57 protein-coding genes and 2 pseudogenes (2 of these 59 running past the window's edge) are annotated in these 54,703 nt (G+C 71.7%); 21 read left to right on the top strand and 38 right to left on the bottom strand.

Annotated features, from left to right (window positions below; all coding sequences use genetic code 11):
* From ACQEV1_RS10960 to ACQEV1_RS10945, 4 genes are all read left to right on the top strand, one after another.
* Positions 1 to 52, top strand: partial view of a Uma2 family endonuclease gene (locus tag ACQEV1_RS10960; protein WP_433405877.1) — the 3' end only. 203 nt of this gene lie to the left of the window's left edge; only the last 52 of its 255 coding nucleotides appear in the window; the start codon falls outside the window, past its left edge; its stop codon occupies positions 50 to 52.
* A 155-nt stretch (positions 53 to 207) separates the two neighbouring features.
* A complete protein-coding gene (gene argS / locus ACQEV1_RS10955; RefSeq protein WP_285620285.1) occupies positions 208 to 1,944 on the top strand; it encodes an arginine--tRNA ligase in 1,737 nt (578 codons plus the stop codon).
* Positions 1,945 to 2,060: 116 nt separating this feature from the next.
* On the top strand, positions 2,061 to 3,638 hold the full coding sequence (locus ACQEV1_RS10950) for a hypothetical protein (protein WP_285620287.1): 1,578 nt from the start codon (positions 2,061 to 2,063) through the stop codon (positions 3,636 to 3,638).
* A 51-nt stretch (positions 3,639 to 3,689) separates the two neighbouring features.
* The gene (locus ACQEV1_RS10945) at positions 3,690 to 5,159 is read left to right on the top strand and encodes a glutamate-cysteine ligase family protein (protein WP_285620288.1); all 1,470 of its coding nucleotides are present in this window, start codon (positions 3,690 to 3,692) and stop codon (positions 5,157 to 5,159) included.
* Between the two features lie 4 nt (positions 5,160 to 5,163).
* On the opposite strand, the gene ACQEV1_RS10940 is transcribed toward ACQEV1_RS10945, so the two are convergent.
* The 10 genes from ACQEV1_RS10940 to ACQEV1_RS10895 all read right to left on the bottom strand — a co-directional run bounded on the left by ACQEV1_RS10940 (position 5,164) and on the right by ACQEV1_RS10895 (position 15,125).
* Entirely contained in the window at positions 5,164 to 5,409 is a 246-nt protein-coding gene (locus ACQEV1_RS10940) for a DUF2630 family protein (protein WP_285620290.1), read from the bottom strand.
* A gap of 167 nt (positions 5,410 to 5,576) precedes the next feature.
* Positions 5,577 to 6,278, bottom strand: a complete 702-nt coding sequence (locus tag ACQEV1_RS10935) for a hypothetical protein (RefSeq protein ID WP_285620292.1) — start codon at positions 6,276 to 6,278, stop codon at positions 5,577 to 5,579.
* Positions 6,279 to 6,352: 74 nt separating this feature from the next.
* Positions 6,353 to 7,207: an aldehyde dehydrogenase family protein gene (locus ACQEV1_RS10930; RefSeq protein WP_433393442.1), complete on the bottom strand. Its 855-nt coding sequence runs from the start codon at positions 7,205 to 7,207 to the stop codon at positions 6,353 to 6,355.
* A gap of 64 nt (positions 7,208 to 7,271) precedes the next feature.
* Positions 7,272 to 8,687: an aldehyde dehydrogenase family protein gene (locus ACQEV1_RS10925; RefSeq protein WP_433393440.1), complete on the bottom strand. Its 1,416-nt coding sequence runs from the start codon at positions 8,685 to 8,687 to the stop codon at positions 7,272 to 7,274.
* Positions 8,688 to 8,690: 3 nt separating this feature from the next.
* Entirely contained in the window at positions 8,691 to 9,650 is a 960-nt protein-coding gene (gene deoC, locus ACQEV1_RS10920) for a deoxyribose-phosphate aldolase (protein WP_285568585.1), read from the bottom strand.
* A gap of 67 nt (positions 9,651 to 9,717) precedes the next feature.
* On the bottom strand, positions 9,718 to 10,812 hold the full coding sequence (locus ACQEV1_RS10915) for a hypothetical protein (RefSeq protein WP_285620297.1): 1,095 nt from the start codon (positions 10,810 to 10,812) through the stop codon (positions 9,718 to 9,720).
* A gap of 12 nt (positions 10,813 to 10,824) precedes the next feature.
* On the bottom strand, positions 10,825 to 11,964 hold the full coding sequence (locus tag ACQEV1_RS10910; RefSeq protein WP_433393437.1) for a WD40/YVTN/BNR-like repeat-containing protein: 1,140 nt from the start codon (positions 11,962 to 11,964) through the stop codon (positions 10,825 to 10,827).
* A gap of 143 nt (positions 11,965 to 12,107) precedes the next feature.
* On the bottom strand, positions 12,108 to 13,838 hold the full coding sequence (locus ACQEV1_RS10905) for an LLM class flavin-dependent oxidoreductase (protein WP_433393435.1): 1,731 nt from the start codon (positions 13,836 to 13,838) through the stop codon (positions 12,108 to 12,110).
* A 91-nt stretch (positions 13,839 to 13,929) separates the two neighbouring features.
* A complete protein-coding gene (locus ACQEV1_RS10900; RefSeq protein ID WP_433393433.1) occupies positions 13,930 to 14,760 on the bottom strand; it encodes a hypothetical protein in 831 nt (276 codons plus the stop codon).
* 26 nt (positions 14,761 to 14,786) lie between these two features.
* Positions 14,787 to 15,125 carry a hypothetical protein gene (locus ACQEV1_RS10895; RefSeq protein ID WP_285620305.1) on the bottom strand — a complete coding sequence of 113 codons (339 nt, stop codon included), beginning with the start codon at positions 15,123 to 15,125 and terminating at the stop codon, positions 14,787 to 14,789.
* 269 nt (positions 15,126 to 15,394) lie between these two features.
* Here ACQEV1_RS10895 and ACQEV1_RS10890 point away from each other — a divergent pair, with 269 nt between their 5' ends.
* On the top strand, positions 15,395 to 15,874 hold the full coding sequence (locus tag ACQEV1_RS10890; RefSeq protein ID WP_433393431.1) for a hypothetical protein: 480 nt from the start codon (positions 15,395 to 15,397) through the stop codon (positions 15,872 to 15,874).
* A gap of 13 nt (positions 15,875 to 15,887) precedes the next feature.
* Here the strand turns inward: ACQEV1_RS10890 and ACQEV1_RS10885 are convergent, their stop codons facing one another.
* From ACQEV1_RS10885 to ACQEV1_RS10875, 3 genes are all read right to left on the bottom strand, one after another.
* A complete protein-coding gene (locus ACQEV1_RS10885) occupies positions 15,888 to 16,307 on the bottom strand; it encodes a hypothetical protein (protein ID WP_285620308.1) in 420 nt (139 codons plus the stop codon).
* 238 nt (positions 16,308 to 16,545) lie between these two features.
* Positions 16,546 to 16,914 (bottom strand): DUF2218 domain-containing protein, encoded by a 369-nt coding sequence (locus tag ACQEV1_RS10880; RefSeq protein WP_433393429.1) that lies wholly within the window; start codon positions 16,912 to 16,914, stop codon positions 16,546 to 16,548.
* Between the two features lie 5 nt (positions 16,915 to 16,919).
* A complete protein-coding gene (locus ACQEV1_RS10875; protein WP_433393427.1) occupies positions 16,920 to 17,546 on the bottom strand; it encodes a class I SAM-dependent methyltransferase in 627 nt (208 codons plus the stop codon).
* Positions 17,547 to 17,649: 103 nt separating this feature from the next.
* On the opposite strand from ACQEV1_RS10875, the gene ACQEV1_RS10870 reads away from it, so the two are divergent.
* Positions 17,650 to 18,264 (top strand): TetR/AcrR family transcriptional regulator, encoded by a 615-nt coding sequence (locus ACQEV1_RS10870; protein WP_433393425.1) that lies wholly within the window; start codon positions 17,650 to 17,652, stop codon positions 18,262 to 18,264.
* Between the two features lie 25 nt (positions 18,265 to 18,289).
* On the opposite strand, the gene ACQEV1_RS10865 is transcribed toward ACQEV1_RS10870, so the two are convergent.
* The 5 genes from ACQEV1_RS10865 to ACQEV1_RS10845 form a co-directional block, all read right to left on the bottom strand.
* Complete coding sequence (locus ACQEV1_RS10865; protein WP_433393423.1) at positions 18,290 to 20,020, bottom strand: ABC transporter permease; 1,731 nt, start codon at positions 20,018 to 20,020, stop codon at positions 18,290 to 18,292.
* A gap of 138 nt (positions 20,021 to 20,158) precedes the next feature.
* Positions 20,159 to 20,887: an ABC transporter ATP-binding protein gene (locus ACQEV1_RS10860; protein WP_433393421.1), complete on the bottom strand. Its 729-nt coding sequence runs from the start codon at positions 20,885 to 20,887 to the stop codon at positions 20,159 to 20,161.
* A complete protein-coding gene (locus tag ACQEV1_RS10855) occupies positions 20,884 to 21,387 on the bottom strand; it encodes a PadR family transcriptional regulator (protein WP_433393419.1) in 504 nt (167 codons plus the stop codon). The genes ACQEV1_RS10860 and ACQEV1_RS10855 overlap by 4 nt, the downstream gene beginning before the upstream one ends.
* Positions 21,388 to 21,444: 57 nt before the next feature.
* Complete coding sequence (locus ACQEV1_RS10850; RefSeq protein WP_433393417.1) at positions 21,445 to 22,125, bottom strand: rhomboid family intramembrane serine protease; 681 nt, start codon at positions 22,123 to 22,125, stop codon at positions 21,445 to 21,447.
* A gap of 78 nt (positions 22,126 to 22,203) precedes the next feature.
* The gene (locus ACQEV1_RS10845; protein WP_433393415.1) at positions 22,204 to 22,641 is read right to left on the bottom strand and encodes a gamma-glutamylcyclotransferase family protein; all 438 of its coding nucleotides are present in this window, start codon (positions 22,639 to 22,641) and stop codon (positions 22,204 to 22,206) included.
* An 81-nt stretch (positions 22,642 to 22,722) separates the two neighbouring features.
* On the opposite strand from ACQEV1_RS10845, the gene ACQEV1_RS10840 reads away from it, so the two are divergent.
* Positions 22,723 to 25,593: an ATP-binding protein gene (locus tag ACQEV1_RS10840; RefSeq protein WP_433393413.1), complete on the top strand. Its 2,871-nt coding sequence runs from the start codon at positions 22,723 to 22,725 to the stop codon at positions 25,591 to 25,593.
* Between the two features lie 555 nt (positions 25,594 to 26,148).
* Positions 26,149 to 29,037: an ATP-binding protein gene (locus tag ACQEV1_RS10835; RefSeq protein WP_285620320.1), complete on the top strand. Its 2,889-nt coding sequence runs from the start codon at positions 26,149 to 26,151 to the stop codon at positions 29,035 to 29,037.
* Here ACQEV1_RS10835 and ACQEV1_RS10830 read toward each other — a convergent pair.
* From ACQEV1_RS10830 to ACQEV1_RS10810, 5 genes and pseudogenes are all read right to left on the bottom strand, one after another.
* Positions 29,034 to 29,321 (bottom strand): annotated as a pseudogene (locus tag ACQEV1_RS10830) (integrase core domain-containing protein); the annotation flags it as partial. The gene ACQEV1_RS10835 and the pseudogene ACQEV1_RS10830 sit on opposite strands and share 4 nt — an antisense overlap.
* A gap of 16 nt (positions 29,322 to 29,337) precedes the next feature.
* Complete coding sequence (locus ACQEV1_RS10825; RefSeq protein ID WP_433393411.1) at positions 29,338 to 29,901, bottom strand: transposase; 564 nt, start codon at positions 29,899 to 29,901, stop codon at positions 29,338 to 29,340.
* A 254-nt stretch (positions 29,902 to 30,155) separates the two neighbouring features.
* Complete coding sequence (locus ACQEV1_RS10820; RefSeq protein ID WP_433393274.1) at positions 30,156 to 31,115, bottom strand: IS481 family transposase; 960 nt, start codon at positions 31,113 to 31,115, stop codon at positions 30,156 to 30,158.
* A 66-nt stretch (positions 31,116 to 31,181) separates the two neighbouring features.
* Positions 31,182 to 31,820 (bottom strand): IS110 family transposase, encoded by a 639-nt coding sequence (locus ACQEV1_RS10815; protein ID WP_433393409.1) that lies wholly within the window; start codon positions 31,818 to 31,820, stop codon positions 31,182 to 31,184.
* Between the two features lie 308 nt (positions 31,821 to 32,128).
* Positions 32,129 to 32,839 (bottom strand): annotated as a pseudogene (locus ACQEV1_RS10810) (helix-turn-helix domain-containing protein); the annotation flags it as partial.
* A 170-nt stretch (positions 32,840 to 33,009) separates the two neighbouring features.
* On the opposite strand from ACQEV1_RS10810, the gene ACQEV1_RS10805 reads away from it, so the two are divergent.
* Positions 33,010 to 33,402 (top strand): nuclear transport factor 2 family protein, encoded by a 393-nt coding sequence (locus ACQEV1_RS10805; protein ID WP_285620322.1) that lies wholly within the window; start codon positions 33,010 to 33,012, stop codon positions 33,400 to 33,402.
* An 8-nt stretch (positions 33,403 to 33,410) separates the two neighbouring features.
* Here the strand turns inward: ACQEV1_RS10805 and ACQEV1_RS10800 are convergent, their stop codons facing one another.
* Positions 33,411 to 34,211 (bottom strand): class I SAM-dependent methyltransferase, encoded by an 801-nt coding sequence (locus ACQEV1_RS10800; RefSeq protein ID WP_285620324.1) that lies wholly within the window; start codon positions 34,209 to 34,211, stop codon positions 33,411 to 33,413.
* A 218-nt stretch (positions 34,212 to 34,429) separates the two neighbouring features.
* Here ACQEV1_RS10800 and ACQEV1_RS10795 point away from each other — a divergent pair, with 218 nt between their 5' ends.
* The 3 genes from ACQEV1_RS10795 to ACQEV1_RS10785 all read left to right on the top strand — a co-directional run bounded on the left by ACQEV1_RS10795 (position 34,430) and on the right by ACQEV1_RS10785 (position 37,075).
* Positions 34,430 to 34,936: a hypothetical protein gene (locus ACQEV1_RS10795; protein ID WP_433393406.1), complete on the top strand. Its 507-nt coding sequence runs from the start codon at positions 34,430 to 34,432 to the stop codon at positions 34,934 to 34,936.
* Between the two features lie 74 nt (positions 34,937 to 35,010).
* Positions 35,011 to 35,685, top strand: a complete 675-nt coding sequence (locus ACQEV1_RS10790; protein WP_285620328.1) for a response regulator transcription factor — start codon at positions 35,011 to 35,013, stop codon at positions 35,683 to 35,685.
* A gap of 7 nt (positions 35,686 to 35,692) precedes the next feature.
* Complete coding sequence (locus ACQEV1_RS10785) at positions 35,693 to 37,075, top strand: sensor histidine kinase (protein ID WP_433393404.1); 1,383 nt, start codon at positions 35,693 to 35,695, stop codon at positions 37,073 to 37,075.
* Here ACQEV1_RS10785 and ACQEV1_RS10780 read toward each other — a convergent pair.
* On the bottom strand, positions 36,965 to 37,597 hold the full coding sequence (locus tag ACQEV1_RS10780) for a TMEM175 family protein (protein ID WP_433393402.1): 633 nt from the start codon (positions 37,595 to 37,597) through the stop codon (positions 36,965 to 36,967). The two genes, ACQEV1_RS10785 and ACQEV1_RS10780, sit on opposite strands and share 111 nt — an antisense overlap.
* Before the next feature lie 72 nt (positions 37,598 to 37,669).
* Between ACQEV1_RS10780 and ACQEV1_RS10775 the strand changes: the two genes are divergently transcribed.
* Entirely contained in the window at positions 37,670 to 39,556 is a 1,887-nt protein-coding gene (locus ACQEV1_RS10775; RefSeq protein ID WP_433393400.1) for an acyl-CoA dehydrogenase family protein, read from the top strand.
* A 54-nt stretch (positions 39,557 to 39,610) separates the two neighbouring features.
* Here the strand turns inward: ACQEV1_RS10775 and ACQEV1_RS10770 are convergent, their stop codons facing one another.
* Positions 39,611 to 40,438, bottom strand: a complete 828-nt coding sequence (locus ACQEV1_RS10770) for an alpha/beta fold hydrolase (protein WP_433393398.1) — start codon at positions 40,436 to 40,438, stop codon at positions 39,611 to 39,613.
* A 51-nt stretch (positions 40,439 to 40,489) separates the two neighbouring features.
* On the opposite strand from ACQEV1_RS10770, the gene ACQEV1_RS10765 reads away from it, so the two are divergent.
* Positions 40,490 to 41,041, top strand: coding sequence for a CGNR zinc finger domain-containing protein (locus ACQEV1_RS10765; RefSeq protein ID WP_433393396.1), 552 nt, complete (start codon positions 40,490 to 40,492; stop codon positions 41,039 to 41,041).
* 13 nt (positions 41,042 to 41,054) lie between these two features.
* Here the strand turns inward: ACQEV1_RS10765 and ACQEV1_RS10760 are convergent, their stop codons facing one another.
* Complete coding sequence (locus ACQEV1_RS10760; RefSeq protein WP_285620338.1) at positions 41,055 to 41,366, bottom strand: ArsR/SmtB family transcription factor; 312 nt, start codon at positions 41,364 to 41,366, stop codon at positions 41,055 to 41,057.
* Between the two features lie 78 nt (positions 41,367 to 41,444).
* On the opposite strand from ACQEV1_RS10760, the gene ACQEV1_RS10755 reads away from it, so the two are divergent.
* Positions 41,445 to 41,726 (top strand): muconolactone Delta-isomerase, encoded by a 282-nt coding sequence (locus tag ACQEV1_RS10755; RefSeq protein ID WP_285568538.1) that lies wholly within the window; start codon positions 41,445 to 41,447, stop codon positions 41,724 to 41,726.
* Between the two features lie 26 nt (positions 41,727 to 41,752).
* On the opposite strand, the gene ACQEV1_RS10750 is transcribed toward ACQEV1_RS10755, so the two are convergent.
* From ACQEV1_RS10750 to ACQEV1_RS10740, 3 genes are all read right to left on the bottom strand, one after another.
* Positions 41,753 to 42,109: a MerR family transcriptional regulator gene (locus ACQEV1_RS10750; RefSeq protein ID WP_285568536.1), complete on the bottom strand. Its 357-nt coding sequence runs from the start codon at positions 42,107 to 42,109 to the stop codon at positions 41,753 to 41,755.
* Positions 42,110 to 42,190: 81 nt separating this feature from the next.
* Positions 42,191 to 42,835 carry a response regulator gene (locus tag ACQEV1_RS10745; RefSeq protein ID WP_285620340.1) on the bottom strand — a complete coding sequence of 215 codons (645 nt, stop codon included), beginning with the start codon at positions 42,833 to 42,835 and terminating at the stop codon, positions 42,191 to 42,193.
* Between the two features lies 1 nt (position 42,836).
* Complete coding sequence (locus tag ACQEV1_RS10740) at positions 42,837 to 44,018, bottom strand: sensor histidine kinase (RefSeq protein WP_433393392.1); 1,182 nt, start codon at positions 44,016 to 44,018, stop codon at positions 42,837 to 42,839.
* 100 nt (positions 44,019 to 44,118) lie between these two features.
* On the opposite strand from ACQEV1_RS10740, the gene ACQEV1_RS10735 reads away from it, so the two are divergent.
* Positions 44,119 to 45,006, top strand: a complete 888-nt coding sequence (locus ACQEV1_RS10735; protein ID WP_285620344.1) for an ABC transporter ATP-binding protein — start codon at positions 44,119 to 44,121, stop codon at positions 45,004 to 45,006.
* The gene (locus tag ACQEV1_RS10730; protein WP_433393389.1) at positions 45,003 to 45,785 is read left to right on the top strand and encodes an ABC transporter permease; all 783 of its coding nucleotides are present in this window, start codon (positions 45,003 to 45,005) and stop codon (positions 45,783 to 45,785) included. The genes ACQEV1_RS10735 and ACQEV1_RS10730 overlap by 4 nt, the downstream gene beginning before the upstream one ends.
* Here ACQEV1_RS10730 and ACQEV1_RS10725 read toward each other — a convergent pair.
* From ACQEV1_RS10725 to ACQEV1_RS10715, 3 genes are all read right to left on the bottom strand, one after another.
* The gene (locus ACQEV1_RS10725) at positions 45,755 to 46,084 is read right to left on the bottom strand and encodes a MerR family transcriptional regulator (RefSeq protein WP_285620346.1); all 330 of its coding nucleotides are present in this window, start codon (positions 46,082 to 46,084) and stop codon (positions 45,755 to 45,757) included. The genes ACQEV1_RS10730 and ACQEV1_RS10725 overlap by 31 nt on opposite strands.
* Before the next feature lie 65 nt (positions 46,085 to 46,149).
* Complete coding sequence (locus ACQEV1_RS10720; protein WP_433393387.1) at positions 46,150 to 46,566, bottom strand: Hsp20/alpha crystallin family protein; 417 nt, start codon at positions 46,564 to 46,566, stop codon at positions 46,150 to 46,152.
* A gap of 191 nt (positions 46,567 to 46,757) precedes the next feature.
* The gene (locus ACQEV1_RS10715) at positions 46,758 to 47,903 is read right to left on the bottom strand and encodes an acetyl-CoA C-acetyltransferase (RefSeq protein ID WP_285568524.1); all 1,146 of its coding nucleotides are present in this window, start codon (positions 47,901 to 47,903) and stop codon (positions 46,758 to 46,760) included.
* Between the two features lie 155 nt (positions 47,904 to 48,058).
* Here ACQEV1_RS10715 and soxR point away from each other — a divergent pair, with 155 nt between their 5' ends.
* A complete protein-coding gene (gene soxR / locus ACQEV1_RS10710) occupies positions 48,059 to 48,529 on the top strand; it encodes a redox-sensitive transcriptional activator SoxR (protein ID WP_433393385.1) in 471 nt (156 codons plus the stop codon).
* On the opposite strand, the gene ACQEV1_RS10705 is transcribed toward soxR, so the two are convergent.
* Positions 48,504 to 49,319: a helix-turn-helix transcriptional regulator gene (locus ACQEV1_RS10705; protein ID WP_433393383.1), complete on the bottom strand. Its 816-nt coding sequence runs from the start codon at positions 49,317 to 49,319 to the stop codon at positions 48,504 to 48,506. The two genes, soxR and ACQEV1_RS10705, sit on opposite strands and share 26 nt — an antisense overlap.
* Positions 49,320 to 49,389: 70 nt before the next feature.
* Here ACQEV1_RS10705 and ACQEV1_RS10700 point away from each other — a divergent pair, with 70 nt between their 5' ends.
* Positions 49,390 to 50,769 (top strand): MFS transporter, encoded by a 1,380-nt coding sequence (locus tag ACQEV1_RS10700; protein WP_285620353.1) that lies wholly within the window; start codon positions 49,390 to 49,392, stop codon positions 50,767 to 50,769.
* 19 nt (positions 50,770 to 50,788) lie between these two features.
* Here the strand turns inward: ACQEV1_RS10700 and ACQEV1_RS10695 are convergent, their stop codons facing one another.
* Complete coding sequence (locus ACQEV1_RS10695) at positions 50,789 to 51,172, bottom strand: DUF1707 SHOCT-like domain-containing protein (RefSeq protein ID WP_285620355.1); 384 nt, start codon at positions 51,170 to 51,172, stop codon at positions 50,789 to 50,791.
* Positions 51,173 to 51,253: 81 nt separating this feature from the next.
* Complete coding sequence (locus ACQEV1_RS10690) at positions 51,254 to 51,802, bottom strand: DUF4142 domain-containing protein (RefSeq protein WP_285620357.1); 549 nt, start codon at positions 51,800 to 51,802, stop codon at positions 51,254 to 51,256.
* Between the two features lie 149 nt (positions 51,803 to 51,951).
* Between ACQEV1_RS10690 and ACQEV1_RS10685 the strand changes: the two genes are divergently transcribed.
* Both ACQEV1_RS10685 and ACQEV1_RS10680 read left to right on the top strand, forming a co-directional pair.
* Entirely contained in the window at positions 51,952 to 52,119 is a 168-nt protein-coding gene (locus ACQEV1_RS10685; protein WP_285620359.1) for a hypothetical protein, read from the top strand.
* 78 nt (positions 52,120 to 52,197) lie between these two features.
* Positions 52,198 to 52,842, top strand: a complete 645-nt coding sequence (locus tag ACQEV1_RS10680) for a class I SAM-dependent methyltransferase (RefSeq protein ID WP_285620362.1) — start codon at positions 52,198 to 52,200, stop codon at positions 52,840 to 52,842.
* Here ACQEV1_RS10680 and ACQEV1_RS10675 read toward each other — a convergent pair.
* Together ACQEV1_RS10675 and ACQEV1_RS10670 are read right to left on the bottom strand one after the other, a co-directional pair.
* Complete coding sequence (locus ACQEV1_RS10675; RefSeq protein WP_433393380.1) at positions 52,766 to 53,803, bottom strand: zinc-dependent alcohol dehydrogenase family protein; 1,038 nt, start codon at positions 53,801 to 53,803, stop codon at positions 52,766 to 52,768. The genes ACQEV1_RS10680 and ACQEV1_RS10675 overlap by 77 nt on opposite strands.
* A 46-nt stretch (positions 53,804 to 53,849) precedes the next feature.
* Positions 53,850 to 54,703 carry the end of a SpoIIE family protein phosphatase gene (locus ACQEV1_RS10670; protein ID WP_433393378.1) on the bottom strand. 1,387 nt of this gene lie beyond the right edge of the window, so only the last 854 of its 2,241 coding nucleotides appear in the window; its start codon lies off the right edge, out of view; it ends in the stop codon at positions 53,850 to 53,852.

Below are 54,703 nucleotides of genomic sequence, written 5' to 3'. Positions count from 1 at the left end.
GCCTTTCGAGATCACCCTCGACACGACGACGATGCCGAGGCGAAAACACTAGGCGTCTCCGGCCATCCGGAACGCAGGCCACGGGCACAGTCCTCCGGGGCGTCCGGCGGGTCGGCGGATATTCGGTCGGGCCGGCGCGGTTCCGCCGATAGGCTTTGAGAAACTTCGCAGCGTGAGCTGCCGTACGCCTGTCTCCTGAGGATCTCCATGTCCGACCCGCAAAAAGTTCTCACCGCTCGCGTCCAGGCCGCCCTCGGGCACGCCTTCGGGGAGCCCGACGCGGATCCGGCGATCCGGCCGTCGCAGTTCGCCGACTTCCAGGCCAACGTCGCTCTCGCGCTGGCCAAGAAGCTGGGCCGCAAACCTCGCGACATCGCGGCCGAGCTGGTCGAACGCCTCGACGTCGCCGACATGTGCGAGAAGGTGGAGATCAGCGGGCCCGGGTTCGTCAACCTGACGCTGCGGAACGAATGGATCGCCGGCCGGGCGCAGCTGATGCACGGCGACGAGCGGCTGTCCGTCGAGCCCACCGCGACGCCCCAGACGACGATCGTGGAGTACTCCTCGCCCAACGTCGCCAAGGAGATGCACGTCGGTCACCTGCGCACCACGATCGTCGGTGACGCGATCGCGCGGGTCCTGGAGTTCCTCGGCCACAACGTCGTCCGGGACAACCACCTCGGTGACTGGGGCACGCAGTACGGCATGCTCATCGAGCACCTGCTCGACGTCGGCGAGGACTCCGACGAGGGCATGCTGCTCGAGACCGACCCGAACGCCTTCTACCAGTCGGCGCGGGCCCGGTACGACACCGAGGAGGAGTTCGCGGTACGGGCGCGGCGGCGGCTGGTGAGGCTGCAGGCCGGCGACCCCGAGACGATGCGGCACTGGCAGCGGCTCGTCGACCTGTCCAAGGTCTACCTCCACACGGTCTACGGGCGGCTCGGCGTCACACTCACCGACGACGACATCCGCGGCGAGAGCTTCTACAACGACATGCTCGCCGACACCGCCGACGAGCTGGCCGCGGACGGCATCGCGACGATCAGCGACGGCGCGCTGTGCGTGTTCCCGCCCGGGTTCACCGGACGGGACGGCGGGCCGCTGCCGGTGATCATCCGCAAGAGCGACGGCGGCTACAACTACTCCACCTCCGACCTGGCGACGATCCGCTACCGCGTGGACAAGCTGACCGTCGACCGGATGATCTACGTGGTCGGGTCCCAGCAGTCCCTGCACTTCCAGATGCTGTTCGCGGTGGCGCGGATGGCGGGCTGGCTGCCCGACGGCGTACGGGCCGAGCATGCCCAGATCGGCAACGTCCTCGGCTCCGACGGCAAGATCTTCCGGACTCGGAGCGGCAAGTCGATCAAGCTGACCGAGCTGCTCGACGAGGCCGTCGAGCGGGCCGGGGCGGCGTTCGACGACGTGCCGCACGAGGAGCCGTTCGACGAGGTCGCCCGGCGCGAGGTGGTCGAGGCGGTCGGCATCGGCGCGGTCAAGTACGCCGACCTGTCCGTGGCGCGCGACAGCGAGTACGTCTTCGACTTCGACCGGATGATCTCCTTCCGGGGCAACACCGGCCCGTACCTGCAGTACGCCACCGCGCGGATCCGGTCGATCTTCCGCAAGGGCGGGCTCGCGCCGGAGGACGCCATCGGCCCGATCGCGATCGGCCATGACGCCGAGCGGGCGCTCGCCCTGCACCTGCTGGGCTTCGGCTCCGCGCTGGAGACGGCCGGGGAGGCCGCCGAGCCGCACCGGCTGTGCGCCTATCTGTTCGACCTCGCCTCGGCCTACACCACCTTCTACGAGAACTGCCCGGTGCTGAAGGCCCCCGACGAGGACACCCGCGCGTCGCGGCTGGCGCTGTGCGCCCTGACCCTGCGCACACTGTCGAAGGGCCTCGAACTCCTGGGCGTTACCACTCCGGAACGCATGTAGCCCCCACTGCGTCGCATAAACCGGGACGATATGCGGCGAGGAGGGCACGTGCGCGAGCGGAGCGGCCAGACCGGCAGCCACAGCGACTCGTTCACCGGCCCGGTGGAGGAGGGGTTGTGAGCGACGACTGGTGGAGCGACGCCGGTTACGACGCCGGTTACTGGGAGAACAGGGCGACCGACCGGCGGCAGGACCGCCAGATCGAGAAGCTTCAGGGCGAGGTCCAGGCCGCCTACAGCTACGCCGCGTCCCGGTCGCGGGCGTTGCAGTCGCGGCTGTCGGAGGTCCAGGGCACGCTCGAACGCCGGCTCGGTCGGCTGGCCAAGTCCTTCGACGCGTTCGTGGAGCTGTCGGACGTCCGGCTGGAGCTGGCGATGTTCGACCGGGAGTCGGCGGTACGGCACCGCACGCGCCGGCTGCTCACCGGCCTGACCCAGGGCGCCGGCGATCCGCCGCCGCTCGACCTGGATGAGTGTCCCGGCTACTGGCTGAGGCCGGCGGCCGACGGCCTGGCCGCCCTCGTGCGCGGCGACGACGAGGCGGCGGAGAAGTTCACCGCCGAGGCGATCGCCCTCGACGAGGACCGCACGACGCTGTTCCTCACGCTCGGCCTGGCGACGGCCGGCCGGTACGTCGACGCGGTGCCCTGGCTGTCGCGGTCACTGCCGTCTCTCGGCACGACGGTGACCGCGGTGCAGCGGCAGCTGTGGATCGCCTGCGCCGACGGCGCGTTCGGCGCGCCGGGCGCCGCCCACATCGAGCGGCGGCTCACCGAGGTGATCGACGAGATGCCCGGTGAGGCCGCCGAGCAGGAGCGGGAGCGCTGGCGTCAGGCGGTCACCGGCAAGCCCGACGGCCGCCGGGGCCGGGCGAAACTGCCGCGTGAGCTGCAGAACGTGCCGGGCCTGACCGAGCCGCCGGTCGTCGCCGAGAGCCTCGCGGGCCTGCGCAGAAAGGTGGAGGAGGCGCTCCAGCCGGTCGACGTGGAGCCGGCCGCCGACTTCGTGGGCCTGCTGATCACCCTGGTGGACGAGGGCGCGCCGGACGAGCGCGAGCTGATGGCCCGTGCCCGCGAGCTGCGTGACATCATCGAGACGGGCGCCGGGCAGCGGCCGCCGGCCTGGGACGCCCCCGCCGGTGAGACGCTCGAACTCCTGCGCGGCGACCTGTTCTCCCGGTCGGCGCCGGGCCCGCGCGCGCTCGCGGTCAGGGTGGGCTCGCGCTGGCTGCGCGCGATCGCCGAGGGTCTGGCCGAGCGCGCGTCCGCGGCGCCGCCGGACGCGGTGGACGTACGCGTGTACGGCCATCCCCTCCGGGTCGGGCTGGACGGCACGCCCGCGCTGCCCGAGGCCCAGGCCACGATCGACGAGGCCGCCACGGTCAGCCCCACGGGTGAGCGGCTCGGCATGGCGGTGGCGATCGCCGGGGTCCTGGTGCTGGCGCTCACGATCGCGGCCGGGATCCCGGCGCTGGCCGTGGTGTCGGCCGCGATGATCCTCGTCGGCGCCGGAATCTGGATCAAGCTGCGAGCCGATCGGTCGCGGGCCCGTAAGGAGGCGGAGCACAACAAGGAAAGGCTCGCCCGGCAGGCCGAAACCATTACCGGCGCGCTGAAGAACTGCCACACCGTTCACAAGAATCTCGCGAAAACCGTGGAGGCGGATCGCCAGGCGATCGTCACCGTCTTGACCTAGGAGATTTACGGGTATTCGTGCCACTGTGAGAGCAACATCCCGGAGGCACGTATGGGCAGGGACGTAGCGGCGATCACGGTCTCCACCGAAGACCGGCGGCGTTATCGCGAAAAAGTGCAGCGCTGCCTGGAGGCGTTCGCGGCGATGCTGAGAGACTCCCGGTTCGCGCCCGAACCACCCAGTATGGGAATGGAGATCGAACTCGCGCTCGTGGATGACGGAGGACGGCCGGCGATGCGGAACGCGGCCGTCCTCGACGCGATCGCCGACGATCAGTGGTCGACCGAGCTCGCCCAGTGCGACATCGAGGTGAACCTCCCGCCGTTCCCGCTGGCCGCCAAGTCGCTGGGCGCGCTGGAGCAGAGCGTGCGCGACACGCTGAACGACGCCGACGTCCGCGCCCGGCAGCAGGGCGCCCGGCTCATGCTGGTCGGCATCCTGCCGACCCTGCGGGAGACCGACCTCACCGAGGAGACCCTGTCCGCCAACCCCCGTTACCGGCTGCTGAACGAGCAGATCATCACCGCTCGCGGCGGCGAGGCCCTGCGCCTGGACATCGACGGCCGCGAACGGCTCCGTACCCTCGCCGACAGCATCTCGCCCGAGGCGGCGTGCACGAGTGTGCAGTACCACCTGCAGGTGACCCCCGAGGACTTCGGGGCGTTCTGGAACGCCTCGCAGATGATCGCCGGGGTCCAGGCCGCCCTCGCCGCGAACTCACCGTTCCTGTTCGGCCGTGAGCTGTGGGCCGAGACCCGGATCCCGCTGTTCGAGCAGGCCACCGACACCCGTGCCAAGGAGCTCAGAGAGCAGGGCGTACGGCCGCGCGTGTGGTTCGGCGAACGCTGGATCACCTCGGTCCTGGACCTGTTCGAGGAGAACAGCCGTTACTTCTCTCCCCTACTGCCCGTCTGCGACGACGGCGACCCCCTGGACGAACTGGCCCGCGGCGACGCCCCGGGCCTGAACGAGCTCACCCTCCACAACGGCACCATCTACCGCTGGAACCGCCCCGTCTACGACATCGCCCAGGGCCGCCCGCACCTGCGGGTGGAGAACCGCGTGCTGCCCGCCGGGCCCACCGTCGCCGACACCATGGCGAACGGCGCCTTCTACTACGGCCTCATCCGGGCCCTGGCCGACGAGGAACGCCCGCCGTGGAACCGCATGCCGTTCGCCGCCGCGGCCGGCAACCTGCGCCGCGGCGCGCGGTACGGAATGGACGCCATGGTGGTGTGGCCCGGCGTCGGCGAGGTGCGGGTGACGGACCTGGTGCTGCGCGTGCTGCTGCCGAAGGCCGCCGCCGGTCTCGAGCGCTGGGGCGTCGACGGAGTCGTACGGGACCGGCTGCTCGGCATCATCGAACAGCGCTGCCTGGCCGGCCGCAACGGCGCGACCTGGCAGGCGGGCACGGTGCGCGCGATCGGCGGGGACCGCCAGGAGGCGCTGCGCCGGATGGTGCGGCTCTACCTCGAGCACATGCACACCAACGCCCCGGTCCACACCTGGCCGATCGGCTGAAGGCCTACTGGAGGTAGCCCTCGACCTCACCCGCCGGCCGGGACGAGGCGTCGTCCGGGTTCTCGCCCGCGTCGCGCCGGGCCCGCCGCTGGCGCAGGAGATCCCAGCACTGGTCGAGGGCCTCCTCCAGGCTTCGCAGCCGCTGGTGCTCCTCCTCGGCGGCCAGGTCGCCCTTCTGCAGGCGTTCGCGGAGCGTGTGCTCCTCGTCCACCAGGCCGTGGATCCGGCCGAGAATCTCGCTGTCCTGCATCTTCAGATCACCTCAAGACGACAGTCTGACAGCTGCCGCGCCCGCGGCGCACACCGCCGGTGGGCATGCGCCACCCGCACCGCGGCCTGACTGCGGCCGCGGCCTCTCTGACCACCGGCCGGACCGGGTCCCGTGCGCAGCGGACCCGGCCGGTCAAGGACCGGGCCTTACAGCGGGCTGCGGCTGCCGACCAGACCGTTGAGGAACCCGCCCGTGCTCTCCGGCTGCGGCCGGGAGGCGGACGCCGGTTCCTCCTTAGGCATGGCCTCCTTCGCCTTGCCGGCCGCCTTCTTGGCGGTCGACCTGGCCTTGGTCGTGGCCTTCTTCGCGGTGGCCTTCACCCCGGACGGCTTCTTCGCCGCCGCCGTGGTCCGCTTCGCCGTCGTCCCCGCCTTGGCGGTGGTCTTCTTCGCCGCGGTGGTGGTCTTGCGGGCCGTGGTGGCCCGCCCACCCGCGGCCGGCTTCGCGGCGCCGGCCGGCGGTTTGACGGCCGAGAAGGTCTTGGCCGCGTTGGTGAGCGCCTCGGCGGCGGTCATGAGCGCCTTGGTCGCGGTGTTCATCGTCTTCATGGCGGTGTTCATCGCCTGCGCCGAGGACGTCGCCTTGCTCGCCGCGTCGGTCATCTTCGTCGCCGCCGACGAGACCTTGGTCGCCGCGGACGACACTCGTGTCGCGGCGGCCGCAGGAGTGACGGACGACTTCGCGGCCGACGTGGACCGCGCCTTCGTCGACTTGGCGGCCGGCTTGGACGCGGTCTTGCGCGCCGTGCTGCCGGTCGTCTTCTTGGCGGCGGCCGTGGTCTTCTTCGCACCGCCGGACTTCGTGCGGCTCGTGCTCGCCGTTGAACGGCGGGCGGACGAACGCGTCATCGTATTAGTGGGCACTGATCCATCCCCCCGTGTCGATCAGCTTCGGGGGGATCTATTCCACAATTGGCGAAGATCTACACGCCTACCGGGTGCCAGACGGTCTTTGTTTCCAGGAATGTGGTCATCCGGACAGTGCCCGGATCCGCCGTCCAGTCGTTTCCGGCGGGCCGCAGGACGCGCTTGAGGTTCTCCGCGGCGGCCTTCTCGCACTCGGCGGCGAGCTCCTCGCCGGCGCCGGTGAGGTCGAGCCCGTTCACGTCCATGTGCGAGGCCAGCCACGGCGCCAGCTCGGCGCGGTGCCCGGTGAGGATGTTGATGACGCCGCCCGGCACGTCGGAGGTGGCGAGCACCTCGCCGAGGGTGACGGCGGGCAGCGGCGCGGGCTCGGCGGCCACGACCACGGCGGTGTTGCCCGCTACGACCACCGGCGCGAGCACCGACACGAGGCCGAGCAGCGGGCCGTCCGGCGCGACGACGCCGACGACGCCGGTCGGCTCGGGCGTGGAGAAGTTGAAGAACGGGCCGGACACCGGGTTGGCCGCGCCGGTGACCTGCGCGATCTTGTCCGCCCACCCGGCGTACCAGACCCAGCGGTCGACGGCCGCGTCCACCTCGGCGCGCGCCGCGTTCTTGGCCAGGCCGGTGGCGCGCAGCTCCTCGGTGAACTGGTCGCGGCGCCCCTCGAGCATCTCGGCGACCCGGTAGAGGATCTGCCCGCGGTTGTACGCGGTGCGGGCCGCCCAGCCCGCCTGGGCCTTGCGGGCGGCCACCACCGCGTCGCGTACGTCCTTGCGGGAGGCGCGTGAGGCGTTGGCGAGGAAGTTGCCCTTGGCGTCGTTCACGGCGTACGACCTACCGGACTCCGATCGGGGAAAGGCTCCGCCCACGTACAGCTTGTACGTCTTGCGCACACTCAGCCTGTCGGTCATGAGCCCTCCTTCGTCGGGTTGGTGACCGGGGGGCCGTGCTTGTCGGTTCGCTCGCTCCGCTCGCTCACTGCAGGTACGCCTCCAGTCCGTGACGTCCGCCCTCACGGCCGAAGCCGGACTCCTTGTATCCCCCGAACGGCGAGGCCGGGTCGAACTTGTTGAAGGTGTTGGCCCACACGACCCCGGCGCGCAGCCGCTCGGCCATCCACAGGATCCGGGACCCCTTCTCGGTCCACACGCCCGCCGACAGCCCGTACGGGGTGTTGTTGGCCTTCTCCACGGCCTCCTGCGGCGTGCGGAAGGTCAGCACCGACAGCACCGGACCGAAGATCTCCTCGCGGGCGATGCGGTGCGACTGGGCGACGCCGGTGAAGACCGTCGGCGCGAACCAGAAGCCGCGGTCGGGCAGCTCGCAGGGCGGCGACCAGCGGGTCGCGCCCTCCTTCTCCCCCACCTCCGACAGCATCCGGATCTTCTCCAGCTGCGCGGCGGAGTTGATCGCGCCGACGTCGGTGTTCTTGTCCAGCGGGTCGCCGACCCGCAGCGTCGCCATGCGGGTCTTGAGCCGGTCGAGGAGCTCCTCGGCCACCGACTCCTGCACCAGGAGCCGCGAACCCGCGCAGCAGACGTGGCCCTGATTGAAGAAGATGCCGTTGACGATGCCCTCGACGGCCTGGTCGAGCGGGGCGTCGTCGAAGATCACGTTGGCGGCCTTGCCGCCGAGCTCCAGCGTGAGCCGCCTGCCGGTGCCGGCGACGGCACGGGCGATCTGGCGGCCCACCTCGGTCGAGCCGGTGAAGGCGACCTTGTCGATGCCGTCGTGCTCGACGAGGGCCCGTCCGGTCTCCCCCGCGCCGGTGACGATGTTCACCACGCCGGGCGGCAGGTCGGCCTGGCGGCAGATCTCGGCGAACGCCAGCGCGGTCAGCGGCGTCGTCTCGGCGGGCTTAAGGACCACGGTGTTGCCGCAGGCCAGTGCGGGCGCGATCTTCCAGGCCAGCATGAGCAGCGGGAAGTTCCAGGGAATGACCTGCCCGGCCACGCCCAGCGGGCGGGGGTCGCGGACGGCGTACTCCAGCTTGTCCGCCCAGCCCGCGTAGTAGAAGAAGTGCGCGGCCACGAGCGGGACGTCGACGTCGCGCGACTCGCGGATCGGCTTGCCGTTGTCGATCGACTCCAGCACGGCCAGCTCGCGGGAGCGTTCTTGGATGATCCGGGCGATGCGGAACAGGTACTTGGCCCGCTCGGCCGCCGGGAGCCGGGACCAGACGCCGTCGTAGGCCCTGCGGGCGGCGGCGACGGCGCGGTCGACGTCGGCGGCGTTCGCCTCGGCGATCTCGGCGAGGACCTCCTCGCTCGCCGGGTTCACCGTCTTGAACGACGTGTCCGCGTCGACGAACTCACCGTCGATGAACAGGCCGTACGAGGGTTTGATGTCGACGATGTCGCGCGACTCGGGCGCGGGCGCGTACTCGAACATCTGCTAGTCCAGGGTGAAGTAGTCGGGACCCGCGTACACGCCGGTCGTGAGCTTGCGGCGCTGCATGAGCAGGTCGTTGAGGAGCGAGGAGGCGCCGATGCGGAACCACTCGGGCGTCAGCCAGTCCGGCCCGGCCGTCTCGTTGACCAGCACCAGGTGCTTGATCGCGTCCTTGGTCGTGCGGATGCCGCCGGCCGGCTTGACCCCGACCTGGCGGCCCGTACGCGCGCGGTAGTCGCGTACGGCCTCGAGCATGACCAGGGTGACCGGCAGCGTGGCCGCCGGGCTCACCTTGCCGGTGGAGGTCTTGATGAAGTCGGCGCCGGCCATCATGGCCAGCCAGGACGCCCGGCGGACGTTGTCGTAGGTGACCAGCTCGCCGGTCTCCAGGATCACCTTCAGGTGCGCCTCGCCGCACTCGGCCTTGATCGCGACGATCTCGTCGTGGACCTTCGCGTAGTCGCCGGCGAGGAACGCGCCCCGGTCGATCACCATGTCGATCTCGCTCGCGCCGTCCTCGACCGCCCGGCGGGTGTCGGCGAGCTTGGCGTCCAGGGGCGCCCGTCCGGAGGGGAAGGCGGTGGCGACGCTCGCCACGCCGATGCCGCTGCCCGCCAGGGCGCGTACGGCCTCGGCCACCAGATCGGAGTAGACGCAGATCGCGGCCACCCTGGGCACGCTCGCGTCGCTCGGATCGGGGTGCATGCCCTTCGCGCACAGCGCGCGGACCTTGCCCGGCGTGTCGGCGCCCTCGAGCGTCGTCAGGTCGACCATGGAGATGGCGAGGTCGATCGCCTCCGCCTTGGCCGACTTCTTGATCGACCGGGTCGCGAGGCGCGCGGCACGCTCCTCGGCGCCCACCTGGTCGACGCCCGGCAGCCCGTGCAGGAACCGGCGCAGCTCGGCAGTGCCGGTGACAAGGCCCGGCAGAGTCTCCGTTGACACGCACACAGCATCGCCCATGGGACCCTCGGGCACAAAACGGGTCCGGCACGAACGCACCGGACCCGTTTTGGCAGGTTGTGTGGAATCAGCCAGTAGCGAGGTAGACGCCGTTACCGGTCGGGTCGTCCGGATCGCCCTCGGGGAAGGCGGCACCGGCCGCCCACACGGTCGAGTCCTTGACGGCCAGCGCGGTGAGGTTGATGTCGTGGCCGGACGGGCGCGGTGCGGTCACGTTGGTCACCGAGCCGCCGACGACGTGCGTCAGCTGCGGATCCCACGCGCCCCGCAGCAGCCACACGCCAGAGCCGCCGTCGCCGGTGACCCGGGTGTAGCCGCCGTACCCCTGCGGGAAGGTCTGCGAGGACCACTTCGCGCCGTCCCAGTGCAGGAGGACCGGCTGGGTGCAGGTGTCGTCGCCGTCCTCGCCGCACGGCCAGTCGATCCCGCCGGACGCCCAGACGTTGCTCGCCGACGGGGCGTAGACGTCACTGATCACACCCACGGCGTCCGGCTCGGGCAGCGTGAACTTCGGCGTGGCCGCGAGCTTCCAGGCCGATCCGGTCCAGTGCATGACGGCCGGCTGGTTCTTGTAGGTGCCGCCCGCGTACACGTGGGTGCTGGACACGCCCGCGATCGCGCGGGCGGGGGCCGGAAGGGCGACCTTCTTCCAGCTCGTGCCGTTCCAGTGCATGGCCGTCGTGGTCTCGTCACCGCCGACCGCCCAGACGTTCGAGGCGCTGAGGGCGCTGGCGTCCACGGCGTCGTAGCGGCCGGTGGTCACGGTGGTCCGGCTCCACGCGCTGCCGTTCCAGCGGGCGGCGAACGTGCCGGCGCCGGTGGTGCCGAACGCCCAGACGTTCTTGCTGGAGGAGGCCGACAGCGCGCTGATCTCGCCCAGCGCGCTGCTCGGGCTCTTGGCCGTGGTCCACTTCCCGTTCAGCAGGTGCTGGACGAGCGGGACGCTCTTGCCGTTCGAGGACTGGTAGCCGGCCGCCCAGGTACTCCCGGTCGGCGCGACGCTGATCGCCTTGATGCCGTCCTCGCCCGGCAGGGTGTTGGTCTGGGCGACGCTCCAGGTGGCGGCCGTCGTGCCCGCCTTCGTGGGCTCCGCCTGGGCCGCCGTGGTGACCGCGGCGGTGGCGGCCAGCGCCGCGGTGAACGCCGTCAAGCTTGTTCGCATGGGGGATTCCTCTCAGTGGTACTGCTCGACGACGCCGTCGCCGGACTGATCGCCGCTGTCGGACGCGGGCGGGATCTGGCCGACGGCGAGTACGGTCGTGCCGCCGGGCACCCCGGTGACCTGCCGGATCGACGGCGTCTGGCGTCCGCCGGTCGTGGCGACGGGGACGGTGGTCGTGGTGGTGCCGTTCGCGGCGACGTGGACGAAGGTGTCGTTGAAGCTGGAGTACCAGATGCCGCCCTGGCCGTCGGCGCCCGCGCTCAGCGCGAAGTCACCGTCGGCGCCGAGCCGGAGGCTCCACTTGCTCCCGTCCCAGTGCATGATCACCGGCTGGTTGTGCTCGGCCTCGGCGAGGGTGGCGTTCCGGGCCTTCTTGACGCTCTTGAGCTCCTCGCCGCCGCCCCAGTAGAGCCGGCCGACCGCCCAGACGTTGTCGCTCGACTCCGCGACGACGTCGTTGAAGTAGGAGAAGCCGCTCTCCCCCGCCGGAATCGGCACCTCGGGAAGCGTCGACGACGTCCACGACGTGCCGTCCCAGTGCTCCGCCACGGGCTGGTCGCCGCCGTCGCCCACGGCCCAGACGTCATTCGCCGCGACCGCGCCGACCTTCCGCGCGGTCGCGGGCATGGCGACCTGCGCCCACTTCCTACCGTTCCAGTGCAGGGCCTTTCCGCCGTCCGTGCCGCCCTCGTAGTCGTTGCCGACCGCCCAGGCGTTCTTCGGGCCGATCACGGCGACGTCCGAGACGTCGTACGTACCGGTCGACGCCGACGTCCACGACGCGCCGTCCCAGTGCCACGACGCCTGGGCGCCCTCGTTGGTCGCTCCCATGATCCAGACGTCGTTCGGGGAGGATCCGTCGACGCTGCCGAACGAGCCCGTGTCACCGGGAACGGTGACGGGGGACCAGGTGGTGCCGTTCCAGCGCAGGACGGTGCCGCCGCTGTGGTCGGCGTCCAGCGTCTGCGAGCCCACTGCCCAGGCGTCATGCGCGCCGGTCGCCGCGACGTCGTACAGGCCGTAGTAGTCGTAGCCGGTGTCCGGGCTCAGGTAGGTGACCCGCCAGCCCTCCTGACCGGCGGCACCGGCCGGTGCCGCCCCGGCGGCGACGATCACCGCAGCCAATCCGGCGCTTATCAGCGACTTTCGCATTCAATGTCCTCCATTGCCCGATTTCCCGACGCCCTGACCGAACGGGCGTACGAGAACTTGACGCCGCCGAGGCGTGAATGGTTGGCGAAAGTTATGAGGACAAAGGTTTAAATTTTTCGAAAGTGTTGATCTCGACGGCGCACTCAGTACGGAGAGACGCCCCCGAACATTTCTCCGATGCGCGGAGCGAACGCCACGTCCCCGTCGATCTCCAGCCTGCCGTCGAGGGCGAGGGCCGGAGCCTGCCTCTCCCCCGCCAGGAGACGGAGGAAGTCCGCGGCGCCGATCCGGATGCCCACCACGGGACGGCGTGCCCGCTCCGGCCGTACGTGCGCCCGGCCGTCGCGGATCTCGATCGTCCAGGGCGTCTCCTCCTCGCCCCGGCGCAGGCGGAACTCCAGTTCGCCCTCGAAGCCCATGGCCATCCCGGGATCGAAGGCACGGACCATGCCGGCGAAGAACACCCGCTGCGCGGCCGGCCCGAACCCGCGCTCCAGCCTGTCGTCGGAACGACCGGCGACGAGCCGGGCCAGCGCGTGCCGCCCGCGGGCACGGACCGCCGTACGGGCCGCCGCCCTGAGGTCGCGCGCCGGCGCCCGCCGCCTGCGCGCCCGCGCGAGTTCGGCCGTCTCGTCGATGCGGTACGGGGCCGCCCGCTCGCGTGGCGGCTCCCGTCGCGCGAGGGCCGCCTCGACCGCCGGCGCCAGGCGCTCGGCCCTGGCCCGCTCGCGTTCCTCCCGCCCTTCGGCGAACCGTGGGATGACCTGCTCACCGACCAGTTCGAGGCTCTCACAGACGTGGTCGTGGCGGTTCGGACCGGCCTGGAGCACGAAGATGACCTGGTCGACGCCGACGGCCTCGTACCGACGGACGAGCTCGGCCACCTGCGCGGGCGTTCCGACCGCCCCGCGCAGCGACCCGACGCCGCCCTCGGTGATCCGCACCGAGAGCGGCGCGTCGACGGCGCCCACGATCCCCCGTGAGTACCCCCGTTCCTCGCGGTGGCGGACGAAGTCGTCCCAGATGCTCGTACGGCCGGGTTCGTGCGGGGAGGTGCCGTAGTAGTGGGCGAGCGCGAACCCGAAGAAGTGCGCCCCGTCGATGCCGCGCTCGATCGCCGTCGCCTCGTCCTCATGGCACATCATGGGCAGCACCACCGCGACGCCGGGATTCACCGCGAACCCGACCGGAACGCATTCCTCGGAGTTCAGCAGGCGGTAGTACTCATCGACCCAGACGCCGGCGTCCTCGGGTTCGGCGAAGGAGAAGGAGAGCGCGCCGATCCCGTTCCGGGCGGCGAAATGGATGGTCTCGCGCCGCGAACAGGCGACCCAGAGCGGCGGGTGCGGCTTCTGCACCGGTTTGGGGACGACGTTGCGCGGCGGCATCCGCAGGTACGGGGAGTCCCAGCCGGCGAAGGGCTCCTCGACGAACATCCGGGTGATCGCATCCATGGCGTCCTGCCACATGGCGCGCTTCTCCTCCCGGGGCACCCCGAAGCCCCCGAGCTCGGCCATCGAACTGGCCTCGCCGGTGCCGAAGTCGACCCTGCCCCCGGAGACGAGATCGAGCGCGGCGACCCGCTCGGCGACACGAGCGGGATGGTTGACCGGCGGGGGCAGCTGCACGATGCCATGTCCGAGCCGGATCCTCCGCGTCCGCTGCGACGCGGCGGCGAGGAACACCTCGGGCGCGCTGGAGTGGGAGTACTCCTCGAGGAAGTGGTGCTCGACCGCCCAGACGTGATCGAACCCGACCCGGTCCGCGATCTCGACCTGCTCGAGCGCGTCCCGGTAGAGCCGCTCCTCCGCCCGGTCGCTCCACGGCCTCGGCAGCTGATGCTCGTAGAAGATCGAAAACCGAATCTTGACCACCTCCGGCGCCACGACCAGACGAAACGTCCTCTGACCTGGCCGTACCCGCCGAACGCCACCCGGATCAGCCTCCGCGGTGATCTTGTGGGTGCTAGGCCACGATCCCGGTCCAGAATTCGGGGTCTTCAGTGAGGTTGGTCGTGCGGCTGCGCTCGGAGCGGTTACCGGAGTTCCCTCCGAACATCGGCATCAAGGGCAGACCCTCCCTCATGGCCGCCGCCTCGCTCGCCTGGAGAGCGGCCATTTCCTCGGCCGACCCGATCACACCGGCCGCGGACATGAAGGGGCCGAGGGCTGTAACGCCCCTACTCGCTCCGGGCAGCACCGCGCCGGCGAGGGCCGGATTGCTCGTGAGGCTGTCAAGGAAATGCGTGGGATCCAGCACACCGGCCAGGGTCGTGCCGTTGCCCGCAGTGGTGCCGTATGCGGAGGTGTCGGACTTGGCCAACTTGGTCGAGGTGCCAGACTTGGCCGATGAGCTCGCCCCTTGTTTGGCGCTCGGCATCATCTTGAGTACGGCCGCGCCGATCTCAAGAGCCGCAGCGGCGGAGGCGGTCCCGGTGATCGCCAGGTCCGCGGCCGCCTCGGGATCGCGCGACCCCGGCACAGGAGTGGGATACACCTTCCCCTGGAAAGGCTTCAGCGCCGTACCGTACATGACGAGAGTGTCGCCGATGGTGCTGAGCGCGCTCTGAATATTGCTGCCGGACGCCGACAGATCGGTCATGGTGCTCTTGGCTTTGCTCGCGGCGCCCCCGCTCCACGTCTTGTCACCCGCGAACAACTGCTGGTGGGCGGTATCGATGGTGGAGCCCAGGCTTCCGTAAAGGCTTGATATCTCCTTGATGGCGCTACCACACCCGATGATCGCGTCCGAGTTGATCGCCGCGAACAGCGACTCCGCTACTTCCGCGATTGGCACGAGCGGACCTCCTTGGAGTCGTTCGTCTACGCGTTGGAGATATTGGACTTCAGATCCGACACAATGGCGGAATTATCGGCCTCGCTCGCGTGATAAAGCTTCCCGCTCTGGGAAATCTTGTCGACGGCGGCCTGAACGTTTTTCGCGTGGTTGTCATGCTGCACGGCCGCGACCTCAAGCGCCATTCCTATGGCGGCTGCGAGCTCTATTCCAGTGGGCCACATGCCGACGAGAGCTTCGGAAATTCCGAGACCTGCCAGCTGGTTCGAGGTGTCGGCAAGCGGTTCGAGACCGTTCGACACGGTGCTCGCCGCGCCGTCAAAGACCGACCGATGCGGAAACCGCAGCTCTTCGCCTTCACTCATCGCGTCCATCCTCGGGTGATCATCAGCTCCCGCTGGGACTACGCATGCACTCCAGGCCCATCGTAGCGCTGATAAACAGTCTTGTCTGTAAGAGGATGGCAAAGAGCGGTGGAGACTCCCGCGTAGGCGGTCTGACCTCGCTCGCTACAGGCGGTTCGGCTCCGGCGGCGTCGCATGAAGGCTCTGCGGCCGTTGCCTTTCCGGAGAGAAGAGCGGCGTGATGAGCTCGACCATGTCACCCACGACGACCGGCTGGAATCATGTGACCGGTGGACGCCTTCGATTGGTCACGGGTCACCGGTTCGCCTTGGTATCGGCCGGAGGCGGCTCAGGCCGCAGCGGACGCACTGGGCGGTTCTCCGTCGGCCGAGCACGCCGCCCGGGAGGTGGCGCGGCTTCGGTACGAGGTCAGCAACGATCATGAGGGGACCCTCGATCCGGCCGCCGTACCGGCGACGACGGTGTTCCTCGAAGTGATCGCCGATCACCCTGGCCAGGCACGCATGGAGGCCCTCAACGCGCTGCTGGACTGGTGGAGCCGCTTCGTCCCCGACCCCGGATTCGAGAATTACGACGACCCGGAGCACGGCCCGGTGAATGTGTGCGAAGGCGTCGAGGAGAGAGTGCGGGCGGCGGCGGACATGCTGCGCGAGGTGGCGATGGACCACTCCGACGGTGGCCGTCACCGGCCCGCGGTGCGGGAACTGCTGCGGAACCTCGACGACGGCTGGGTCGCCGGCGACGGCTGAACCGGGCGCGGCCTCAGGCGGGGTTGTCGAAGAACGGGGAGACGGGCTCCCGGTCGCGGCGTCGACCGGAGGCGACGGGCACCTCTCCGGTCACCGGGGCGCTCGTGGCGCCACCCCGTACGCGGGCCAGTTCGCGTTCGAGCTGCTGGTTCTTCCGCTCCAGCGACGCCATCGTCTCCTCGCGCTCCTCGCGCAGGTCGTGCAGCTCCCGGCGGACTCGCGCCTTGCGCAGCAGGGAGATCCAGGCCATCGCCAGCCCCCCGCCGGCGACGAAGGCGACGATCAGCCCTGCGGCGAACACCTGCGCCTCGGTGTGCACTCCGGGCACGTGGTAGCCGAAGAAGCCGAGTGAGGCGGATGACGAGTTGTGGACGATGACCTCGATGCCCACCACGACGGCGGCGACGGCCACAACGACTCCCACGAAGACCATACGGTCCTCTCCTCTCTTCGATCGGACGCGGGCCGTAGGAGCCATGGGCTCCGGCGACGCCCTGACACCCTCCAGCCAAATGGGCAATTCGGTCAAGGCCGGAAATCATCCGCGCAAGAAATCATCGAAAATAATCGACGCTCCGCACACGGCCAGTAGCTCATCGCTGTTCAGGTCGTAGCGAGCCACTCACCTAGAGCAACCATCATCTTTCTCAATAGTGAATTCACTGAAGAATTCAGGTCGCCATTTCCGCGGCTTCCGGGAATTCCGGGTGCCAGGTCACCGTGAGATGGTCGCGACGGCCGATGAGCTCCAGACGGGCGGTGATGCCCTCCTGCACGCGTCGCAGGCACTCCGGGTCGGTCGCCTCGGCACGGAGGACCAGTTCGGTGTCCGTGGCACGCAGGGTGCAGCGGCCCCACCCGAAGTCGATCAACGCGTCGGTGTCGGACCGCTCGGCGTGCACGACGTGCGCGGGGCCTCCGTCGCCGTGGCGGCGCGGACGCCGGAAGGTCCGCCGGCTCATATGGCCTCCGTGCTCGCCGAGTTGCGCCAGGTAGCGGCCGGCTCGGGCGGTGGCGACCCGAGCGTGTGCGCTGACCATGCCCCTCACCTCTCGTCCGAGACGCGGGTGAGTGCGACCAGCCAGGCGGCGATGCCGTCGGGGTGGAGCGGGGACGTGGAGTCACAGACGGCGGGCTGGAGGGAGTCGACGCGCCATCCGCTCGTGAAGCTCGCCCGGATCCGATCGCGGCCGAGTCCGTGCGGCACCTCCCTCTCGCCGGGCCGGCGGTCGCCGTAGCACAGCAGGAACGCACGACCCGCCGGCCGCAGCACCGTCCGCAGGCCCGCCAGGTAGGCGGCACGGTCGGCGTCGGTGAGGGCGTGAAACACCAGTGAGTCGAGCACGGTGTCGAACGTCTCGCCCAGCTCGGGCAGGCGCCGCAGGTCGTGACGCAGGAACCGGGCCGTGAGCGACCGGCGGCGCGCCTTCTCCCTCGCGGCTTCCAGCGCTCCGGTGGCCAGGTCGATGCCGGTGGCGTCCAGGCCGAGGGCGGCGGCCATCAGCGTGTGCTCACCCGTCCCGCACCCGACGTCCAGCACTCGGCCGTCGATGGCACCGGCCTCGGCGAGCGCGGCGAAGGCGGGCTGGGGACGGCCGATGTCCCACGGCGGTGGACTGGTGTAGAGGTCGTCCAGGTCACGGGGTGGGCGATGCGTGGATGGGCCTGCCATGCGCGTCTCCTTCCGGGTGCCGCTCCGTCAGTATTATTCAATACAAGGTGTCTACGCCAATAGACGCGCTGTCGCCATCTCGGCGTTGTGTACCATCGGCCGTGTGCCGAAACTGTGGGAGGACACGATCGAGGCGCACCGCCGTACGGTGCGCGAGGCCGCGGTGCGTGCCGCCGCGGCACTGGTGGCCGAACAGGGCCTGGCGTCGGTCACGATGTCGCAGATCGCCAAGCGGGCCGGCATCGGCCGGGCGACGCTGTACAAGTACTTCCCCGACATCGAATCGGTCCTGGCGGCCTGGCACGAGGAGCACATCGCCGATCACCTGCGCCGGCTCACCGACGTCGCCGAGCACACCGATCCGGCCGAGCGGCTGCGGGCGGTCCTGCGTGCCTTCGCCTCCATCACCCACCAGCGCCACGACGGCGACCTCGCGGCGCTGTTGCACCGAGGCGAGCACGTCGCCGAGGCCCATCGGCGCCTGCACGCGTTCATCGGCGATCTGGTGGCCGGCGCCGCGGTGGCCGGCACGGTCCGGGACGACGTTCCCGCCGGTGAGCTGGCCACGTACTGCCTGCACGCGCTCACCGCGGCCGGCGCCATGACCTCGTCGGCCGCCGTCCACCGGCTCGTCGAGGTCACTCTGGCCGGGCTGCGGCCCGCGCCAGCCGAGCCGCACCGGCAGCCCGGTCAGGCAGCGCCCGGCGACCTCCCATGAGGACGCCGGGCGGTCCCGCCGTACGTCAGTCGGCCGCGAGTACCCGGGCGACCGGACGCCGGCAGACCACGCGGATCGGCAGGGCCGTGAGCGCGGCGATTACCAGCAGGGTCCCGGGCACGACCAGCGGCAGCCGGGCGTACGGGATGAGGATGGACCCGGCCGCGCCGCCCGCCGTACGTGCGGCGTAGTAGACGGCCAGACCGAGCGGGACGCCCAGCAGCGAAGCCCCGAGGGCGGGGAGCAGCTGCGCGGCCGACAGCCCGGCGGTGACCTGCCGCGGCGTCGCGCCGAGCGCACGCGCCAGGCTGGTGAAACGCTGCGTGTCCAGCGACGTCGCCCAGGCGATGAGCACCGCGTTCACCGCGGCGAGCGCGAGCAGCGCCACGGTCAGCGCCAGCACGACCTGGCTCACCTGCTCGGTGACCGGGTTGTCCGCGCCCGGGACGAAGCCGGGTCCGGCCAGCCGGGCGTCCTTACGGGCGATGTCGCCGTGCAGGGCGATCGCGGCGACCACCATCGCGACCGTGAGCGCGAGGCTCGCCGTCGCCAGGATCACCCGGCGCGGGCGGCGCGCCGCCACGCGTACGCCGAGCAGGAACGGCACCGGCAGCCGGGCCGACAGCGCGATCAGCCACGGCGAGCGGCGCGGCGCGCGCGTGGGGCCCGACAGGGCCCGTACGGTACTCGTCCGTGCGCCGCGGATCGCGGGGTACACCGTCGCCGCCCCCGCCACGGCCACCGCCACCAGGGCCACGACCAGCGCCGACGCGACCGTCAGGTGCGGTGATCCGGCGGGCAGCAGCCCGCTGCTCGGCCGTACGAGCAGGGGCGCGGCCGCGCGGCCGGCGAGCAGCCCGACGGCGGTCGCGGCGAGCGCGAGCAGCACGTGCTCGGCCAGCAGCACCACCGCCACGAACCGGGGTGAGGCGCCGACCGCCTTCAGCAGGCCGACGCGGCGGGTCTGGTCGGCGAGGCGTCCGCCGACGAGCACGGCCACGCAGGCGACGCCGAGGAGCGCGAGCGCCCAGGTGCCGGTGAGCAGGGCGCTGTCGACGAGATGCAGCTCCGCGGTCGCGTACGCGCCCATGTCCTGCCAGGAGCGGACGCCCCGGTGCGCCGCCGCGAAGGCCGGGGCGGCCGCGGGGTCGGCCAGCCGCAGCGGCATCACCTGCGACGTCGGCGCGCCGATCCGCCGCAGGTCCGCGCGGGTGACCCAGATCAGGCCGGGGGTGGAGGAGGGGTACGGGACGCGCCCGGCGCTGACCGCGATCCCGGCGACGCGGAAACGGTGCCCGGAGATCGTGATCTTCTCGCCCGGCCGTACGCGCAGAGCGCCGGCGAAGGCGCGTTCGATCACCGCTCCCCCGCGCCGCACCCACGAACCGGCGGTGACCTCGGGGCGGTCGACCGCGCCCGGAGCGGTGTCCCGGCCCTGCACGGAGGCGTCGACGCGGATGCCGCGGACGCCGAGCGCGGCGGAGAGGGCCGGGTACGGGCCGGCCGACGCCGTCACGCCGGGCGCGTGCGCGAGCGGCGTGAGCGAGGCCGCGCGGTCGCCGGTCGCGACCGCGTCCGGACCGGCTGTGGCGGCGCGCGTACGGTCCCAGGGCCGGTCGGCGACGCCGCGTACCGCCAGGCCCAGTGTGAGTGTGGTGGTCGTCGCCGCGATGGCGATGAGCAGCAGGAACGCCTCGGCGCGGCGGTGGCGAAGGTCGCGCAACGCCAGCCGTGCCACCAGAGTGAGCACGCTCATGAGCCCTCCTTCGTCGGTGGAGTGACCATCAGAGCGCTGTGTTCACCGATTCGCTCGCTTCGCTCGCTCATGAGCCCTCCTTCGTCGGTGGAGTGACCATCAGAGCGCTGCGTTTACCGATTCGCTCGCTTCGCTCGCTCATGAGACCTCCAGTCCGGCCAGGGCGCCGAGGCCGCCGCCTCCGCCGTTCAGGCGGGTCTCGCCGGCGAGCGCGCCGTCGCGCATGGTGATCACGCGGTCGGCGGTGGCGGCGATCCGTGAGTCGTGCGTGACGATGACGAGGGTCTGGCCCTCGGCGCGCAGCGAGCCGAAGAGCCGCAGCACCGCGGTGGTCGCCGCGCTGTCGAGGTTGCCGGTCGGCTCGTCGGCCAGGACGACGAGCGGCCGGCCGATGAGCGCCCGGGCCACCGCGACCCGCTGACGCTGTCCGCCGGACAGCGCCGCGGGCAGGTGACCGGCCCGGTCGGCGAGCCCGACGCGTTCGAGGAGCGCGGACGCCCGCCGCCGTGCCGTACGCGACGGCACTCCGGCGAGCAGGGCCGGCAGTTCGACGTTCTCCCGGGCGGTGAGCTCGTCGACGAGGTGGAACGCCTGGAAGACGAAGCCCAGCGACTTCCGCCGCACGCCGCTCAGCTGGGTCTCCGACATCCGGTCGAGCCGCCGGCCGTCAAGGTGCACCTCACCGCCGGTGGGCCGTTCGAGCCCGCCGAGCAGGTGCAGCAGAGTCGACTTGCCACAGCCGCTCGGCCCGACGACCGCGACGGTCTCGCCGGGCCGCACCTCCAGATCGACCTCGTCGACCGCGCGGACCAGCCCCGCGTCCCGGCCGTACTCCTTACGCAGCCGCACGGCCCGCAGCACCGTCATTTCGTCTCCCAGTGGTGAGCGCAGGCGTCCAGCCAGCGCAGATCGGCCTCGAGCCGGAGGATGACGCCTTCGAGGAGCAGCACCACGGCCGAGTCCTCGGGCTCGGTGAGCGCGGCACGCTGCGCGTCGGCCAGCCGGCGCAGCAGCTCGCGGCGCTGCAGGTCGACGAGCTCCACCGGATCGGCCAGGCGGGCCGCGGCGGCCGCGATCAGCTTGAGGTGGAACTCGGTCGGCCGGCCCCAGCTCACGTCCGCGAGCCAGGTCCGTACGCGCTGCTGACCCTCGGCCGTGAGCGCGTAGACCTTGCGGTCGGGGCGGTCGGCCTGGCCGACGTGCTCGGCGCTGACCATCCCCGCCTTCTCCAGGCGCGTCAGGGTCACGTAGACCTGACCGGCGTTGAGCGCGTCGCGGAGCGGCCCCAGGGCCTCGTGGAGCCGGGCCCTCAGCTCGTAGCCGTGGGAGGGCTCCTTGGCGAGCAAAGCGAGTACGACGTCCTGCACGGCATCACCTCTAACGGTTAGCCATATAGATAACGGTTAGCCGTAGAGGACGTCAAATCAGGCGGGGACCGGAAGACGGCGGACGGACCGGACGAGGACGGAGGCGATCACCAGCCCGGCCAGAAGGGCGACGCCGTGGATGTCACGGTCCGCGGTCAGTGCCACGCCCGCGGCCAGTGCGCCCGCGGTGGCCCAGCGTCCCGTGGCGACGCCGCGCTCGGCCGCGATCCGGGCGGCCATGGCCGCCACGAAGCCGACCAACGCGAGCGGGAACCAGAGGCCGGCGAGCAGCGCACCGCACCACAGCAGCACGATCATCGGCGCGAACCGCGGAGGACGTCCGTCACCGCGCCAGAGGGCCACCGCCACGGCGCCGGCGAGCCCGCAGACCGCGACGGAGTTCCCGCCGCCGTGCGGCTGCCAGGCGTAACCGGCGAACTCCCCCACCAGGCCGGTGGCGAAGTAGCACAGCAGCCAGCGCGGCCGCGAGACGACCTGCTCGGCGACGACGCCGACGAGAACGAGGAACAGCAGGTTCGAGACCATGCCCGCCACCCCGCCGTCCTGCACGAACAGCGACGTGCCGGTCCGCCACCAGTCGCCGTGCAGCCCGGCGGGGGCACGTCCCAGGTGCGCGAGCATGCCGGGCACGACGAACTGCGCGACGTTCGACAGAGCCGTGACGCCGAAGACGACCGCCGTCACCAGGGGAAACCGCCACAGACCGAGAGTTCTCATGCGATTCACTCTCTCGGGCGGCGGCAGGTCGCGGCAGAGCCGTCGATCCACCTCTCGAAAGGACGAATGTCCCGGGCGTCACCCGTAGGAGCGCCGCCATGCGAGGCACGCCCCGGCGAACGCGTTCAGATGGCGGGCGCCGAAGTCCTCCGGCGACCAGTCGGCGGGCAGCGCCGCCGTGGCATCGCGGGTGAGGTAGGCCCATCCGTGGCGGCCGTCGGCGAGCGTGAGGCGTTCCAGGGCGTAGAAGCCGTCCTCGTACGCGTCGATGATCCCCCAGTCCGCGGCGGGCAGCCCGGAGATCAGCACTCCCCCGGCCGCGCCCGGACCCGGCACGAGCACGGGATAGATCCGCCCCTCCAGCGCGGCGACGCGCCAGCCCTCGACGGTCGCCGGGGTGCGGTCGGGCACCCGCCCGAGCAGCGCCCGCAGGACGTCCGGAAACCGCAGTGTGCCGTACGCGAACAGGGCGGCGGGCGCCGGCGGGAGCGACCGGCCCGGCGTCGTACGTGACATGGAGTACCTCCTCCGATTCACGGTAGCGACGCCGGCCCTTATTAAGTCTGTTTTGTCCGTCCTTGATGGCATGCTTGAGGCGTGCCCAACCAGCAGGGAATCAGTGCCGTCATGGTCGGCCGCGCCGCCGAGCTGGCCTTTCTCGAAACCGCTCTGCGAGAGACGCCGGCCGCCCTGCTCTTGGGCGGCGAGGCCGGGGTGGGCAAGACACGCCTGATCCGCGAGTTCCTGGACACCGCACGCCGCCGCGACGGTGGGCCGCGCGTGCTCATCGGCGGATGTCTCCAGATCAGCTCCGAAGGCCTGCCGTTCGCACCGTTCAGCGCGGTGCTGCGGCAGCTCGTCCGCGAGATCGGGGTCGACGGGGTGGCCGCCCTGCTGCCCGGCGGCTCGCCGGGCGGGCTGGCGCGCCTGCTGCCGGAGTTCGGTGAGCCGGACACCGAGACCGCCACGACCGAGGCGCGCACGCGCCTGTTCGACCACGTGCTGCTGCTGTTCGAGCGGCTGACGGAGCAGACGCCCGCCGTCCTGGTCATCGAGGACGCGCACTGGGCGGAGCGGTCAACGCGCGACCTGCTCAGCTACCTGATCCGCAACCTGCCGCCCGGCCTGCTGGTGATCGTCACCTACCGCTCGGACGAGTTGCACCGCGACCATCCCCTCCGGCCGCTGCTGGCCGAACTCGGCCGCGCGGGCTGGGTCCGCCGCCTCGACCTCGACCGGCTGCCGCGCCGCGCCGTCGCCGAGCAGACGTGCCGCATCCTCGGCCGCGAGCCCGCCCCGCAGCTGCTCGACGAGGTGTTCGAACGCAGTGAGGGCAACCCGCTGTTCGTCGAGGCCCTGCTCGGGCGCGACGGCGAGATCAACTGTGAGCTGCCCGAGTCGCTCCGCGACCTGATCCTCGGCAGTGTGCAGCGTCTGCCCGAAGAGACCCAGGAGATCCTGCGCGTCGCCAGCGCGGGCGGCGACCGGGTGGAGCACGCGCTGCTCGCGGCGGTGAGCGGGCTCGACGACACGGGGCTGACCCGGGTGCTGCGGCCCGCCGTGGCCGCGAACGTCCTCGTCGTGGACGGCGAGGCGTACGGCTTCCGGCACGCGCTGATGCGGGAGGCGATCCACGGCGACCTGCTGCCGGGTGAGCACACGCGCACGCACGCGCGGTTCGCCGAGGCGCTGGAGGCCGACTCGTCGCTCGTACCGCCGGGCCGCGCCGCCGCCGAGCTGGCCCACCACTGGTACTCCGCGCACGACACGACGTGGGCGTTGGTCAGCGCCTGGCAGGCCGCGCAGGTCGCCAAGGAGGCCACCGCCTACACCGAGTGGCTCCGGATGATCGACCGGGTCCTCACGCTCTGGGACCGGGTGCCCGACGCCGCCGAGCGGCTCGGCGTCGACCACACCGACGTACTGGAGCGGGCGATCGAGGCCGCCGACCTGGCCGGTGAGACCGAACGCGGCGTGGCGTTCGCCCGCGAGGCGCTCAAGGAGATCGACGACCCGCTCCGCGCGGCCGGGGTGCTGGAGCAGCGGGGCCGCCTCAAGATCCGGCTGGGCCACCGCACCGCGCTGGACGACCTGCGCGAGGCCGCCCGCCTCGTGCCCGTCGACCCGCCGAGCGTCACCCGCGCCCGCGTGCTGTCCACGCTCGCACAGCACCTCTACCTGCTGCCGAACCGCGCCGAGGAGGCGCGCGAGCTGGCCTCACAGGCGCTCGCGGTGGCTCGCGAGGCCGGTGACGCCACGGTCGAGGCGCACGCGCTGACCACGATCGCGGCCTGCGACTTCAGCGACACCGACGCCGAACGTCACCTGGCCGTCCTGGACGAGGCCGCGGAGGTCTACCGGCGGGGCGCCGACGACTCCGCGATGCTCCGCGTGGCCACCAACGAGTCGCACATCCTCGAGAGCATGGGCGAGCACGAACGCGCCATCGAGGCGGCCCAGCGCGGCATCGCCCTGGCGCGCAAGCACGGACAGGCCCGCACCTCCGGCGCGTTCCTCACCATCAACCTGGCCGAACCGCTGCTCAACCTGGGCCGGTGGGACGAGGTCCTGGAGGTGACCGAGCACGCGCTGGAGCTGTCGCCGCCGCCGCTCACCCGCGCGTCGCTCCACAACGCGCTCGGCGACATCGCGCTCGCGCGCGGCGACCTGGCCGGCGCCGCGCGAGCCGCCGCCGCGCTCGACTCCGTCCTCGCCCCGACGTTCTCCCGCACGCAGGAGCTGTTCCCCTCCGTACGCCTGCGGCTCGGCCTGAAGGTGGCCGAAGACGACCTGACCGGCGCGCTCGACATCGTGGAGCACGTGGTCGAAGAGCTGCATCCGTCCGTCAGCAGCCGGTACGGCTGGCCCCTGATGGCCGCCGCGGCGCACGCCTGCGCCGAGGCGCCGGGTGAGCGCTCGGGCAAGCTGCTGGCGCGGCTGTGCGACGAGGCGGACCGGACGCCGGCGCACGGACGGCCGCAGCGCGCGCAACGGCTCGTGTTCGAGGCCGAGGTGGCGCGTGCCGAGGGCCGGGACGACCGGGAGCGGTGGGACGCCGCCGCGGCCGCCTGGGACGACCTCGGCGAGCCGTACCCGCTGGCGTACGCGCTGTGGCGGGCGGCGGTCGCGAGCGGCGACCGCGACCAGGCCACCTCTCGCCTGCGACGCGCCGCCGAACTCGCCGGCTGCCTCTGCGCGAAACCGCTGCGCGAGCGGATCGAGGCGTCCGCCCGCCGGGCCCGCGTGCCGCTCGGTGGCCAGACCGGTGGCCCTTCCCTCGGCCTGACCCCGCGCGAGCTGGAGGTGCTGCGGCTCGTCGCCGGCGGCCGCAGCAACCGCGAGATCGCCGGGGAGCTGTTCATCTCCGCCAAGACCGCCAGCGTGCACGTGTCCAACATCCTGGCCAAGCTGGAAGTGGCCAGCCGCGGCGAGGCCGCCGCCACCGCCCACCGGATGGGCTTGGTGTAAGCCCGTTTGGTGTAAGCCCGATGACGGATGCGGCCTGCGGGGCGACGATCCGCGGGACCGCTTCGGTGGGTCAGCCCCCTGTCACGCTGGTCGTCTGCAGCGTCTCTGATCAGTTTTGGGATCCGTGGTCATCTGGGGTGTTGTGACTGGGGGATCTGTCCACCGTGGTGGGGTGGCGTGGGCGTCGGCCCGCGGGGGCTGGGGGTGGAGGGTGCCTCGCGTCGCCTGGGCGCCTTACCTGAATTGACACATAGGAGTCAGAAGCCTAACGGAGGGTGGGCTTAGGACCCGGCGTACCAGCCGGGCATCTCGGATAAGGCACACGCCGGATGTGGGGAGGTGCGGCTTAGGGCGAATGTGGACGTTGTCGGAGCACCACCAGGAGGACACCATGCATCCCGAGATCGTCCAGGCCCTGATGAACGAGCGTGTCCGTGAGGCCCACGGGACCGCCGCGGTCTGGCGGCGGCGCGGCCGCGTTCGCCGCCCCCGCGTCCTGTCCCGTTATCCACGGCTACGCCCGACCTGGACCGCTAAGACGGCATAAACACCCTCATGACTGGCATGCTGTGGAGCGTGCGCGCACATGAGGTGAGTCCCGCCTTCGTGGGCCGGGAGGCCGAGCTCGCCACGCTGGCCGACGCTTTCGACCGTGCCCGCGCCGGCGCTCCCGGCGCCGTCCTGCTCGGCGGCGAGGCGGGCGGCGGCAAGACCCGCCTGGTCGGCGAGTTCACCGACCGCGTGCGCGGCGACGCGCACGTCCTCGTCGGCGGCTGCCTCGAACTCAGCACGGCCGGTTTCCCGTACGCGCCGTTCACCGCGGCGCTGCGCCAGCTCGTACGGGAGGCCGGCGCCGCGGAGATCGCCGCGCTGATGCCACGAGACGGCGCCCGCGACCTGGCCCGGCTGCTCCCCGAGTTCGGCGAACCGCCCGCCGACCGCGACCCGGACAGCGCGCGGGCCCGGCTGTTCGAACAGATGCTCGCGCTGCTCGAACGCCTGGCCGAACGCCGTCCCCTCATCCTCGTCATCGAGGACGCGCACTGGGCGGACCGCTCGACCCGGGACCTGCTGGTCTTCCTCCTCCGCAACCTGCTGCACACCGCCGTCCTGGTGCTCGTCACGTTCCGCTCCGACGAGCTGCACCGCGGCCATCCGATGCGGCCGGTGATCGCCGAGCTCGAACGGATCGAAGGCGTCATACGGCTCGACCTGCCCCGTCTGACCCGGACCGAGACGGCCGCCCAGCTCGCCGGCATCCTCGGCCACGCGCCGGAGCCCAAGGTCGTCGAGATGGTGTACGAACGCAGCTCCGGCATCCCGCTGCTCGTCGAGGCCACCGCCGAACATCCCGCCTCCGGGATGCCCCAGTCCGTACGTGACCTGGTGCTGGCCGACGTCAACCGGCTGCCCGAGAACACCCAGGACCTGCTGCGTCTCGCCAGCGCCGCCGGTGTGCGGTTCGGGCACGCGCTGCTCGTCGAGGTCTCGGGCCTGGACGACACGGCCCTGTCGTCGGCGCTGCGGCCCGCGGTCGACGCGAACGTCCTCATCGCCGACGCGCAGGCGTACGCCTTCCGGCACGCGCTGATCTGGGAGGCGATCCACGACGACCTGCTGCCCGGCGAGCACGGCCGCGCGCACCGCCGGTTCGCCGAGGCGCTGGAGGACGATCCGTCCCTGAGCCTGGCCGGCCGCCCCACCGTCGAGATCACGATGCACTGGGCCCGCGCGCACGACCACGAACGCGCGCTGCCCGCCGCCTGGCGGGCGGCGCGGGAGTCGGCCTCCGCGTTCGCCTACGCCGAGCAGCTCCAGCTCCTCGAACGCGTACTGGAGCTGTGGGACCGCGTGCCCGACGCCGAGGAGCGGATCGGCACCGACTGCGTCGACGTGCTCCAGCGCGCGGCGCAGGCCGCCGGCGCGTGCGGCGAGCCCGAGCGTGGTCTGGCGTTCGTCCGCGCCGCCCTCGCCGACCTCGACGAGCGGACCGACCCCGAACGCGTCGCGCTGCTGCTCCGCCGGCGCGCCTCGCTCACCCTCGGGCTGGGCCGTGCGGGCGCCCTGGAGGACCTGCGCCGTGCGCAGAGCCTGGTGCCGGAGGCCTCGATCGCGCGGGCGGAGGTGCTGGCCCTGCTGGGCGGCACGCTGGTGCTGCTCGGCCGCCACGACGAGGCCCGCCCGATCAGCGAGGAGACGCTCGCGCTGGCGGACCGGTTCGACGACGACTGCATCGCGGCGGACGCCCTGAACAACCTCTCCATCGCCGAGTCGGTCTCCGGCCGGTTCGACGCGGCGCTGGCCCTGCTGGAGACCGCACGTACGCGGGCCGAACACGTCCACGACGGCGGGTCGGTGCTGCGGTCGATGGTGAACACGGCCGACGCCCTGGAGGCGAACGGCCGGTCCGAGGCGGCGATCGAGACGGCGCAGCGGGCGCTGTCGCGGGCCGAGGCGCTCGGGCAGGCCCGTACGAAGGGAATGCACGCCGCGAACAACCTGGCGGAGGCGCAGATCTCCCTCGGCCGCTGGGACGACGCGATCGAGACGTTCGAGCGGGCCGTGGAGCTCGCACCGACGCCCGGCGTGCGCGGCCAGCACCTGCTCAACCGCGGCCAGATCGCCGTCGCCCGCGGCGAGAGCGACGTCGCGGCCCGGATCGTCGCGGAGCTGCGGGCGCTGTACGCGGTCGACGACCCGTACCCGCAGCAGGTGCTGCCGCTGGCCAGCCTGGTCATCGAGTGGCGGCTGGCCGAGGGCGACGTGCCGGGCGCGATCGAGGCCACGAGGCTCGCCATCGCCGAGCACGACCTGACCCGGGACGCGCGGCACACCTGGCCGGTCCTCGTCGCGGGAATGCGGGCGTGCGCCGAGCGGCGGGACGACGCCCTCGCGGGCGAGCTGCGCGCCATCGCCGCGGCGACCGCCGCGTACGGCCCGGTGATGGAGGCACGGCGCGCCGTGCTCACCGCCGAGTCCGCGCGGGTCGGCGGCGGCGCCGACCGGTCCTCGTGGGACGCGGTCGCGGCGGCCTGGGAGGCGCTGAACCATCCGTATCCGCTGGCGTACGCGCTGGCGCGCTCGGCCGAGGCCGCGGTGGCCGACGGCGGGCGGGAGGAGGCGTCATCGCTGCTCGGCCGGGCCGCGTCGCTCGCCGACCGGCTCGGCGCCCGCCCGCTGCGCGCCGAGATCGATCGGCTGGCGCGGCGTTCGCGGCTGACCGTGGCGGGCTCGGCGGCGAGCCGGCCGGGCCTGGGCCTGACCCCACGCGAGCAGGAGGTGCTGCGCCTGGTCGCGGAGGGGCGCAGCAACCGCGACATCGCCGAGGAACTGTTCATCTCGGCGAAGACGGCGAGCGTGCACGTGTCCAACATCCTCGGCAAGCTCGGCGTGGCCAGCCGGGGCGAGGCCGCCGCCACCGCCCACCGCATGCGCCTCGCCTAGGTGTACTGACCCGTGAGGTTGGGCACGCGGCTGGCGGGTGGGAGGCCGCCGAGTGCGGTGTGGCCGCGGTGGTGATTGTAGGTGTGCAGCCATTGCGGTAGCGCTTGGCGGCGTTCGGTTTCGGTCTGGTAGGGGCGGGCGTAGGCCCATTCGTCGAGCAGGGTGCGGTTGAAGCGTTCGACTTTGCCGTTGGTCTGGGGCCGGTAGGCGCGGGTGCGTTTGGGTGTGATGCCGGCTGCGGTGAGGGTGTTGCGCCATAGGTGGGAGCGGTAGCAGGAGCCGTTGAGTTCCTAATGGATGTCAAGCGGGTGGGGTCGTAGCGTGGGCGGTGGACGGGCCGGTCGACGGAGCGCGTTGCGACTCCTTTCTTCGCCGGCCCGTTCCTGATGATTTGGAGTGGTGGGGGTAGGTGGTGCGCCGGGCTGCTCGAAGGTCGGCGGGGATGGTGTATCGCTCGGCGATGATGGTGCGGGCTTGAGGCGCGTCGATGGGTCGGCCGTCGGGGTCGTGCAGGGTGTAGTGCTCGCCACGGCGCCAGCAGGCGGCGATCCGGGTGAGCAGCGTGGTCGCGATGTGGCAGAGCGCGGAGTTGTGGTGTTTGCCTTCGGTGACCATGAGCCGGTGGTATTTCGCGGCGAGGCTGGGATCGGCGCGGCGGGCGTGTTCGGCGGCCATGAACAAGGCTTCGCGCAGGCAGGCATCGCCGGCCTTGGTCAGGCCGCTGTGGTGGCCGTTGACGCCGGATGAGTCCAGACGCGGGACCAGGCCGCTGAAGGCACGGACCCCGGCCAGTGAGGTGAAGCGGTTGGGGTCGCCGAGCCGGCCGAGGATCTGGGCGCCCAGGATCGGGCCGATACCGGGCACAGACCGCAAGATGCCGTCGGGGTCGGCACGAGCGAACAACACGGCGATGCGCTCGTCGAGTTCCTTGACCTCCTGGGTGATGGCCAGCGCGAGCCGGGCTTCGATGGCGATGTCATCGGCCAGGTCGGGATACTCCAGGTCTGTTTCCCAGAGCTGGAGTGTCGCCGCGGCAGCGGCCAGCAGTTCCTCGGCTTTGGCTTCGGTCCAGGCGCCACGGGAATGACGATGCAGGAAGCGGGCCAGGCGGGCTCGGCCTAGGTGTGCTGTCCGGACAGGTTGGTGACGCGGCTGGCTGGGGTTTGGCCGCCGATGCCGGTGTGGGGTCGGTGGTAGTTGTACCAGTCCAGCCAGTCGATGAGGACGGTTTGGCGTTCGGTTTCTGAGGTGTAGGGCTGGTGGTAGGCCCATTCCTCGGTCAGGGTGCGGTGGAATCGTTCGACCTTGCCGTTGGTCTGGGGCCGGTAGGGCCGGGTCCAGCGAGGGCTGATGCCCAGTTCGTCGCAGATGGTGCGCCAGGTGGTCTTGGTGTAGGCCCAGGCGTTGTCGGTCAGGACCCGTTGGATGGTGATGCCGCGGGCGGCGAACCACGCGGTGGCGCGGACGAGGAAGGCGGCGCAGGTGGCGGCGGTCTCGTCGGTGAGGGTTTCGGTGTAGGCCAGGCGGGAGTGGTCGTCCAGGGCGGTGTGCAGGTACAGGTAGCCGATGCCGGCACGTCGCTGGTTTTTGCGGCCGGCGGCGCGGCCCAGGGTCTTGTGTCCGCCGCCGTCGGGGATGCGGCCGAGTTTCTTGACGTCGATGTGGACCAGGTCGCCGGGGCGTTGGCGTTCGTAGCGGCGGATGGGTTCGCCGGTGGCGCGGTCACAGACCGCCAGGGGTGGCAGGCCGTGGCGGGTCAGGATGCGGTGAGCGGTGGAGGGCGCGATGCCGGTGCGGGCGGCCAGCCGGAGCGGGCCGATGCGGTGCGCCCGGCGCAGCGCGACCACGTGTGCCTCGATTTGTGGTGGGGTTCGGCGCGGGCTGTGGTGCGGGCGGCTGGAGCGGTCATGCATGCCGGCGGCGCCCAGTTGCCGGTAGCGGGTGGCCCAGCGTGCGGCGGTGGTGTGGCTGACGCCGAAGCGTTCGGCGGCCCGGCGTAGTGGCCAGCCGTCCTCAACGATGCACTGGGCCAGGCGCAGGCGGCCGGTCGGGGTCAGCGGGGCATTACGGTGGGGCATGAGGGCCTCCTGGACGTCGGTGCAGATGTCGCAATCCACACCGAAACCAGAAGGCCCTCCCCTTGTTCAAGAACCACCCAGGGCGTGTCGCCTGTCACCAACGTCCCCGGACAGCACACCTAGGCGCTGCACGGTGTGCGGGCAGGCGTAACCGGCGGCCAGGAATTTCAGCGGAGTCTTGTTGGCCAGGTCACTGCCCAAAGCGGCGTGCCATTCCGGTCCGAGGATCTCCAGCAGTGCATCCAGGCGGGCGAGAGTCGCGGTGCGTCGGCGCACAAGTGTGGAGCGGAGCTTGACGGCCCGGCGTAGCGGGTCTCCGGGGCCGAGCCCTTCCTCGGTGTGCAGTCCTTCGGGGTGCAGTAGCGGCAGGCGGGCCAGAATTCGTGAGTCCAGCCGGTCGGATTTGGTGTGTTTGCTGTAGTAGGCGCGCAGGTCCGCGGACCGTTCGGGCGGCACCATCACCACCGCAGCGCCACGGCGGCGAAACCACGCTGCCAGCGGCACCCATGCGTTGCGGGTGGGTTCCATGATCACCGTCACCATCGCCGGGTCGGTCCCGGCCGGCAGCAACGCCCACAGCCGTTCTAAATCTGTGGCCGTGGTGCGGAACCGACGGCCTGACCATGCGAACTCCCCACGTTCGTCAGCCAGGCTGGCTTGGTGAGCCGCCCGGCAGGCGATGTCGATTCCCAGCCGTAGTCGCAAATCCCTGGCTCCTGTCTCGTTGGTGGCCCGGTGGACAGACCAGCGATGCCGACACCGAGGAGGGCGCAGTACCAGACATTCACCAACAGGGATCCGCCCGACCGGACGCAGCCCTGCCGGGCGGTCGCCGGGTTCCTAACAGGACACGCGACCTTCCGGCGTGGGCCCCGCTCGCCCCACGATCAACAGGCAAGGAACACCAGGCTCCAATCGGTCAGCAATGGTGACGAGCGGGCGCCGGTCACCCCCGATCCTCACGCCACCGGCCGGACGAGGTGAGCACCTTGGGGACACCACCGAGTTTGAATGTCGGTGATTACGCGGGTGACGGTGATTCCCGCGGCGGTGAAGAACGTTTGGGCTCGTTGCCAGAAGGCGGTGGCGGTTTCCTTGGTCTCGTTGGGGAGGATTTCGGTGTAGGCCAGGCGGGAGTGGTCATCGACGGCGTTGTGCAGGTAGCCGTAGCCCAGGTTGGGGCGGCCGCCGGCCTTCCGGGAGCGGGAGGGGTCGCGGTGCGCGGAGCTGTTGCGTCCGCCGGTGGCACGTCCGTGGATCTTGTGGCCGCCGCCGTCGGGGATGTTGCCGAGTTTCTTGATGTCGACGTGGACGAGGTCACCGGGTGCGGGATGTTCATAGCGGCGGATCACCCGGCCGGTGGCCCGATCCAGGTGGGTCAGGCGTGCCAGGTGGTAGCGGGTCAGGACCCGGTGCACGGTGGCGGGGTTCAGGCCGAGCAGGTAGGCGATGCGGGCGGGCCCCCACCGCCGCAGAACGCGGACCTTGATGATGCGGCGTTCGGTTCGGGCGGGCGTGCGTCGCGGGCTGGTGTGCGGGCGGCTGGAGCGGTCGGTCATCCCGGCGGGACCGTGCCGGCGGTAGCGGGCGGCCCAACGCCGGGCGGTGGTGACCGCGACCTGGAAACGCTCGGCCGCACGACGCAACGGCCAGCCCTCATCGACGACACACCGGGCCAGGCGCAGCCTGCCGGTCTCGGTCAACGGGGCATTACGGTGAGGCATGAGGGTCTCCGCTGGTTCGGGGTTGATGTCGCAATCCACACCGAACCGGGAGACCCTCCCTCATTCCAAGATCATCGCCCCGTGTCGCCCGTACTCAACCTCTGTGGTCAGTACAACTAGGGCGGACGTTACGGTCGCCCGTACGAACCGGAAGCCGAGTAGGGGTGGCGATGCATCCGTTCCGTCAGGCCGTCGAGGCGCGCGACCTCGCCGCGATCGAGCCGCTCTTCGCCGAGAACGCCGTGTTCAACAGTCCGGTCGCGCACCGGCCGTACACCGGCCGGGCGATCACGGCGGCGATCGTACGCGGCGCCGCCCGGGTGTTCGAGGACTTCCGCTACGTACGGGAGATCACGGGCGTGGACGGCCGCGACCACGCCCTCGTCTTCCGGGCGACGGTGAACGGCAGGGAGGTCCACGGCTGCGACTTCCTGCACCTGGACGACGACGGCCTCATCGACGAGATGACGGTCATGGTGCGGCCGCTGTCGGGTCTGAACGCGCTCGCCGAGGCGATGGGCGCCCAGTTCGACCGCATCGCGCGGGAGGCGGCGGGTGCCTGAACGGCGCGCTACTCCGGGACGCGCGCCACGCAGAAGACGGTCTGGCCGAACGGCGGCCGGATCACCTTCTCGATGGCCCGGGTGGTCGGCACGACCGTACGGTCGTAGATCTTGACCAGCTTCGGGTCGGGGTAGCCGGCGCCGCCGCGGCGGACCGCCGCCCACCAGGCGATGCCGCCGAGGAAGTTGATCGGCTTGAGCGTGTCGATGTTGAGCCCCGCGCCCGTGACCGTGGCCCGGAGCGTCTTCGGGGTGTAGCGGGTGACATGGCCGACCTTGCGGTCGAAGTCGCCGTAGAGCTGCATGTAGCCCGGCACCCAGATCACGATGCGGCCGCCGGGCTCCACCACGGCGGCGAGGTCCTTCAGCGCCTGGACGTCGTCCTTGATGTGCTCCAGGACGTTCATCATGACGACCGTGTCGACCTTGCGCTTGATCTTGATCTCGGCGGGCAGCGCGAGGTCGAGCACCTCGACGTCGTCCCGTCCGGCATAGCGCTTGTTGAGCTGCTCGACGCAGTAGGAGTCGTTGTCGCTGACGACGAGGTAGTCGAGCCGGCCGGCGAACTGCTCGGAGAAGTGACCGAGCCCGGAGCCGACCTCCAGCAGCGACTTTCCGACGTGCGGTGCGACCATGTCGTACTCGTACTGCCGGTAGTTGCGGGCCTCGTCACCGCCGAGGTGGTTCTCCAGCTGTCCCTCACCGGCGGCGGGCTGGTGCTCGCCGTCGAACGTCTCCGGGGTGTCCCGGCGGCTGCCGAGCAGCCCGAGGAGCGTGCTGGCGACGGAATTCTTCTTGGCCTCTGGCATGCGATCACTCGCTGATGTCGACGATTTCGTTGGCCCCGGCAACGGCAACGGGCGCGCGTCAGTCTATCCACAGCGAGCACCCCCGCCGTACGAGTCGCGCGAGTCCGCCCCTCCCTGGAAGGTTCCTGACGATTCCCAGCGAACTCCCATAGTTCTCCATCTCGCCTCTGAACGGCGTCGGGTTCAGTGGGAGGCGTCGACCAAGAAGGGACACGAGGGTGAACAAGAAAATTCTCGGTGGCGTCTCCGCTCTGGCCATCGGCGTGGTGGGCACCGGTGTCTACCTCGCGGTCCCGGCCTCCGCGGGCTCTCCGCAGGTCCAGCCCGCGGCGGCGACCGGCAAGCCCAGGGCGAACGCCAAGCAGCGTCAGCAGGCCCGCAAGGCGATGCGCCGCCGCGCCGGCGTGCACGGCGAGGCGACGGTTCGTACCAAGAAGAACGGGTTCGTCCAGGTGACCTGGCAGCGCGGCGTGCTCACCGCCAAGAGCGGGAGCGGCTTCACCGTCCGCAGCCTCGACGGCACGACCTGGCAGTGGCGGACGGCCAAGGGCACGAAGTTCCACAAGGACGGCCAGAAGGCCGACCTGTCCAAGCTGGCCGTGAACGACTTCGTCCTCGTCTACGGCCGGGCCGGGGCGGGCGACAGCCGTACCGCGAACCGGGTCTTCGCTCCGAAGAAGGTGCCGGCCAAGGCCACCCAGTCGCCCACGCCGCAGCACGGCTAGAAGCGCGGCGACGTCCCCGGCGACCGGTCGCCGGGGACGTCACGCGCTTCCGTCAGGCACGATGATGGGACCCGATGGACAGTCCACGCGTACTCGTCGTTGACGACGAACCGAACATCCGCGACCTCGTGGAGGTCGCGCTGCGTTTCCACGGCTTCGAGGTGACCACGGCCGCGACGGGCGAGGAGGCGCTGACGCGTGCGCGCGACGACGGGCCCCGGCTCATCGTGCTCGACGTCATGCTGCCCGACCTCGACGGTTTCGAGGTGTGCCGGCGGCTGCGGGGGCGCGGCGACGAGACGCCCGTCATCTTCCTCACCGCGCGGGACACCCCGACCGACACCGTCACCGGCCTGACGCTGGGCGGCGACGACTACGTCACCAAGCCGTTCTCGGTGGACGCCCTGGTCGCGCGGGTCCGCGCGGTGCTGCGGCGCTCCGGGCGTGAGCCGGTCGAGGAGATCCTCCGCGTGGCCGACCTGGAGCTGGACGAGGCCCGCTGGACCGTACGCCGGGCGGGCGCGGAGATCGAGCTGTCGCCCACGGAGTTCCGCCTGCTGGCCTACCTCATGCACAACCACGGACGGGTCCTGACGCGTGCCCAGCTCCTGGAGAACGTCTGGGGCTGGGAGCACTCGTCCTCCTCCCCCGTCGTCGAGACCTACGTCAGCTACCTGCGCCGCAAGATCGGCGCGGACCTGATCCACACGCAGCGCGGTGTCGGGTACGCGCTGCGGCCCCCGTCATGAGGTCCCGGTGAGGTCGCTCAACGCACGCCTGATGGCGGGCATGCTGGCGATCACCGCGATCGGCATGGTGCTGATGGCGCTGATCAGTACGGCGGCGCTGCGCGGCTACCTCATGCACCGGGTCGACGGGCAGCTCCAGGCGGTGCGGAAGAAGCCCGCCCTGGCGCGGGTGGGTGACAGCGTGGCCCCGGCGCGCTACATCATCCTCAACATGGCGCCGGACGGGACCGTGCGCGCGGTCAGCGGCGACGACCCCGACCCCTCGGCGGCGCTCGAACAGGCCCGGCGCATGGGCCCGGGGGTCTTCTTCGACGAGGCGGCGGGCGGCCGGACGTTCGCGATGGGCGGCATGCGCGCGGTCGCCCGGGTGGGCCCGCGCGGCCACGCCACCATCGTCGTCGCCCCGCTCGGGGAGATCCGCGCGTCGCTGGCCTGGCTGATCGTCACCGAGTTGCTGACGAGCGCGGTCATCCTCGGCGTGCTGGCGCTGCTCGGGCGCTGGCTGATCCGGCGCGGGCTCGCCCCGCTGTCGCGGATGGCCACCACGGCGCACGCGATCGCGAGCGGCGGCGACCTGCGCGCCCGCATGGAGGAGTCGCCGTCGGAGGTGGGCCGGCTGGCCGGCGCGATCAACGTGATGCTGGGCCGGATCGAGCAGGCCTTCGTGGCGCGGGTGCGCTCGGAGGCGAAGGTGCGGGAGTTCGCCGCGGACGCCTCGCACGAGCTGCGCACCCCGCTGACGACCATCCGCGGTTACTCCGAGCTGTACGAGCAGGGCGCGGTCGACGCCGATGAGGCGATGCGCCGGATCTCGGCGGAGTCCGAGCGGATGCGGCGGCTGGTCGAGGAACTACTGGAGCTGGCCCGGCTCGACAAGGGCTCCGCGCTGACGCGGGAACACGTCGACCTGGCCGCCCTCGCCCGCGACGCGGTCGCCGACGCCACGGCCGTGGAGCCGGAACGGCCGCTGACGCTGGCGGCTCCCGCGCACCTGACCGTCCTGGCCGACGAGGGCCGGATCCGCCAGGTGCTCGCCAACCTGCTGGCCAACGTGCGCGCGCACACTCCGGCCGGGACGCCCGCGACCGTACGGCTGGCCGAGCACACCGGTTCGGTCGTCATCGAGGTGGCCGACGAGGGCCCGGGAATGGCGCCGGAGGAGGCGGCACGGGCGTTCGACCGGTTCCACCACGCGTCCGGCGGCGACGGCAGCGGGCTCGGGCTGGCGATCGTGGCCGCGATCGCGGCCGCGCACGGCGGACGAGCGATGCTGCGGTCCTCACCCGGCGCCGGGACCGGCGTCCGCGTCGAGCTCCCGCGCGGCGGGCAGGTGCTCGAAGGCGTAGTAGAGCGCGGTCAGCCCGAAGAGGATCAGCGCGGCCAGCGGTGACAGGAACCCGATCAGTGTCGTGACGACGTAGGCGACGAACCCGATGCCGAACCTCGGGATCGACCGGCGTACCGTCTCCGTCTCCAGCCGCGCGTCGAGCATGCCCCGGCGGTGGCCGGCGTACCACCAGATCGCGGAGAAGCAGATCGACATCGCGATCATCAGCAGGCCGTACGCGACCATGATGGTCGTGGCGTCGCCGCCGCGCATGTGCTCGCCCAGTTCGTCGCCGACCACCTCGGTCAGGAACGGCACCGCCGCCACGAACATGAGCAGCAGCAGGTTGAGCACGAGCAGCAGGCGGTCGACCCGGACGATGTGGTTGAACAGCGTGTGGTGGTTCAGCCACATGATGCCGATGCTCAGGAAGCTCACCACGTACGCCAGGTAGGCGGGCCAGATCTCCAGGAGCCGGTGCGCCAGCGGCCCCTCGCCGCCGGGCACCTTCAGCTCCAGCGCGAGCAGCGTGATCGCCACGGCGAACACGCCGTCGCCGAAGGCCTCGGCCCGTTTCCCATCCATGTGGGCAGTTTGTCGCATGGCCTGGCTACTGGCGGGTAGAACTCTGGAGTAACTTCCTGTGAGGTGATCTTCGTGACACACGTGGACGAACGCACCGCCCGCCGCGTGGCCGAGGAGGCCCGGCAGACGGAGTGGGAACTGCCCAGTTTCGGCAAGCAGCTCTTTCTCGGGGACTTCCGGCTGGACCTGGTCCATCCGCACCCCGAGCCCGCGGAGAACATGCGGCGCAAGGGAGAGGAATTCCTCTCCCGCGTCCGGGAGTTCTGCGAGACCAAGATCGACGCACGGACCGTCGAGCGCGAGTCCCGCATCCCGGACGAGGTGGTCAAGGGCCTCAAACAGCTCGGCGCCTTCGGGATGAAGATCCCTGAGGAGTACGGCGGGCTCGGGCTCAGCCAGCTGTACTACAACCGGGCGCTGATGCTGTTCGGCTCCGCCCACCCCGCGGTCGGCGCGATGCTGTCGGCCCACCAGTCCATCGGCGTGCCGCAGCCGGTCAAGCTGTTCGGCAGCGAGGAGCAGAAGCGCGCGTACCTGCCGCGCTGCGTGAACGAGATCAGCGCCTTCCTGCTGACCGAGCCCGACGTCGGCTCGGACCCGGCGCGGCTGCGGACGACGGCGACCCCGGACGGCGACGAGTACGTGCTGGACGGCGTCAAGCTGTGGACCACCAACGGCGTGGTCGCGGACCTGCTCGTCGTGATGGCCCGCGTGCCGAAGAGCGACGGCCACCGCGGCGGCATCACCGCCTTCGTCGTCGAGGCCGGCGCGGACGGCATCACGGTGGAGAACCGCAACGCCTTCATGGGCCTGCGCGGCATCGAGAACGGCGTCACCCGCTTCCACCAGGTACGGGTGCCCGCCGCGAACCTGATCGGCAAGGAGGGACAGGGCCTGAAGATCGCCCTGACCACGCTGAACACCGGCCGCCTGTCCCTGCCCGCCATGTGCGCCGGCGCGGCCAAGTGGAGCACGATGATCGCGCGCGAGTGGTCGAGCGCACGGGTGCAGTGGGGCCGCCCGGTCGGCGAGCACGAGGCGGTCGCGTCCAAGATCTCCTTCATCGCCGCCACGTCGTACGCCCTGGAGGCGATGCTCGACCTGTCCAGCTCGCTCGCCGACGAGGAGCGCGGCGACATCCGGATCGAGGCGGCGCTCGCCAAGCTGTACGCCTCGGAGATGGGCTTCCTCATCGCCGACGAGCTCATGCAGATCCGCGGCGGCCGCGGTTACGAGACGGCCGAGTCGCTGGCCGCGCGCGGCGAGAAGGGCGTGCCGGTCGAGCAGCTCGTCCGCGACATGCGCATCAACCGGATCTTCGAGGGCTCCTCGGAGATCATGCGGCTGCTGATCGCCCGCGAGGCCGTGGACGCGCACCTGTCGGTGGCCGGTGACATCATCGACCCCGAGGCGGACCTGCCGAAGAAGGCCGCCGCCGTTCGCCGGGCCGGCGGCTTCTACGCCAAGTGGCTGCCGACGCTCGTCACCGGCGCGGGCCAGCTCCCGACGAGCTACGCCGAGTTCGGCCCGCTGGCCAGGCACCTGCGCTACGTCGAGCGCGCCTCGCGCAAGCTGGCCCGGGCGATCTTCTACGCGGCCGGGCGCTGGCAGGGGAAGCTGGAGCGCAAGCAGGGCTTCCTCGGCCGCATGGTCGACATCGGCGCCGAGCTGTTCGCGATGAGCGCCGTCTGCGTCCGCGCGAAGGCCGACGACCGGCCGGAGGCGTACGAACTGGCCGACATGTTCTGCGCGCAGGCGCAGGTGCGGATCGGCGAGCTGTTCGACCGGCTCTGGCACAACACCGACGGCCTCGACGCCGCCTTCGCGCGACGCGTCATGGACGGCCGCTACGCCTGGCAGGAGGAGGGCGTACTGGACCCGTCCATCCCCGGCCCGTGGATCGCCGCGGCCGAGCCGGGACCGTCCAAGGCCGAGAACGTGCACCGCACGCTCGCCTGAGCCCCGCTCAACGGGCCCGCTCTCCCCGCCGAGAGCGGGCCCGTCCGGTATCTCTCACGCGAGGAACGCGCCGAGGTGCTCCAGCACCGCCTCGGGGCGTTCCTCGGCGAGGAAGTGCCCGCAGTCCTCGATCATCGCGCCGGTCACGTCCTCGGCGTAGTCGCGCCAGACCTCCACGGCGTCGATCGTCTGGAGGAAGCTGTGCTCGCCCCACAGGGCCAGCAGCGGCATCGTCAGTTTGCGTCCGTGGTCGGCGTCGTCGTGCGCGGCGTCCACGGGGAACGCGGCGCGGTAGTCGTCGAACCCGGCGCGCAGCGCGCCCGGCCGTTCGAACGCCCGGACGTACTCGGCGATGTCCTCCTCCGGCAGCGGCGCGTACGACCAGTTGTCGATGAGGAAGCGCAGGTAGGCGCCGGGGTTCGCGCCGGCGAGGAGCTCGGGCAGGTCGGGCTGGAGATGGAAGAGCCAGTGCCAGGTGCCGCGGGCGAGGTCCGCGTCCATCCGCCGCCACATCTCCCGCGTCGGGATGATGTCCATGACCGCGAGCCGTTCGATGTCGCCGGGGTGGTCCAGCGCCCAGCGGTGCGCCACCCGCGCCCCACGGTCGTGCCCGATGACGGTCGCCTTCTCGTGGCCGAGCCGCCCGATGAGCTGGTGCAGGTCCTCGGCCTTGGTGCGCTTGTCGTGACCGTCGCGCGGCATGTCGCTGCGCCCGTACCCGCGCAGGTCGGGGACCACGACGGTGTACGCGCGGCTGAGCGGGCCGACGAGATGACGCCAGCAGTGCCCGGTCTGCGGCCAGCCGTGCAGCAGGACGAGGAGCGGACCGGAGCCGCTGGACCGGTAGTACATCCGGATGCCGTTGACGGTGGCGATCGCCATCTTCTAACTCCCTTAGACGGTTATAGCCGAGTCTAACCGTACGATGGGGTTATGGGCGATTGGGTGTGGGACGGCGGACGGCTGAGCATCGACCTGCTCAACACGGTCCGCGACCGCGCGAAGACGCCACGGGAGACCCTGCCGACCCCTGACGACCTCGCCGTCTGGCTGTCGGAGGCGGACCTGCTCGCGGACGCGCACGTCGGCGAGCAGGATCTGGAGAGCGCCCGCCGCCTGCGGACGGCGATCGACACGCTGGCGTTCCCGCCGGAGGATCCGGACCCGTCGGCGGCCGACGAGGCGGTGACCGTGATCAACGCGATGGCGGCCGAGGCGCCGGGCGGCCCGCGCCTGGCACGTGACGGCGCCCGGCTGGTGGCGGTCCCGCCGGAGCCCTCGGCGGCCGCCGCCCTGGCCCGCGTCGCACTGGACGCCGTCGACCTGCTCACCGGCGATGAGTCACTGCGCGTCTGCGCGGCGCACGACTGCGGCATCCGCTTCGCGGACCGCTCCCCGGCCCGCAACCGCCAGTGGTGCTCGATGCGCCGCTGCGGCAACCGCACCAAGGCCCGCCGTCACTACTCCCGCTCGGCCGGACGCTGAGCCTCACCCGGCGTCACGACTGGGTCGCGCAGGCTTCCAGCACGCTGTTCAGCACCGACGGGAAGCGTTCCAGCGCCTCTTCGCGCAGGGACACGAAGCAGCGGGTGCCGTCCATGCGGTGGTACGTCAGCCCCGCTTCCCGGAGCGTCTTCATGTGGTGGCTGAGGGTCGACGGGCCGACGTCGACCTCGAAGTCGCCACGCACATGCTCTCGGCGGTCCGCCAGCACCGCCATGATCCGCAATCGGACCGGGTCGCCCAGAGCCGAGAGCACCTCGGCGAGCGACACCGCTCGCGGATCGGGATGGGAGAGCCGGCGCGCCATACGCCCAGCCTACCCCCTATATCGAAGTTCGACGATTATCGATATACGATCGCTGGTGTAACCGCTGAGGAGGAACCCATGGAATTCCTGGTCCGTGTCGACGGCGCCCGCGTCTACGAACTCCCCGCGGACGAGAGCGCGGCGCTGATCGAACGCGAGAGGGTCCGCGGGCGTGAGCTCATGGCCGCAGGGACGATCCGCCACTTCTGGCGCATTCCCGGCCGCCGCGGCAACATCGGCATCTGGTCGGCCGCCGACGCCGACGAGCTGGAGGCGGCGCTGACCAGCCTGCCGGTCTGGCCTTACGCGGACATCGAGGTCACCCCGCTGGCCCGTCACCCGATGACCGCGGTGTCGTGAACCATGGCGCCCGGCGGGCGGCGCGGTCAGAGCGGCGGGACGCGCGACCGGCGCATCCGGGTCTGCCGTGACTCGCGTTCGGTCAGGCGTTCCCACGCGGCGTCGCGTTGGGCCTCCAGCTCGCGGACGCGTCTCTCCAGGGCCACGATGTGGCGGATGGCGGCGAGGGTGATGCCCTCCTGGGCCAGCTGGATGACGCGGCGGATGCGGCCCAGCTCGTGGTGGGAGTAACGGCGGTGGCCGCCCGGCGTACGGCTGGGCCGGACCACCTCGTACGTGTCCAGACGGTGCAGGAATCGGGGTCGGGTACGGAGGATCTCGGCGGCCTGCCCCACTGAGTAGCGCGGCCGGTGTTCGTCTTCGGTGAGCATGGCGCGAGACATCGCAGCATGATCCGCGCCCCGGCGCCGCCGGCACACGCCTGCGGTTGTGAGCTCTTTACCTCAGCAGGGCCGACGGGCGTCTCACGGCCACGGGGCCGCGTCGCGGGCCAGGAGGGCCGCCTGGACGCGGTTCGCGCAGCCGAGCTTGGCCAGGATCCGGGTCATGTACGTCTTGATGGTCGTCTCGCTCATGTGCAGCCGCCGGCCGATCTCGGCGTTCGACAGGCCCTCACCCACCAGGCGTACGACGTCCGACTCGCGGGCGGTCAGGGCGGCCAGCCGTCCGGTCGCCTCCCGGCGGCGGTCCGTGGGGGTGACCATGCCGAGCACCGTACGGGTGATGGCCGGGGACAGGTACGCGTCGCCGTCGTGGGCCGCGCGGACGGCGCGGATCAGCTCGTCGGGCCCGCAGTTCTTCAGCACGAACCCGGCCGTCTCGCTGCGCAGGGCGCGCACGACGTTGGCCTCGGCGCCGAAGGAGGTGAGGACGACGCAGCGTACGCCGGGCGCGCACCGGCGGAGCTCCTCGATCGCGCTCAGGCCGTCCAGCACCGGCATGGTGATGTCGACCAGCGCGACGTCGATCCGGTGCCGGACCGCCGCCTCCACGGCCGCCCGGCCGTCCGCCGCCTCGGCGACGACCTCGATGTCGTCCGCCGACCCGAGGATGGTGCGGATGCCCGCCACGATCAGCGGTTCGTCGTCGGCGACCAGGACCCGGATCACCTCACGCCACCCCCACCAGCATGCTCATCGGCAGGACCACGAACATGAGCGCCGCGGTGGCGAAGCCGAGCAGGGCCGTACGCGCCGCACCCGGCACGGGCGTCTCGGCGCCCTCCGTCTCCGCCGCCAGAGGCAGCATCGCCACCAGCCGGAACTCCCCGTTCTCCGTCCGGTGGTCCAGGAATCCTCCGGCCGCCCGCACCCGCTCGTCCAACCCGGTCAGCCCGTGGCCGGCGCCGTCGGCGACCTGGCCCGCGACCGGATTGACGACGGTGACCAGCAGGCCGTCCGGCTCCCACGCGAGGCTCACCGTGACCGGCCGCCCCGGCGCGTGCCGGGACGCGTTGGTCAGCCCCTCCTGCACGACCCGGTACGCCGCCTGCCCCGCCTCCGCGTCGACGGCACGCGGCTCCCCCAGCCGCCGGGACGTCACGGGCAGCCCGGCCGACCGGAACTCCGCCACGACCTCCTCGATCGCTGCGGCTCCCTGTGACCGGCCCTCTTCTCCGCGGAGCGTGCCCAGCAGCGCGTGCAGCTCGTCCACGGCGTCGCTCGCCGCCGCGCCCAGCCGCCGGACCGCCTCCCGCTGTGCCGGCGGCACCGACACCTCCAGCGCCGACGCCTGGATCGTCACGAGGCTGAGCCGGTGGCCGAGCGAGTCGTGCATGTCCCGGGCGATCCGCAGCCGTTCGCGCAGGCGTTCGCGTTCGGCGAGCAGCTCGCGCTCCCGGCGGAGCCGGCGGTTGTTCCGGTCGAGCGCCGACAGCAGCCGTTCGTGCTGGGCGAGGTAGCGGCCGACGAGCAGCGGCAGCGCGACGAACACGACGTACGCGCAGACGAAGGCCGGGATCGACCGGGGCTCGGGCGGCCGGACCAGGAGCCTGCCGGCCAGGCCGCCGAGGGCGGCGCCGACGACGGCCGCCGTACCGGCGCGGGAGACGACGCGGCGACCGGCCTGGTAGGCGGTCCACAGGAGCAGGACGTACCCGCCGCCGGCCGACACCACGAACCCCAGCGCGATCGTGAAGGCGGCGACCGGCATCCGGTGGGACAGCGCGATGACCAGCGCGAGCCCGAGCGCGCAGGCCAGGACGCCCCACAGGTGGAGCACGTTCCCGTACCCGGTGGCGAGCAGCGCCGTGTCCGCCGCGACCACGGCGGCGGCGAGGAGGTGTCGGCCCATGCGCAGCAGGCTACGTGGCGCGTCCGCACCGACGTTGGTCGGCGCGATCGTCGACTTTGGAGGACTGCCTCACGGTCGCCCCGTTCCTAGCGTGAACCGGGTGATCGAAGTACGGAACCTGAGCAAGAGGTACGGCGAGACCGTCGCGGTGGAGGACCTGTCGTTCACGGTGCGCCCGGGACGGGTGACCGGCTTCCTGGGGCCGAACGGCGCCGGCAAGTCCACCACCATGCGGATGATCCTCGGCCTGGACCGGCCGACCGGCGGGCGGGCGCTGATCGACGGTGAGCCCTTCGCCCGGCTGGCCGAGCCGCTGCGCCGGGTCGGCGCGCTGCTGGAGACCACGGCCGCGCACGGCGGCCGCCGGGCCCGCGACCACCTGCGCTGGCTCGCGCGCAGCAACCGGATCCCCGAGCGGCGGACCGCGGAGGTCCTGAGGATGACCGGCCTGGAGAACGTCGCGCGCCGGCGGGTGAAGGGCTTCTCCCTCGGCATGGGCCGGCGGCTCGGCCTCGCCGCCGCGCTGCTCGGCGACCCGGCCGTGCTGCTGCTCGACGAGCCGCTCAACGGCCTGGACCCCCAGGGCATCCTCTGGATGCGTAACCTGATGCGGGACCTGGCCGCCGAGGGCCGCACGGTGTTCGTCTCCAGCCACCTGATGAGCGAGATGGCGCTCACCGCGGACCACCTCGTCGTGATCGCCGGGGGGCGGCTGCTCGCCGACACGACGGCCGCCGCGTTCGTGGCCGCGAACAGCCGTGCGTACGTGCGGATCAGGACGCCCGAGCCGGAACGCATGCGCGACGCGCTCGCCGGCGCCGGCATCGCGGCCGTCGCCGCGCCGGACGGCGCGCTCGAGGCGGAGGGCGCCGAGCCGGCGCGGATCGGCGAGCTGGCCGCCGCCCACGGGCTGGTCGTGCACGAGGTGGCCGCGCGGGAGTCGTCGCTGGAGGAGGCCTTCATGCGGCTGACCGGAGAGGCCCGATGAGCGCGGGACGTGCGGCCCTGCGGGCCGAATGGGTGAAGATCCGTACCGGCCGTTCAACGGGCTGGACCCTCGTCCTCACCTTCGTGCTCTGCGTCGGTCTCGCCGTTCTGCTGGGCCTGAGCATGCGCGGCGGCTTCGACCGGATGGACGCCGGGGCGCGGGCGAACTTCGACCCCGTCCTCGTCGGTTTCTACGGCCTGCTGATCGGCGAGATCGCCTTCGTGGCCTTCGGCGTGCTGTTCGTCGGGTCGGAGTACACGAGCGGGATGATCCGGGCCTCGCTGACCGCGGTGCCGCGACGCGGCGTGTTCTATGGCGCCAAGATGCTCACCGGGGCGCTCACGGCGTCGGTGTTCTCTCTGGTCACCGGATTCGCCACCTTCTTCACCGCGCAGGCGGCCCTGGGACCGCACGGCGTGACGCTCGGCTCGGCGGGGGCGTTGCGCGCGACGCTGCTCGCCTGCGCGCACCTGACGCTGATGTGCCTGTTCGCGATGGGCGTGGCGGCGATCGCACGGGGCACCGCGCTCCCACTCGGGATCATGATCCCGCTGCTCTTCCTCGACTCCCAGGGACTCGGCAACGCTCCGGGGATCCGTACGGTCGCGCAGTACCTTCCCGACCAGGTCGGAATGGTGATGATGCGTGCGGTCCCGGCCAGGCCGGACGCCATCGACCACCGCGCCTTCGGCCCGTGGACCGGGTTGGGCGTGCTCGTGCTGTGGGCGGCGGCCGCCGTGGTGGGCGGCTATCTGGTGCTGCGCCGCCGCGACGCCTGACCGAGCTCGGCCTCCAGCTCGGCGATGCGCCGATGGGCCGCGCGCAGCTCGCCCTCGAGCTCGAGGATGCGGCGGATGGCAGCCAGGGTCATCCCCTCGTCGGTGAGCCGCACGACGTACTGGACGAGCGTGATCTCATGGCGGGAGTAGCGCCGCTGCCCGCCGGGCGACCGGCGGGGACTCACGACCTCGTGCTCGTCGAGCCGGCGCAGGAACGCCTGCTGCACGCTGAGCATCGCCGCCACCTGGCCGACGGTGTAGAGCGCGGCCTGGCTGTCGTCGATCGGCAGTGAAGACATGATGCCCCCATCATGCACCGGGCGGGCGTCTCCCCGGAGACGCCCGCCCGGATCCCGGACCCGTCTTACTTGAGCGCCTTGCGCCCGCGGGTCTGGATCTCCACCTTGCGCGGCTTGGCCTGCTCCAGCACCGGGATGCGGACCGCCAGCACGCCGTCGTCGTACGCGGCGTCGATGGCGGACGAGTCGAGGTGCTCCGACAGGTAGACGCGCCGGGTGTAGGTGCCCATCGTGCGCTCCCGTACGAAGAGCTGCTCGTCCTCGGCGATCTCCTCCTCGCGGCGCGCGCTGACCGTGAGAACGCCGCGGTCCACGGTCACCTCGATGGAGCCGGGGTCGATGCCCGGGAGGTCGAAGCGCAGGACCACCTCGTCCTTGCGGCGGACGCCGTCCATCGGCATGACGGCGGGCTGCCGGCGGGCCATCCGGTCGAACTGGCGCTCGAACTCCTGCATGAACGGGTCGATCGACGTCAACAGCATGGAAGCCACCTCCAGGTTTGAACTCTCGTTATGAGCTAACCTCAAACTCAAGTTGTATATTTCCACGAACCTGAGCGGCAAACAACCTCTCTTAGAGGTGACACAGAACTTCCCCGGAAACGCCGAAGGGCGGGGTGCCTCACGTGGCACCCCGCCCTTCGCGGACCGCGGCCCCGACGGGCCGCGAACACCTACACGCGCTCGATGATGGTGGCGTTGGCCTGGCCGCCGCCCTCGCACATCGTCTGGAGGCCGTACCGGCCGCCCGTGCGCTCCAGCTCGTGCACGAGCTTGGTCATCAGGATCGACCCGGTCGCGCCCAGCGGGTGGCCGAGCGCGATCGCGCCGCCGTTCGGGTTGGTCTTCTCCAGTGACGCGCCGGTCTCCTTGGCCCACGCCAGCGGCACCGGGGCGAACGCCTCGTTGACCTCGAACACGTCGATGTCGTCGATCGACAGCCCGCCGCGCTTCAGCGCCTTCTCGGTCGCCGGGATCGGGCCGGTCAGCATGTAGACCGGGTCCGAACCCTCGACGACGAGGGTGCGGATGCGCGCCCGCGGCGTCAGACCGTGCTGCCTGACCGCCTCCTCCGAGGCGATGAGCAGCGCACCGGCGCCGACGGAGATCTGTGAGGCCACCGCGGCGGTGAGCTCCCAGCCGTCGCGCAGCGGCTTCAGGCCGCCCATCTTCTCCAGCGAGGTGTCCGCCCGGGCGCCCTCGTCCTTGGTCACGCCCGCGATCGGGGCGATCTCGCGGTCAAAGTGCCCGTTCTCGATCGCGTGGACCGCGCGGCGGTGGCTCTCGAGCGCGAACTGTTCGAGGTCGCCGCGCTTGTAGCCCCACTTCTCGCACATGAGCTGCGCGCCGCGGAACTGGGAGATCTCCTGGTCGCCGTACCGCTGGTTCCAGCCGTCGCCGTACGGGAAGGGCATGCCCTTCTCCAGCGCCATGGCGACGCTGGAGCCCATCGGGACCATGCCCATGTTCTCCACGCCGGAGGCCACGACGAGGTCCTGGGTGCCGGACAGCACCGCCTGGGCGGCGAAGTGCACCGCCTGCTGCGACGAGCCGCACTGCCGGTCGATGGTCACACCCGGCACGCGCTCGGGCAGGCCGGCCGACAGCCAGGCCGTACGGGCGATGTCGAGGGACTGCGGGCCGACCTGCATGACACAGCCCATGATCACGTCATCGACCGCCTCGGGATCCACGCCCGTGCGCTCGACGAGTTCCTTCAGCACATGCGCACCCAGGTCGGCCGGGTGCACCGCCGCCAGCGCACCCTTTTTCGTGCCGACCGGGGTACGGACCGCTCCGACGATGTACGCCTCGGCCACGTCGCCTCCCAAAACTCTCGTTGCGGGTTCCGTCCCAACCAACCGAACCTTATTCGGTCAGTACGAGGTTACCTCGCCCCGTCCTCTCGTCCATGTGACTCTGCTCTCCCGCCCAGCGCAAACCTCGACCAATGGTGAGCTTTAGGCTGTGCGCCATGGACAACCCACCGCCGGACGCGCACGAGCTCACCGTCGGCCAGGTGGCCGGCCGCAGCGGCGTGGCCGTCTCCGCCCTGCACTTCTACGAGAGAAAGGGCCTGATCCACAGCCGTCGTACGGCGGGCAACCAGCGCCGGTACCCGCGCGACGTGCTCCGGCGGGTGGCGTTCATCCGGGTGTCGCAGCGCGTGGGCATCCCGCTGAGCGACATCCGGGAGGCGCTCGCCGAACTGCCGGAGGGCCGCACGCCCACGCCCCGTGACTGGGCCCGGCTGTCCGCCGCCTGGCGGGGCGAGCTCGACGCGCGGATCGCCCAGCTCCAGCGGCTCCGTGACGACCTGACCGGCTGCATCGGCTGCGGATGCCTGTCCCTGCGCCACTGCCGGCTGTCCAACCCGTACGACCGGCTCGGCGCCGAGGGACCCGGGCCCCGCCGCCTGCTCACCGACGAGCCGCCAGCCTCCTGAGTGCCTCCGCCGACTCCTCGTTCGCCGGCAGGTGCGCGGTGAGGACCTGGCCGGGCCGCCCGACGCACTCCAGCTTCACGTAGTCGAGTTCGAGCAGACCGACGTCCGGATGCCGGATGCGTTTGCGCGCCGGCTCGTGCCCGCGTACGTCGTGACCGGCCCACAGGTCGCGGAACTCCGCGCTGCCCGCCAACAGGGCCTCGGTGAGCGCGTGCATGCGCGGGTTGGCGCCCTGTTCGGCGGTGCAGGCGCGGAACTTGGCCACCATGGAGCGGGCGTCGGCCGCCCAGTCGACGATCCGCTCCCGCATCGACGGCTCGTTGAACATCAGCCAGATGACGTTCCGCTCGCCGGCCGGCCGCTCGTCGTAGTCCGCGATCAGCGCCGCCTGCGCCCGGTTGTAGGCGATGACGTCCCAGGTCTCGTTGGCGATGTAGGCCGGGTGCGGGTCGAGCGAGTCCACGAACGCCCGCATGGCCGGGTGCACGTCGGCCCGCTCGTTCGCCGGCGCGGGCACCTGTCCCGCGAGCGTGCGGATGTAGTCGCGCTCGGCCGGGGAGAGCTGGAGGGCGCAGGCGAGGGCGTCGAGTACCTGGCGGCTCGGCGTGACGTCCCGTGCCTGTTCGAGCCAGGTGTACCAGGTGGTGCTGACCCCGGAGAGCGTGGCGACCTCCTCGCGGCGCAGCCCCGGCGTGCGGCGGCGCCCGACCCGGGGCAGCCCGACGTCCTCGGGCGTCAACCGCTCCCGGCGAAACCTGAGGAAGGTGGCGAGCTCGGTGCGGCTCGACATAGACCGGTACTCCTTATACCCGGATAAAGCCCATCTGGTACCCGTTTAACCTCTGCCCCATCGTGGGGCCATGGCCGTTCTCGCACAAGCCCCCGCATCCGCCCCCGTACGTCCCTGGCCCGCGCTGATCGCGGCGTACGCGGGCGTCTTCCTGACCATCAGCGACCTGTTCAAGGTGCTCGTGGCGGTCCCGGCGATCCAGCGGGCCCTGGACGCGTCGCCCGCGGTGGGCCAGTGGATCCTCGCCGGGTTCCAGCTGACGTACGCGGTGGCGCTGGTGACCGGCGGCCGGCTCGGCGACCGGTACGGCCGGCGGCGGGTCTTCCTCACCGGGATCGCGGTGTTCACCCTCGCCTCCGTCGCCAGCGGCCTGGCGCCCTCCGCGGGACCGCTCATCGCGGCACGCCTCGTCCAGGGCGTCGGCTCCGCGCTCGCCCTGCCGCAGGCCTTCTCCCTGGTACAGGTGCTGTTCGCGCCCGAGCGACGGGACCGGCCGTTCGCGGTGATGGGCGCGGTGCTGGGCCTGTCGTCCGTGGTCGGCCAGGTCCTCGGCGGCGTGCTCCTGCAGGCCCTGCCGTGGCGGTCGGTGTTCCTGGTCAACGTGCCGGTCGGACTGGTGATCCTCGTCGCGGCCCGGCGACTCATGCCCGAGTCGCGCGCCGCCGGGGCCGGGCGGGTCGACGGACCCGGCACGGCACTGCTCAGCGTCGCGCTGGTCCTGCTCGTCCTGCCGCTGATCGAGGGACGCCGGCTCGGCTGGCCGGGCTGGACCTGGGTGTGCCTGGCCGCCGCGCCGGTCGCCCTCGCGGCGTTCGCGCTCATCGAGCGCCGGGTGCCCGCGCCACTGGTGGACCTGCGGCTGTTCCGCGACCGGGCGTTCACGCTCGGCGCCGTGACCGTGCTCGCCTGGTACGTGATGGTCAACGCGTTCAACTTCGTCATGGCCCTTGAGCTGCAGGACGGGCTGCGCCTGTCCGCGATCCGGGCCGCGCTGGCCTTCGTGCCGTTCGCGGTGGCGTTCCTGCTCGGCTCGCTCGCGGCCGGCCGCCTCGCCCCGGTGTTCGGCCGCAGGCTGCTGGTCGCCGGGGCGCTGGTCGCGGCGGCCGGGTTCGGCGTGCTGCTCGCCGAGACGTACACCACGGTCTCGATCATGGCGGCGACGGTCGTGCTGGGCGCCGGCATGGGCCTGGTGCAGACGCCACTGCTCAACGTCGCGCTCAAGGGCGTACGGGAGGAGCACGTCGGCACCGCGTCCGGTGTGCTGTCCACGGCGCAGCAGGTCGGCGGCTCGGTCGGGGTGGCGCTCGTCGGCGTCGTCTACTTCCGCGCCGTGCCGCACGGCTGGGCACACGCGTTCGCCGCCGGGTGCGGCTTCGGGCTCACCCTCGTGCTGGTCGGCCTCGTCCTGCTCCTGGCCCTCCCCCGCGCGGAGTCGACCGGCAGGGCCTGAACACGGGCCGGCTCGCTCGTCACCTGACTCGGCGCGTCCGCGGGATCCGCCGTCCGCCGTGCGCGCGTCTGACCGCGACGAGCACGATCAGCCAGACCGGGAAGGCGAACTTGAAGTGACCGGCCACCGCCACGCCCGCCAGGACCACGGTCGCGAGCGCGGCCACGCCCGCCAGCCCGATCCATCGCATCCGCGCCGCCGACCAGGCCGCCTCGCCTGGCGCGGCCGCCACCGGCAGGTCGGCGGTCAGCGCACGCAGGTCGCCGAGGGTCCGGGCCGAGGTCGCCGCCGTGCTCCGCTCGTCGAACTCCTCCATGGTGAGCCGCCCCTGCGCGTAGTGCTCGCGCAGGAGGTCCAGGACCTCGTCACGGTCGCGGTCGGCGGCCCGAAGCGCGTCGTTCATGCCCTCCATCCAACCCCGCGGCGCGCGGCGGCGTCATCGACCGCTCGGTGGGAAAAGTCCTCCACCGTGGGGTGGAGCGGCTCAGCCGACCGGGTTGGCCCCGCGCAGCATCGTGAGGTGTTCGCGCAGCGCCGGCAGGGCGGTACGGGCGAGGGCGATCACCGCGGGCGACGAGCCGCCGCGCACCTCCTCCTCCGTGCGGGCCAGGGCCTTCACGTGGGCGTCGATCACCACGTTCACGAAGTCGCGGTCGAACCGGCTGCCCGTCTCCTTCTCCAGCCGCTGGGCGACCGCGAACTGTCCGGCGCGCCGGCTCCGGGGCAGGCCGGCGCCCAGTGCGTTCGCCACGTGAAGCAGTTTCGCGTCCAGCGCCGCGTGCTCGGCGGCGAGCACGCGGCCGGCGTGCCGTACGGCGGCGGTGACGCCCTTGCGCTGGGCGAGCCCGCCGTACTGGACGTCCGCGAGGTCGTCCTGGTGAGTGGCCGTCAGCCAGGCGCGGTCGGCGTCCGACGCCGGGGCGTCCGCCGGGACCGTGACGGCCGCCTCGCGTCCGGTACGGCTCGTGCCGCACGCGCCCAGCACGCCCAGCACGAGCGCCATGGCCATCGTCGAGTGCACGGGACGTGCCACGGAGCCTCCCCCCTCTCACCGGCGGCCTCCCGCCGGTGTCCCCTCCCCCGCCGGTGCCCGTTCTCGGCGACCGGCAATCACCGAGATCCACTCAGACCGCGGTGAACGGCTACGCTGGTACGGGCTCAGCGCACCAGAGGAGAGAGCCGTTGAGTGGTCTCGTCACACTGGCACTGCTGGCGATCCTGGGAGCGTTCATCGTGACCAGGATCATGCGTCGCATCGGCTTGGGCATGTCACGCAACAGCACGTTCGGGTTCATGTTCGCGTTCGTCGTGCTCGTGCTGATGCTCTGGGGTCAGTCCTTCCGTTCCTGATTCGCTCGAACTCCCGGCGCGCCGGGCGCGTCATATCCGATGCCCAGTCCCGGTACCGCCCATGGGAGGCGACGATCCGTGCTCCACTCCAGGTCACAGGCGCACAGCACGAACACGGCCTGTCACCTGCGTCGTCTCGTGGACTTCGCCGAACCCCGTCCCGATGACGTCTGCCTCGACGTCTCCGGCGTCTCCGGCCTGGCCTCGGCGATCCGGCCGTGGGTGGGCGAGCTCACCAGTGCCGCCGAGGGGTCGCTGCCGTCCGGCAGCTTCACGCTGGTCGTCGCCCCGCTCGGGCACGCCCGCGGTGACCAGGTGAGGCTGGTACGTGACCTGTTCCGGGTCTGCCGCGGCCGGCTGGTGCTCGCCGACCTCGTCCGTACGCGCGCCGGCGACGGCGACCACATCGAGCGGCTGCGCGACCCGGACCGGACGAAGATGCGTACCTTCCGCGAGCTGCTCGACCTGGTCGAACGCGCCGGCGGGCAGACCCGCCGGATGGACGTGTTCACCGTCGAGCGGCCGATCGAACCCTGGCTGGCCGGGGCACGCGACCCCGACCGCATCCGCCGGGAGCTCACCGCCGAGATCGACGGCGGCCCGCGGACCGGCGCGCGCCCGCGGCTGATCGGCACCGAGCTGTGGTTCACCCAGTCGTGGGCGTACTTCGCGGTGGATCCTGACCGGCCTCCAGGCCGGCGACGAGCACGGCCGCGCCGCTGACGCGGTCGCCGGCCAGGTCCGCCAGCGCCTGGTCGGCCTGGTCGAGGGCGTACGGCGTGACGGTCACCTCCAGCCCCAGCCGGTCGGCGAGCCGGAGGAACTCCTCGCCGTCCGCGCGGGTGTTGGAGGTCACGCTGCGCAGCTGCCGCTCCTGGAACAGGTCGTCCTGGTACTCCAGGATCGGCACGTCGGTGAGGTGGATGCCGGCGATGGCGAGCGTGCCGCCGCGGTCGAGACGCCGCAGGGCGGCCGGCACCAGCTCCCCGGCCGGCGCGAAGATGATCGCCGAGTCGAGCGGCTCCGGGGCGGGGTCGAAGGAGTCCTGCGCCGAGTCCGCGCCGAGCCGCAGCGCCAGCTCACGCGCCGCCTTCGCCCGGGTGAACACGTGCACGCGGGTGCCCTCGGCCAGCGCGATCTGCGCGGCGAGGTGCGCCGAACCGCCGAACCCCCAGATGCCGAGCCGCCCGCCCGGTGGGAGCGCGGAGCGCCGCAGCGCCCGGTAGCCGATGATCCCGGCGCACAGCAGGGGCGCGACCTCGACGTCCGGCCGGTCGCCGGGCAGGGCGTAGACGTAGGCCTCGGGCGCGACGGCGTACTCGGCGTATCCGCCGTCGGCGTCCCAGCCGGTGTAGAGCGACGAGGGACAGAGGTTCTCGGCGCCGCGGCGGCAGTAGGCGCACATGCCGCACGTGTGACGCAGCCACGCGACGCCGACCCGCTCACCCGGCGCGAACCGGTGACCCTGCCGGACCACCTCGCCGACGATCTCGTGTCCGGGCGTGACCTGCGGCAGGTGCGGCGGCAGGTCGCCCTCGGCCACGTGCAGGTCCGTACGGCACACGCCGCAGGCGCGCACCCGTACCAGGACCTCCTCCGGCCCCGGTTCGGGGATCTCACGCGTCACCGCCTCGATCGGCCCGGTCTCGATCGGGCCGGGCCGGGTGACCTCCCACGCCAGCACGTCTTCAGCGTACGACCCGCGCCCCGGCCGGCCCGGAACCCGGCGGTCAGGACTTCAGCGGGATCTCGAACCAGACCGCCTTGCCGTCGTTGGTGGGCCGTGATCCCCAGCGGGCGGCGAGCTGGTCGACGAGGTACAGGCCGCGGCCGCCCTCGTCGGTCTCGCCCGCGCTGCGGATGCGCGGCAGGCGCATGTCCTTGTCGAGGACCTCGACCCACACCGAGCGCTCGCCGCGGCGCAGCCGGAGCGTGAAATCCTTGGTCGGCGGCTCGGGCCGGCCGAGCTCGGGGAGCTTGTCGTCCCACGGATCGTCGAAGCCCGCCGGGCCGTCGAGGCCGAGCGCGCCCTCGAGGACCAGTTCCCGGCGCGGGGCCGGTGTGTTGGCGGCGTGCAGGACGACGTTGGTGACGACCTCGGAGACCAGCAGGCAGGCGAGCTCGGCCTGTTCGTCCAGCATCCCCCAGTTGGCGAACGTCTCGGCGGCCATGCGCCGGGCCTCGGAGACCATGATGGGCTCGGCCTGGAAGGTGCGCTGTTCGACCTGGAGGCGTACCGGGTTGGTGCGCACGACCACGATCGCGACGTCGTCGTCGATGTCGCCGGGCACCGCCTCGAACGCCGCGTTGGCGATCGCCTCGACGTCCTTGCGGTCGGCCCGGCGCACGGACTCGCGCAGCATCTCGCGCGCCTGCTCGCGGGTGTAGTGCTCGCCGTCGTCCTTCGGCCGGCGCTCGATCAGTCCGTCGGTGTAGAGCACGAGCGTGGTGCCGGGGGGCAGCTCGCGCGTCTCCTCCTCGTACAGGATCTCGCCGCCGAGGCCGGGCTCGCGCACGCCGAGCATGGCACCCTTGCCGACCGCCTCCATGTCGATGACCTCGCCGTCGATCAGCAGCAGCGGCG

The organism is Actinoallomurus sp. CA-142502, assembly GCF_050936355.1.
In the GTDB taxonomy this organism is placed as follows: Bacteria; Actinomycetota; Actinomycetes; order Streptosporangiales; family Streptosporangiaceae; genus Actinoallomurus; species Actinoallomurus iriomotensis.
Note: the sequence above shows the minus strand (reverse complement) of the source record. Positions and strands in the feature narration are given on the sequence as shown.

Bases quoted from the DNA above. Each gene is read 5' to 3' on its own strand.
- argS (WP_285620285.1), top strand. From the start codon at position 208: ATGTCCGACCCGCAAAAAGTTCTCACCGCTCGCGTCCAGGCCGCCCTC.
- ACQEV1_RS10770 (WP_433393398.1), bottom strand. From the start codon at position 40,438: ATGGCGATCGCCACCGTCAACGGCATCCGGATGTACTACCGGTCCAGC.
- ACQEV1_RS10850 (WP_433393417.1), bottom strand. From the start codon at position 22,125: ATGAGAACTCTCGGTCTGTGGCGGTTTCCCCTGGTGACGGCGGTCGTC.
- ACQEV1_RS10875 (WP_433393427.1), bottom strand. From the start codon at position 17,546: ATGGCAGGCCCATCCACGCATCGCCCACCCCGTGACCTGGACGACCTC.
- ACQEV1_RS10940 (WP_285620290.1), bottom strand. From the start codon at position 5,409: ATGCAGGACAGCGAGATTCTCGGCCGGATCCACGGCCTGGTGGACGAG.
- ACQEV1_RS10805 (WP_285620322.1), top strand. From the start codon at position 33,010: ATGCATCCGTTCCGTCAGGCCGTCGAGGCGCGCGACCTCGCCGCGATC.
- ACQEV1_RS10935 (WP_285620292.1), bottom strand. From the start codon at position 6,278: ATGACGCGTTCGTCCGCCCGCCGTTCAACGGCGAGCACGAGCCGCACG.
- soxR (WP_433393385.1), top strand. From the start codon at position 48,059: ATGGACAACCCACCGCCGGACGCGCACGAGCTCACCGTCGGCCAGGTG.
- ACQEV1_RS10695 (WP_285620355.1), bottom strand. From the start codon at position 51,172: ATGAACGACGCGCTTCGGGCCGCCGACCGCGACCGTGACGAGGTCCTG.
- ACQEV1_RS10790 (WP_285620328.1), top strand. From the start codon at position 35,011: ATGGACAGTCCACGCGTACTCGTCGTTGACGACGAACCGAACATCCGC.
- ACQEV1_RS10725 (WP_285620346.1), bottom strand. From the start codon at position 46,084: ATGTCTTCACTGCCGATCGACGACAGCCAGGCCGCGCTCTACACCGTC.
- ACQEV1_RS10720 (WP_433393387.1), bottom strand. From the start codon at position 46,566: ATGCTGTTGACGTCGATCGACCCGTTCATGCAGGAGTTCGAGCGCCAG.
- ACQEV1_RS10700 (WP_285620353.1), top strand. From the start codon at position 49,390: ATGGCCGTTCTCGCACAAGCCCCCGCATCCGCCCCCGTACGTCCCTGG.
- ACQEV1_RS10930 (WP_433393442.1), bottom strand. From the start codon at position 7,207: ATGACCGACAGGCTGAGTGTGCGCAAGACGTACAAGCTGTACGTGGGC.
- ACQEV1_RS10750 (WP_285568536.1), bottom strand. From the start codon at position 42,109: ATGTCTCGCGCCATGCTCACCGAAGACGAACACCGGCCGCGCTACTCA.
- ACQEV1_RS10925 (WP_433393440.1), bottom strand. From the start codon at position 8,687: ATGTTCGAGTACGCGCCCGCGCCCGAGTCGCGCGACATCGTCGACATC.
- ACQEV1_RS10860 (WP_433393421.1), bottom strand. From the start codon at position 20,887: ATGACGGTGCTGCGGGCCGTGCGGCTGCGTAAGGAGTACGGCCGGGAC.
- ACQEV1_RS10780 (WP_433393402.1), bottom strand. From the start codon at position 37,597: ATGGATGGGAAACGGGCCGAGGCCTTCGGCGACGGCGTGTTCGCCGTG.
- deoC (WP_285568585.1), bottom strand. From the start codon at position 9,650: ATGGGCGATGCTGTGTGCGTGTCAACGGAGACTCTGCCGGGCCTTGTC.
- ACQEV1_RS10705 (WP_433393383.1), bottom strand. From the start codon at position 49,319: ATGTCGAGCCGCACCGAGCTCGCCACCTTCCTCAGGTTTCGCCGGGAG.
- ACQEV1_RS10885 (WP_285620308.1), bottom strand. From the start codon at position 16,307: ATGGTCTTCGTGGGAGTCGTTGTGGCCGTCGCCGCCGTCGTGGTGGGC.
- ACQEV1_RS10755 (WP_285568538.1), top strand. From the start codon at position 41,445: ATGGAATTCCTGGTCCGTGTCGACGGCGCCCGCGTCTACGAACTCCCC.
- ACQEV1_RS10910 (WP_433393437.1), bottom strand. From the start codon at position 11,964: ATGCGAAAGTCGCTGATAAGCGCCGGATTGGCTGCGGTGATCGTCGCC.
- ACQEV1_RS10845 (WP_433393415.1), bottom strand. From the start codon at position 22,641: ATGTCACGTACGACGCCGGGCCGGTCGCTCCCGCCGGCGCCCGCCGCC.
- ACQEV1_RS10895 (WP_285620305.1), bottom strand. From the start codon at position 15,125: ATGAGTGAAGGCGAAGAGCTGCGGTTTCCGCATCGGTCGGTCTTTGAC.
- ACQEV1_RS10760 (WP_285620338.1), bottom strand. From the start codon at position 41,366: ATGGCGCGCCGGCTCTCCCATCCCGATCCGCGAGCGGTGTCGCTCGCC.
- ACQEV1_RS10730 (WP_433393389.1), top strand. From the start codon at position 45,003: ATGAGCGCGGGACGTGCGGCCCTGCGGGCCGAATGGGTGAAGATCCGT.
- ACQEV1_RS10880 (WP_433393429.1), bottom strand. From the start codon at position 16,914: ATGGTCAGCGCACACGCTCGGGTCGCCACCGCCCGAGCCGGCCGCTAC.
- ACQEV1_RS10800 (WP_285620324.1), bottom strand. From the start codon at position 34,211: ATGCCAGAGGCCAAGAAGAATTCCGTCGCCAGCACGCTCCTCGGGCTG.
- ACQEV1_RS10945 (WP_285620288.1), top strand. From the start codon at position 3,690: ATGGGCAGGGACGTAGCGGCGATCACGGTCTCCACCGAAGACCGGCGG.
- ACQEV1_RS10820 (WP_433393274.1), bottom strand. From the start codon at position 31,115: ATGCCCCACCGTAATGCCCCGCTGACCCCGACCGGCCGCCTGCGCCTG.
- ACQEV1_RS10915 (WP_285620297.1), bottom strand. From the start codon at position 10,812: ATGCGAACAAGCTTGACGGCGTTCACCGCGGCGCTGGCCGCCACCGCC.
- ACQEV1_RS10835 (WP_285620320.1), top strand. From the start codon at position 26,149: ATGACTGGCATGCTGTGGAGCGTGCGCGCACATGAGGTGAGTCCCGCC.
- ACQEV1_RS10740 (WP_433393392.1), bottom strand. From the start codon at position 44,018: ATGGGCCGACACCTCCTCGCCGCCGCCGTGGTCGCGGCGGACACGGCG.
- ACQEV1_RS10865 (WP_433393423.1), bottom strand. From the start codon at position 20,020: ATGAGCGTGCTCACTCTGGTGGCACGGCTGGCGTTGCGCGACCTTCGC.
- ACQEV1_RS10765 (WP_433393396.1), top strand. From the start codon at position 40,490: ATGGGCGATTGGGTGTGGGACGGCGGACGGCTGAGCATCGACCTGCTC.